This window comes from Dendronalium phyllosphericum CENA369, from assembly GCF_016056275.1.
Lineage (GTDB): Bacteria > Cyanobacteriota > Cyanobacteriia > Cyanobacteriales > Nostocaceae > Dendronalium > Dendronalium phyllosphericum.
In genome coordinates this window covers 3099-56985 of the sequence record NZ_JAECZA010000019.1, presented here as the reverse complement: position 1 = coordinate 56985, position 53887 = coordinate 3099, and the positions used below count along the sequence as shown (strand labels likewise).

Sequence of the window (53887 nt, the reverse complement as noted above, 5' to 3'; positions counted from 1 at the left end):
CCTCTCCCCCATCTCCCCCATCTCCCTCAGCAATTCATATCACCTCACTTCTTGCCCATAAGCTTGCCAAGCCAAGTCTACCAGCCCATCGACGATCGCAGCTGCTACCACTGCATTGCCTTTGCGACTGTCAATCGTAATGTGAGGAACTAGTGAATCTTGCAAGATTTCTTTAGCAGCATCCACACTCACAAATTCCACGGGAGTAGCAACAATTAAAGCAGGTCGAATTTCTTCGGCTGCAATTAACTCAACTAGTACTGTCAGTGCTGTTTGTGCTTGACCCACCACAAAGATACCTTCTGGGTAACGCTTGGCTAAAGTTTCAATTCCCCAAGCTGCACGAGTTTTTTCTTTCTGAGGACGCGTCAGAGCTTCCATACTGCAATAAATTGGATTAGCAAAAGTGTTTTGAATGTCGTAGGCAATACCTACTTGTACCATCGGTACATCAACCACAATCGTTGTACGCGCTGCTAATGCTGCTGCACCAGCTTGTAAGGCACGCTCAGAAAAGCGAATTAAAGATTTATATTCAAAGTCAGCCGTAGCATATATTACCCGCCGGACAATTTCATACTCTGCGGGTGAAAAGACATGATCGCCGATTTCGCTATCAATAATTGCTAAACTTTCAGCATCAGTTACGTGCCATTCCATTGCTATTTAGATTTGAGATATTAGCTCCCAGCTTATCAGGTAAAGAGAGTGAGGAGTTAAAAGCTAATAACGATTGAGCTAAAAATATCAGGACTTATACCAATTCGTAATTCGTAATTTGTAATTCGTAATTAACAAATTTAAACACGATCCGGGTTTCGGGGTTTGAATTTGTTGCCGGATTTTAGAGAATTGGTATTTTTGCAAGTGCGATCAATTTTCGTTGGGAGTGTGAATCTGAAGTTTCAGTTCACACGGGATTCGTTTTCTGGCGATCGCGGTATATCTTTCTTCTAACTGGATGCGATTTAAATTCAGGAAGAATGGACTGAGTCTTGATAAGGGCGCTTTGATATCGCGCTGACCAAAGCCAGTATCTATGAGAACAAGTCCCTCATTTGTCTCGACCAGCAGACAATGGCAGACCAGACAGGCTGTTAGTCCGCGACTAAAACCGTCGAAGAGTGCCCCACCAATCGGACACATACAACCGCAATTAAGATGATGAATACGCATTCATGATTCCACTTACCATCATCTCTCTTAAAAACGAAAAAGTATGGATAATCGCCATACTTAGGGGGGAAAATATTTATCTAATAATTCACTCCAGATATACAAATTGGTACTAGACCATTGAGCAAAAGAGCGATCGCCTCTACTAATATCGTGTCCGGTTAAAGACTTATCTATTAAGACCGCTCCAGAGGCGGAGGGGCGGAGGAGCGGAGTTTTCAGGCTTTCTGCATAGATTAGCCGAACACCATATAACTCCTGTACAGACGCAATTAATCGCGTCTCTAATTACGACTCAGCACTCGAAGAGGGCCGACTGAAAATAGGAGACAAGTAAGCAACCAAAGCGCCAATCAGAAAACCAGAGATATTACGAACTAGCGGTAGCCAGTCACTCGTGCGCGTCACTACTGGCCCAATACCAAAAGCAATAAACAAAATTCCCCACAAAGGAGAGAATATTAAAGCCCACTGCCAAGCTAAAACTTGTCCTTCACGGCGGGGTTGAGCTGCAAATCCACAAATAATTCCTCCAGCGACTGAGGTAACGAGAGTGAGAATCCACTGCTCTCGTGGTAGTCCGGGAACGACATTACAACCACCCTTGAGCAAACAGCCTTTAACTGAATCTAAAGCTTGCAGAATGGCTTGGTCTTCACCTTGTTCTCGCACAAAGTATAGATTACCAAAACGGGTTTGCAATTCTATCCAGAAAGTCCGGGGTAGAAGTTCATAAACAGCATCGCCAACGCTGAAACTGAGGATGTTACCACCACGAGAATCGGCAACTAGCAAAATGCTCTTGTCATCTAAACCCCAATATTTTATGACTGCTCGACCTGGAGTGCGATCGTACTGAGTTAATACTCGCAGTTTCCAGCCAGTATCCGTCTCAAATTGCTCTAAATCTCGAACGAGTTTTTCTTCTTGCGGTTCGGTGAGAGATTTTGCTAAGTCTACAACTGGGGTGAAAGTATCTGGTAACAACTCCGGATTGTCATAAGCCAGCGCTGGGGAAGAATGCATTACCCAAATTGACCCAGCTAAGAAAAATACCACAATGGATACTAAAAGTTTTCGCCAAAAACAAAACTGCATGGACGTTTCTATATAAATATCAACGGTAGAAGTGAACAAGTTGTTTTAAAAGAGTACGGCAAAAGTGATAGTTCTTTACACTTGTTTACTTTACTCTAATCTAGGGGTCTAAGCAATTGGGAAACGCGACGATGCAAAGACGAGGAGATGAGGGAGATGAGGGAGCAGGGGGAGCAGGGGAAGCAAGGGGAGAAAGAATTAAGATTTCTTCTGTCTCCTGCCTCCTGCCTCCTGCCTTCTGCCTTCTGCCTCCTGCCTCCTGATTAATCTCTATTCTTGTTCGTACCAATCATCAGAGGCTGTAGGTTTTGAAACAAAATCTTCATTTTCAAAATCTGTTTCCCAATTAGAAGCCTCATCATAAGTATCATTAGTGCGATATGGTTCTGTCTTTGAACGGCGATTTTCTTGTCTGAGTGCTTCTCGTTCTCGCAACGTCAGCGGCGATGTTTCATTTATGGGGAGACGTTCAACTGTTCGCCTTGCAGGTTTTTGGCGTGTAAAGGTTTTCCAGGCAGTTTTGACACCAACAAAAATGCTGCGCGTCCCTACTTGCATATTTTGAGCTTGTTTTCTAGCACCATCTAAACTTTGGTCAACTTGCTTAACGACTTGACTAGCGCTTTTGACACCTTCACTGACATCATCTGTTAAGTCAGTGATTTCTAAGCCAGTTGTACGGATCGCATTTAAAGTAGGTGGTAATTCTCGCGAGAGCGTATCAAAAAACTTTTCTGCACTACGGGCTGCGCGTGCTAACTCCTGCAAAGCTGGTATGGCCGCCACTAAAACAGCAGTTAGACTGGTAGCGACTAAGAGTATTGATAGTCCCAGCCAAAACAGGGGATCGATCACGGTTATGCCATCTATGAGTGTTCTATTTGTTGGGGAAGAGAATCTGAGTCTTCTTGAACTTTTTGCCGCTTCAAGACTTGACTTTCGCGTTGACTGGCATCTACACCAGCGGCGATCGCTTCTCGCAGTCTTTCTAAAGTTTCATCCCAGTTTCGTAGTGCGCCAGTAGAGATCCTGTCTGCCTGGATTTGCACGCTCGTTGATAAATCTTCCGCCAATTCTGGTAAGGCATCAGCAGATTTTTTCAAAAGTTTACGCGTTTCGCGTCCTGTGCGTGGAGCGACCAATAAACCGGTCAAAGCACCGATAGTAGCTCCTAGCATCAAACCGCCAAAAAATACTCCAGAACGGTTATTAGACATCTTATTGTTTATCTCCTTACACCCATTTTAGGTGGGTTTGCTCCCCTTGTAAGACCCAAATGGTTTTATCTAATTAACTTATCGTGACAATATTTCAACCAAAAATGTTGCTTTTATTCATTAATTCATTTTGCAATTGTCTTTTTACCAAATTTATACCCTCGCCTACCAAAAGATAGTCCCCAGACGTTTCGTCCTAGAAATAACAAGCTGACAATTTGCCGCACTTGTTGAATTTGTACCTGTAGTCCTTGGTTTCCTTGGCGCAAATTTTGAAGATTCCGCTGGCTAGTATATATATTTACAGGGGCGTTAGACAGCACTGCATGGGTATTACGTTCGTAAGCAGTTAATCTATCTGCGATGAATGCTAGCCGCTGCTTAAGTTGCCACACTCGCCTAGCCACATAAAGTAGTATGAGCGAGATGAGGATATTAATGACGACAACTACTGTTACCATTTTTTACCTTTACTAATGTCAACTTAAGATATTTCTCTATGTATAGAATTTAACCAAAGGTTAGGACAGTATTGATTGCTAGAAACTAGGCAACCATTGGGTTTATACTCAGCGAGAAGTTGCCAGGAGGAGCCACTGCGCCTTTCGGGTTCCCCGGCGGCCTTTGCAAATGGCGTGGTTTCCCTCCCCTGCAACTTTGGTGACTCAGCACTTTGCTATAACTGTGACTTGGTTCTGACTTTATGATAGCGGCAGTGCTTTGAGTAAATCAGAAGATACTCAAAGTGTTTTTGTAGAAAATTCGAGCGATCGCATCGCACTGCTGGAATTATTAGTATAAATTAATTCTTGGGTGGAGATTTAGAGACTTATTCAATGTTCTATAGTATGAATAAATTTTTACCTAACATAAGTAAAAGTTCTAGTAAAGTCCTGAGTATTTGAAGTTATTTATACTAAAAATCTACAGCGTTTTTCAAGTAAATGAAGTATATGGGTAGGGGCGCTGTTACGTTCGCCCTTACAATTACCTGTAATTTGAATCATTCTCTAATTCAGGACATAATTTCGTCATGATTTTGCAATCGCTTTGTCAATCCAGCGTGCAATAGTTAAGTCATATAGATTTACTCATTTAAAACGCCATAGTCCACAAAAACTGACACGTAGCAAAACTCTCACTTGATATCAAGTGAGAGTTTTTTATAGATAAAAGTAAGCGAGCAATAGGGAAACTCTAAAAACTCAGATCGGATACTTATTTGGAAGTCCCGAAGTTCGCCGATTTGCTTTGCTGTTGTATTTGTTGGATAAAAAACTCTTCTAAGGAATTACGGGACACGCTCATAGAAATGATTTGTCCACCCATCAAGCGGAGACTACCAAGAAAATCATAGTAATCTTCTTGGAGCGTACCTTGCCAAGAGCCATCAGACAGAAAAACTAAACTAGGTATCCATTTTTTCAGAACTTCGCGATCGCCGCCTTGACCTTTGACATAATATGTATCTTCGCTGCCTAATAATTCCTTAAGAGAACCAGAGCAAATTAATTCACCTTGAGAAAGAATAGCGATGCGATCGCAAATTTGCTCAACCTCACTCAGAATATGGCTGTTGAAAAAAATCGTCTTGCCTGCGGCTTTCAGCGATAGGATAATTTCCCGCATTTGGTAGCGTCCCACCGGATCGAGACCAGACATTGGTTCGTCCAGAAATATTAATTCTGGTTCGTTAATTAATGCCTGTGCCATACCAACACGCTGTAGCATACCTTTCGAGTAGCGCCGCATCTGCTTTTTCCGGGCATCAGCTAGAGGTAAACCTACCAATTCTAGTAGTTGGGGAATACGTTGACGTTGCACATTCGGGGAAATTTTAAATAACCCAGCAGCTAGCTGCAAAAACTCCCAACCCGTGAGATAGTCATATAAGTAGGGATTTTCTGGTAAGTAGCCAATGCGTTGTTTGACATCGCGATCGCCCAGCGGTCTGCCAAACAAAAGTCCTCGTCCAGAGGTAGGGCGGATAATTCCCAACAATAATTTTAAAAGCGTAGTTTTACCAGCACCATTTGGCCCTAGTAACCCAAAGGTTTCGCCTTTGTAAACTTTTATAGAGCAATTTTTGAGAGATACGATTTTTTGGTTGAGCCAAAAGCCTGTGAGATAGACTTTTCGCAATTCAGAAGTGAGAACTGCTGGCGGAGGGCCTGTTACAGACTTCATCTCGATTTAATTACCACTTACCAATTACCAAGGTTACACTTGCGATCGCAAATTAGTATGCCAAATAGAATACAGGAGGTTTTTGGATTTTGATTCCTAGTAACTTCCCAATTCCGACTTCAGCAAATTAACTGCATATCAGCTTACTAATTGCAGTTTACCCAAAGAGCTAACAAGCACCACCATTAGGTTTGTCAATTATGGCAAACCAAGTAGGAAATGGGGAGTGGGGAGTTAGGAAAGCAGGGGGAGCAGGGGACTGAGGACTAGGAATTTAACTTCCTCATCCCCCTCATCTCCCTCATCTCCCTCATTTCCCTCATCCTCGCTTCCGTCACAACACTCCTTTAGAACTGGGAATAGTACCAGCACGACGAGAGTCAATCTCCACTGCTATGCGTGTTGCTCTAGCAAACGCCTTAAATGTTGCTTCAATAATGTGATGGGAATTAATGCCATCCAATTGACGAATGTGGAGTGTCATTTGGCTATGATTCACTAAAGCTACAAAGAATTCGCGTACCAACTGGGTGTCATAGGTTCCTACGCGCTGGGTAGGAATTTCTAAGCCGTAACTCAGGTGAGGTCGTCCGGAAAAATCCAATGCTACTTGAACTAAAGCTTCATCCAAAGGCGCAAGAAAATTGCCAAAACGGACAATACCTTTCCTGTCGCCTAATGCTTTACTGAAGGCTTGCCCTAAGGTAATACCCACATCTTCATTGGTGTGATGGTCATCAATTTCCCAGTCTCCGTGTGCTTTAACTTCTAAGTCAATCAGCCCATGGGAGGCAATTTGATGCAACATGTGATCCAAAAACGGAATCCCTGTTGCTGCCACACAGATTCCTGTACCATCCAAGTTGATGGTAACTTGCACATCAGTTTCACCAGTAGTGCGGCGAACAGAAGCAATTCGAGAAGTTTGAGTAATTTGGCGTTCGCTTATTTGCATAGGGATTAGGGACTGGGGACTTGGGACTTGGGACTGGGGACTGGTGACTGGGAAGGAATTTCAATTCATACAAAGAGCGTTTTTCTTCCTAATACCTAATCCCCAGTACCTAATACACAATTTTACATTCCCATGATTTCATATCCTGCATCTACATACAGGACTTGCCCAGTTATTCCGCTGGCTAAATCACTGGATAAGAAAGCAGCAGTATTACCGACTTCTTCTTGAGTGACAGTGCGTCGCAGGGGTGCTACTTGTTCTACATGATGAATCATGTCTAAAATACCTCCCACTGCTGAAGATGCTAAAGTCCGAATTGGGCCTGCTGAGATGGCATTCACCCGAATATTTTGCGGCCCTAATTCAGATGCTAAATAACGCACGCTTGCTTCTAATCCCGCTTTGGCAACTCCCATAACGTTATAGTTAGGAATTGCCCGCACGCCACCTAAATATGTCAGGGTGATGATACTACCTCCCTCTGTCATCAACGGTTTAGCCGCACCAGTTAGCTGCACGAGTGAGTAAGTGCTGATTTCTAAAGCTGTCTTGAAACCAGAACGAGAAGTTTGACTAAAATCTCCGCTTAAATCGTCTTTGTTGGCAAAGGCTAAACAGTGGATGAGAATGTCTAGCTTTCCCCATTTATCGCGGATAGTTTCAAAGGTAGACTGAATCTGTTCGTCGTTTTGAACATCACAGGGAAGAAATAAGCCGGGATTGAGAGGTTCCACTAATTCCGCAACTTTTTTCTCCATTTTGCCTCGGTCATCTGGCAAGTAGGTAATACCCAAGTTAGCCCCTGCTTTGTGCAGTTGTTGAGCAATACCCCAGGCGATCGAGCGGTTATTGGCAATACCTGTGACCAAAGCGTTTTTTCCAGTCAGATTAAGCATAGAAATTTTCAATGCGATCGATCATTAGGAGCATACTAGAATCTGATGCCGACTTACTATCAAAGATAGTAATTGAAGTCTGAAGGGGATGAGGAGAATCAGGGGGATGAGGAGGATGAAGGAGATGGGGATATAAAAAAATAACTCCTGACTCTTAACTGCTAATTTTTAACTTCTGTTGTATCAATGCAACTTGGTATGAGGCGAGTTTGTGTTTACTTTGCACAAAAATTGCAAAAATGATGATTGAGATGTGTGTTTGCTATGAAAAAATCCCAAAATATTCCTTAAGATATCGTAAATTTTTCGGCAAAAAACCTGACGACTACAAATGTGCAAGTACCTATAACAACTACTAGCTAAAAATATGAAAAATTATGTATCATTATGAACAAATAACTATCAATTTGGAGGTTTGAGTATAGGAAAGTACAGAAAGGTTGACGGTGCTTTATTGATTTTTCAGGTGTATTCTTAGGTAATCAGTTTTTGTTTTTCCGGCATTGGGTAGGGGAAGGGAGATGATCGTGACACAAGATAAAGCCCTAGCAAATGTTTTTCGTCAGATGGCGACCGGAGCGTTTCCGCCAGTTGTGGAAACGTTTGAACGGAATAAAACGATCTTTTTTCCTGGAGATCCTGCCGAACGAGTTTATTTCCTTTTAAAGGGTGCTGTAAAACTTTCCAGGGTATATGAGGCAGGAGAGGAAATAACGGTAGCACTGTTGCGAGAAAATAGTGTTTTTGGTGTATTGTCTCTGCTGACAGGAAACAAGTCGGATCGTTTTTACCACGCGGTTGCATTTACGCCTGTTGAATTGCTGTCAGCACCAATCGAACAAGTCGAGCAAGCGCTTAAGGAAAATCCAGAATTATCAATGTTAATGCTGCGGGGTCTATCTTCGCGGATATTACAAACAGAGATGATGATTGAAACTTTGGCTCACCGAGATATGGGTTCGAGATTGGTGAGTTTTCTGTTGATTCTCTGTCGTGATTTTGGCGTTCCTTGTGCTGATGGCATCACAATCGATCTGAAATTATCTCATCAAGCGATCGCTGAAGCAATTGGTTCGACTCGCGTTACCGTCACGAGGTTACTGGGCGATTTGCGCGAGAAAAAGATGATTTCTATCCACAAAAAGAAGATCACAGTGCATAAACCTGTTACTTTAAGTAGACAGTTCACTTAAAAGCAATTGGGAGAAGGGATGGTGGCGGGTATTATCTTACTAAGAAAAAATAAAGATGGTAGTTGCCAGAATTCAGTAAAATTGTTTGCAATCGGTGTATGAATAAATGGGTTTGAGACTCTACTAAATTAGTGCTAGATTTGAATTTCCCACCAATTGCATTCTGAGTTCACCAATTCTTGATTCTAAAGATGACATCCATAGCTGGAAGAAAATCGAAAATCTTGAGTAATTCCAGCTATTGCCAACCTTCCCACCTCCACAGATAATGATTGAAAGTAGTAGGCTGTATCTGGAAGCATTTCGGTAGCTGAAGATGACCACCGGGTACATCCTCATCGCAGCAATTTTAATTCTGGGAGGCGTGATTGCCACGGTTGGCGATCGCATCGGCACGCGAGTAGGCAAGGCGCGTCTCTCATTATTCAACCTCCGTCCTAAAAATACGGCTGTTTTGGTAACTATCCTGACTGGTGGATTAATTTCGGCATCAACCCTAGCGATTTTATTCACTGCTGACGAAGGATTGCGAAAGGGGGTTTTTGAGTTAGAGGATATTCAAAGAGATTTGAGGAACAAGCGCGAACAACTCAAAACCGCAGAAACCCAAAAAAGCCAAGTAGAGAATGAATTAAACCAAGCCAGAAAAGAACAAACACAGGCGCAGCAGGATTTACAGGCAACTAATCAATCTTTACAAGCGGTCAACGCCAAACAACGGCAAACACAAGCCCAACTGAACCGCACCATTAGCCAACAAGCCCAAACTCAAGCTAGACTCCAAGGCACTCAAAGTCAGCTAGACAAAGTAGCAAATCAGTACCAACAAGCAATAACCGAACTACAAAACGTTGATAATCAGAGAAAGGCATTACAGGCGGCAGTCGCCCAACTGAAGGCAGAACGCGAAAGATTGTATGCCGAAGCGAATAAAGCTATTGAAGCAGCCAAAGCAGCGATTGAAAAACGCGATCGCGAACTTGCCAACCGCCAGTTAGCGATTGAACTGCGCGACCAAAAAATTGCTCAATTAGATAGACTGATTCAAAAGCGCAATCAAGAAATCACCTCCAGAGAACAAGTGATTGCCAAACGAGAATCTCGTCTGAAAGAATTGGAAAAACAACAGGATTTTTTAGAACAGGAAGTAGCAAGACTAGAAAAATATTACCAGTCATACCAAGACTTGCGTTTGGGCAAGCTGGCTTTGGTACGCGGTCAAGTTCTAGCTGCTGCTGTAGTTCGAGTTGACCAAACTGCCGTTGCCCGTCAGGCGGTAATGCAACTTTTACAGGAAGCCAACCGCAACGCTAATATTGAATTAACCGAACCTGGTATCAACCCAGCAAATGTGGAGATACTGCGCGTTACCCAAGATAAAGTTGACCAACTAATCAAACAGATTAATGATGGTCGAGAATACGTAGTGCGAATTTTCTCCGCTGGCAATTACGTTAGGGGAGAAAAACAGATTGAATTTTTTGCCGATGCGGCACGAAATCAACTAGTCTTTTCAGGAGGCCAGATTCTAGCTTCGACTACTGCCGATCCCAGAAGTATGACATCTTATCAACTGCGGCAAAGGCTGGATTTGCTGATTTCTGCTTCTCAATTTCGTGCCCGTAATGCCGGGATTGTAGAAAATGTCCAAATAGATGGCACTTTTTTGCGCTTTCTTGCCCAATTGAGACAATACAATCAACCATTAGAAATTAAAGCGATCGCAGCAGAGGACACTTATACAGCTGGCCCATTGAGAGTGAAGCTAGTGGCAATAATCAACGGACAAGTTATTTTTAGTACTTAAAAAATTAAAGATTAGTCTCAATTCAAAAATCTTTATAAGCCTTAATTAGTAAAATTTCAACAGCTAATTGCATTTTTTAATTTTTAATTTTTAATTTTTAATTACTTATGACTTTCAGGGAATTCTCACCAACGCAACCCGTCATCTTGGGCTTCGATCCAGGTAAAGACAAATGTGGTCTAGCAGTAATGGGGCTAGATCGGCAACTACACTATCATGAAGTTGTACCTGCTACTGAAGCGATCGCTACCATTGGCACATTACGGCAAAAATTTCCCATCTCCTTATTGGTAATGGGCGACCAAACCACAGCCAAGCGGTGGAAACAGCAACTATCTGAGGAATTAACAGAAGCCCTAAATATTATTTTGGTGGATGAGCGTTACACCACCTTAGAAGCCCGCGATCGCTACTGGCAAATGTATCCTCCCAAAGGACTAACAAAACTATTGCCAAAGGGTATGCGGCAACCGCCACGACCAATAGATGACATTGTCGCCATCCTCTTAATCGAAAGATATTTAAATCGCCTAACTACTATTAGCCCTTAATGAGAAGTTTTATGTCAGTAGTCAGTAGTCAGTTGTTAGTTGCTATTGACGACTGACCGCTGACAACTGACTAAAGTTCTGCTCGAATAGTAAAAGCATAGTCTCCTCCAGGTTCTAGCTGGTAATCTTGTTTTTCCAAGAAGCGACCGAGGGGTTCTTTGATTAAGGCACGACCTTGGGAAGGCCTAACAGAAAGTTCTCCGCGGCGGAAATGCCATTGGAAATGCCACTCAAAATCACCCGCGCTGACTTCGCCCTCAAGAAAGCCGTGTTGCCAGGATTGGCGGGTAATTTTGACATGGGCGATGGTTTCTGGCAGACGTTTGGCACTCACAATGCTTTATGTCAAGTGTGGGATAACAGCCCAGTATGTAGGCTAGCTACTTATTTTATTTACCAAACATAGCTGAAATAGACAAACTCATAAAGAAAGAGGAGGCGAATACGAATTCGTAATTTGTAATTCGTGAGGCAGCCCCCGTCTTGGCGGTTCCCGTCGTTAGCGCAGCGTTAGCGAGTCTTCGAGCGTCTGGGGGACTGCCGTTAGCGAGGTACGAGCGTCACCCGAAGGGTAATTCGTAATTAAGAAACTGAGATTTCACCTGGGTTTCCAGGTTTTTATCTGTAGGAGCGTAAGGTCTTGCACTCCTGCTTTTGAAATTTTAGTATAAAAAAAGACACAAAATAACTAAGATTGCGGTTACAAGTAAATAGCCTATTTTAAGAATTTGCATTCTAGTTAATTTTGCAAAATCTGGTCAATCATCCGATTGGCTTGAGAACCATAACCACCACCGAATAAATTGAAGTGATTCACAATGTGGTAGAGATTATAGAGAATTTTTCGGCGTTCGTAGCCTGCATCTAAAGGAAATACTTCGTTGTAACCTTTGTAAAAAGCTGCTGGGAACCCACCAAATAATTCTGTCATGGCGATATCAACTTCGCGATCGCCAAAATAAGTTGCAGGGTCAAAAATCACTGGTTCTCCCGACGCAGTACAGCCAGCATTACCGCCCCATAAATCTCCATGCACTAGGGATGGTTGGATTTGGCGTTCTGTTAGTAAATCAGGAATAACTTGCAGTAACTCATCTTGTTTAGGAAAGTTACCACCTCGCCGCCTTGCTAACTGAAATTGATAACCTAGGCGATGTTTGGCATAAAATTCTGCCCAGTCTGTTGTCCAAGTATTGATTTGCGGCGTGGAACCAATAGTATTATTTACGTCCCAGCCGAAACCTTTTTGGCTAGTGGCTTTGTGCATCGCCGCCAACTTACGTCCCATCTCTGTCCAAGATTGGTTATTACCTCCCCCCATATCCAGCCATTCCAACACGATGTAACTAGAATTACCACTTGTACCCCAGCAAATCGGTTTTGGGACGCGAATACTGTGTGTCTCCACCATTTGCTTTAAGCCCAGCGCTTCCGCCTCAAACATCGCAACTTGAGATGCTTGGTTGAGTTTGACAAAGTAGGTCAGTTCGCCATTAGAGACAGCATAACCTTGGTTGATGCATCCGCCACCGACCGATCGCTGCTGTTCGTTCTGAAATTTTTTGCCAGTCACCTGGCTAATATGGGTATCAATTTCAGTCCACATTGTTGAATAGGGGAGTAGGGACTGGGGACTGAGGAGTGGGGATTAGGAAATGGGGAAGAATTTTCTCAATACCTAATACCCAATACCTAATCCCCAATCCCTAATTTACAATGGCTTCATCACAACTACACCATAAGCATCTGGGTCAAGATACTGATTTGCTGCTTGCATCAAGTTAGTTGCATTTTGGGCTTGAATGTAAGCTGGGTAATTAAAGGCTGGTTCTAAATCTCCTACTAGAGATTGATAGTAACCATATAACCCAGCGCGATCGCTTGGTGTTTCGTTACCAAAAATAAATCTATTCGCTACTCGCCGCCGCACGCGCTCAATTTCTTTTTCAGAGATTAACTCTATTTGTAACCTAGCCATATGTTGAGCGATCGCATCTTCTACAGCTGGTATATTTTCTACTGCACACTTAGCCGAAATATAAAACGTCCCTTGCAGCAGATTGCTCATATTGCTCACAGATATTGAAGATACCAACCCTCGTTCTTCTCGCAAATCCTGCACCAGTCTTGATGTCCGCCCGTGTCCTAAAATTCCTGCCAAAACATCCAGCCCATAAGTTAGCTCTAACTGTTTTAATCCAGGAACCCGCCAAACCATTATTATCCTCGCCTGCTGGAGGCTTTCATCAACAAATTCCCCACGGACAATTTCTGTAAATGCAGGTTCGGGTTTGAGTGCTGAGTGCTGAATTTTGAGTGCTGAGTGCTGTGTGTTAATAGTTTGAGTAAATTTCTCGGCAATAATTGCAATTAATTCTTCTTCTGGTAAATTGCCTACAGCTACAGCCGTAATTGATTGGGGTTGATACCAACTAGCATGAAAATCTCGCATCTGCTGGGGTTTGAGTTGGGCTATCACTGCTTCTGGCCCCAATACCGGACGGCGATAGGGTAACTCGTTAAATGCGGTTTCCATTGCTCGGCGAAACGTGCGCCGACGGGGATTATCGTCTGAACGTCTGATTTCTTCTAGGACTACTAATCGTTCGCGTTCAAAGGCATCGTCAGGAATACTAGCGTTAAATACTACATCAATTTGTAGCGGTGCTAGCTCTGCAAAGTCTTTGGGAGCAGTGGTTATATAGTAATGAGTATAGTCTTGGCTTGTAGCAGCATTGGTGACAGCACCTCGCTCTTCAATTCGCCGCTCAAACTCGCCGCTAGCCAGTTGCTCAGTGCCTTTAAAAATCATATGCTCTAAAAAGTGAGCCATGCCGTTAATGGCATCAGATTCTACAGCCGAACCTATTTTAATCCAAAGGCTGAGATTAACAGCTTCAATTGGCATTTGTTCCGCAACGATTGTTAAACCATTGGGTAACTGGTGCAGCTTTGGCGCATTAAGACGAGGGAATTGCAGCAGAGTTGAAGTCATTGGTCGTGAGTGAAGAGCTAATTTACTTCTTTATCTTATCCACGACTTAAAAGAAACACTGCGATCGCTAATCATGATATAGCCGTAGTCATATAGGTTAGGACAGTGTTGATTGCTCAAGCCTTGAAAAACTGGATTTCTACTCAGCACTCAACACTCAGCACTCAGCACTCAGCACTCAGCACTCAGCACTCAACACTCAGCACTCAGCACTCAACACTCAGCACTTTGCTATCCGAACAAGTGATGTTGTGGTTTTCATTGTATATTTGGGAACTCTAGATGAAAGATACATACGGGAGAATAATTCCTATGTCTAGAAGCCCGATTAGTGCAACTTTCGCCCAAAAAGACAGAGATGCTTTGTTACAAGCTATTACCACCATTAAAGAAAAGCTACCATTTTTAATTGATTTGAGTAACGAAGAGCGTAAAGCGTTACCCAAGATGGGAGATAAGAGCCGTGCCTTTGTCAGCAAAGCGTTAGAGGTGGCGACACAGAACCCAGAGTTTTTACCACGTTCTTTTGACTTGGAAGAAATGCGAAAGGATGTGCAATTATTTGAAGCATTGTATCCATTATTGCTGGCGTTGACCCAGTTGCAAGAATTGGTCGATGATACTTCTTTGGCGGTGGGTAGTGAAGCTTATGCAGCCGCGTTGCAAGTATATAACTATGCAAAAGCCAGCGGACAAACCGGAGGATTAGATGCAGTAGTAGATGAAATGGGGCAAAGATTCGCCCGGAAATCTCGCAAAGTCAAGCCTCAAGCAGCAGCATTGTAGAAAATAACTCGACAGTTGCACCTCAGAAGTGTAACCTTGAAGCTCAGAACTCGAATGTTGGAGTAAATTGCTCGGCGTTCCATGTTCTGAGCTTGATTTTTGGAGTAAAAAGCTCGACATTTTGAGTTCTGAAGTTGAAATTTTGAGTAAAAAGCTCAGAGTTTTGAGATTAAAGGTTGAAAAGTGAAGTTAAGAAGGCGATCGCGGCAGTATTTTATATAAAAAAGCTCATTAATAAAACGTAAACACTTAAAATTAAGTGAAGTTAATATAGTAAAAATTTTCTCAGCCTTTTGCCAGTAAAAATGCCAAGTCAAGATTATAAATTTAAGCGGTTCTGGTATCCTACATCAGTTAATCTCAAATACGCTTGCGGCGGTTATTTATGCAATCCAGAAGAAAAATGGGGACATATATATAATCCTGACTTAGTAGCCTTTGATGGCATATCTGAAAAGCCCTGTTTGGTGCTGCTAGGTGAAGCTGGTATGGGTAAGACTACAGCAGCCGAACAAGCATATTCTCAAATAAGTCAGAAACTTAGTGGTTCAGAAGATGTATGTTTGTGGTTCAAACTTATTAATTATGACTCAGACAAGGATCTGTGTGATGCAATCTTCCGCAACGAAACGTTTCAAGCTTGGTGCAGAGGAAAACATAAACTATATCTTTTTTTGGATAGCCTCGATGAAGGATTACTTTCCATAAAAAAACTTGTTATCATTCTCAAGCGTGAAATAGAAAAGCTACCTTGCGATCGCTTGTATTTTCGGATTACTTGCAGGACGGCTGATTGGAAGGATGGCTTAGAAAAAAAGCTAAAAGAAAAGTGGGGAGAAGCTAATGTTGGGGTATATCAGCTAGCTCCCCTACTTCGAGAAAATGTAATTGAAGAAGCGAATAAACGTGGCATAAACTCTGACAATTTTTTACAGGAAGTTTTCAGCAAAAATGCTATTCCTCTTGCTACCAAGCCAATAACGTTAAAATTTCTTTTAGGAATTTATCAGAACGGGCGGTTTCCTTCTTCTCAGAAAGATTTGTACGAAGAAGGTTGTTTACAAATGTGTGAAGAGGTTAACCCAGATCGCCGTGATTCAGACAATATTGGCAGTTTATGTGCCAAAAAAAGATTAATTATAGCAAGTCGAATTGCTGCATTACTTCTATTTTCAGATAAGTCTGATAAGTCTGCTAAATCTGCCATCTGGATTAATCCAGAATATGGGGATATGCCTCAAACCGATATTGCTATTCGAGATGTGTGTCTAGGTAGAGAAAATATTGATCAACAAGAGTTTTTCTTTGATGAAAACTGCATAAAAAAATAAATTTTATCTATTACAGAGTTATTTTCTTTGTGTGGCCCGCATCGATTCAGTTTTGCTCATCAGACCTATACTGAATTTCTCGCAGCATGGTATTTATATCATCATAAAATACCTTTGAACAGGATAATGAAACTGTTTGTTTCATCTGAAGATCCTGAACGTAAGTTAATCCCACACTTTCATGAAACAGCAGCATGGCTAGCTAGCATGAGGACTGATGTACTTCACGAAATTCTGAAGACTGATCCTGATGTGCTGTTACAAAGTGACATACCTACAGATACAGATATTCGAGCAGCCATAGTTGATAACTTACTGAAAAATTACGAGCAGGGAAAGTTATTTGATTCAAATAGAGATAACTATTTCAGATACAATAAACTTAAACATTCTGGGCTAGCTGTGCAATTGCGTCCATATATTCAGGATTCTAGCAAGCCATTTTATGCACGAAATGTCGCAATAAAGATTGCTGAATATTGTGAAGTAGATGAACTTCAGGAAGAGTTAGTTAATCTAGCACTTGATTCATCCCAATCAATTCACCTCAGAGTTAGGGCAGCAAAAGCAGTTTGTACAGTTGGTAATGCCAGTGCAAGATTGCAGTTAAAACCGTTGGCTATTGATCAATTACCAGAAGATGAAAATGACCAGCTTAAAGGGTATGCTTTGAGAGCAATTTGGTCAGAACACCTGACAGCAGAAGAATTGTTTAATGTCCTAACTCGACCTAAGAAGAGAAACTATACAGGATCTTACCGAGTATTTCTTGATTATGAACTTGCGGAAAAACTCCAGTCAACTGATTTGCTAGCTGCTCTAAAATGGCTGGAAAAGCAAGGTCTTAGATGCTTTGGATACCCATTTGAAAGACTCGGAGATACAATACTCCTAAAAGCTTGGGAACATTTTAATTTACCTGGTATAGCAGAATATTTTGTTAAAGTATCTCTAATACAATGGAGAGAACATCAGGAGATAATAACCGAAGATAGCGAAATTAAAAAATACTTTAACTTCTCTCTCATTAATGAGGTTAATAAACGACGCAAGTTTATTAATCAGGCAGTTATGCAAGTTTTAGCATCAAGAGAAGATATCTATTTTTTATTAAGTGAATTAACGGAAAATATTCTTCAAAGTGAAGATGTTATATGGATGCTTGGGAAACTAAGAAATATTGACTTTCAAGAAGAGCTAATTTGGTCAAGGCTAATTCAGTGGGCATTTAACCGCAAAGATGTAAAGCAGATAGATGCTATTCTTACAACTACATACACTAGTAATATCTTACGTGACGAATTTGCATCTTTTTTTACAACGTTTGATTTAAATTCAGAGCAGGCTGAGATGCTGAAGGCTGAATATCAAAGGATACAGGAAAGAGCAGAAGCCAGACAAAATCCTCCTATCAGTCCACCACCTAAAGAGCGAATAATTTTACTTTTGAATCAACTTGATTTAGATAATCTATCAGCTTGGTGGCAACTTAATAGGGAAATGGCCCTCAACTCAAATACACGATTATATGTACATGAGTTTGAATCAGATTTAACTAAACTTCCAGGATGGGAAGAAGCCGATGTAAAAACTCGTGCCAGAATTATTAAAGGTGCTAAAAAATATATTAAAGAATACAAGCAAGTTGCTTATGACTGGATTGGAACAAATACTTTTGATCGCCCAGCATTAGCAGGCTGTAGGGCTTTACAGTTACTGGTGAAAGAAACTCCAGAATTTTTAGAAACTCTATCATCTGAAGTATGGCAAAGATGGGCATCAGTTATAGTTGGTTTTCCTGACAACCCCCAAAGAGCAGAACACTATACTGAACTAGTAAAACTTGCATATATCAATGCTCCGACTGAAACCTTAAATACACTGATATCAATTATTGATCAAGAGAATGAAGAGCATGATTATATATTTATTCTTTATCAATTTGATAAATGCTGGGATGAACGTTTTAAAGCTGCTGTTTTGGATAAAGCGAAAGATGCAGCAATTAAGCCTAAATGCTTGAGCCAGTTACTTGAGGAACTTTTAAAGCATGAATCAAATGAGGCTAGAAATTTTGCTCAATGCCTTGTTTCTATTCCCTTACCTTTAGAAGAAGAAGCATATCAGAAAGCAGTGTTTGCAGCTAAGGAATTAGTAGGATGTGCAGAACCTATTAGTTGGGAGATAGTTTGGTCAGCTATTCAGCAAGATAAAAATTTTGGGCGGGAAGTATTTGAAGCAATTGCTAACCGCTACTCGCATGGTGTCTATTTGCCCATCACAGAAAAGCAGTTAGCTGATCTATACATCTGGCTAGTACAAGAATATCCTTATGCAGAAGATCCCGATCATAGCAATGAAGTTCTTGCTCACTTAGTAGGAGTTAGAGAAAGCATTACTGGTTTTAGAGACAACGTTCTAACACAACTTAGAGAAACTGGGACATCTCAGGCGTGTACCGAGATTGAGCGTATTTCTGAGCAGTTTCCTGAACTAACATGGCTGACAAGAACTTTGCACAAGACCAAAGAGGTTATGCGACGCAAAAATTGGCAACCACTGCAACCGGAGCAAATTCTCCAGATTGTGACTAGGAAAGAAGAGCCATCTTCCCTGAAAACAATACTAATTTTGGCAGCAAATCCTAAAAATTTAACTCCGTTACGTTTGAGTGAGGAGGTACGAGAAATTGATGAGGCTTTACATCGCTCTCAGAAACACGGTCAATTCAGATTAAAACAAAAATGGGCTGTTCGAGCTATTGATGTGCGTCGAGCTTTATTAGATCATGAACCACAAATCGTCCATTTCTGCGGTCATGGATCTGGAAATGAAGGATTAGTGCTAGAAGATGAAAACGGACAATCAAAAATACTCAGTACAGAAGCTCTAGCCAATACATTTGAATTGTGTGCTGAACACGTCGAATGTGTTCTCCTGAATGCTTGCTATTCTGAAGTGCAAGCAGAGGCAATTATAAAATATATTGACTATGTAATTGGGATGAGTGATGCAATTGAAGATACTGCCGCAATTAATTTTGCTACAGGATTTTATGATGCCCTTGGAGCAGGAAAGTCTCTTGATAATGCTTATAAATGGGGTTGTAATGCAATTCAGTCAGAGAATTTGCCAGATCATCTGAAACCAAAACTAAAGAAGAAAAAATAGCTTAATAACTTTCTGGTAATGAGCGATCGCCTTCCGAACACCATCATTCACCATCAAAGCCTCAACTTTTAACCTCAGAACTCAAAAGTTGCACTTCAGAACACGAAGTTTCGACCTGAGAACGACAACATTCAAGCAAAAAGCTCGAAACTTCCCCTTTTGAACTCGAAGTTTCATCTTCAGAACAGCATTGTTGAGCCTCTGAACTCGAAATTTCGACTTCAAAACCTCAACCTTTGCCTTCAGAACTCAATTCATGTCAATTCAGTAGGGACACCGCCTGCAAACTAGCTTTTCACAGCCATTACCCGATAAAATTATGAATAGTAATATTAAAATTTGTAAATATAAATATCAATGTCTAACGTCTTTATTGACAAAAGTCAACCCCGCGTCATTGTCATTGGTGCAGGAATAGGCGGACTGACTGCTGGGGCATTATTAGCTCGCAAAGATTACAGCGTCTTAGTTCTAGACCAAGCCATTGTACCGGGAGGCTGTGCTTCTACCTTCAAACGCCAAGGATTTACCTTTGATGTGGGAGCGACCCAAGTAGCAGGGTTAGAGCCTGAGGGAATTCATCACCGGATATTTTCCGAACTGGAAATAGATTTACCAGAAGCAACGCCTTGCGACCCTGCTTGTGCAGTATATCTTCCTGGTGAGAAGACACCTATTAATGTCTGGCGCGACCAACAGAAATGGCAAGAGGAACGACAAAAACAGTTTCCTGGTAGCGAACCCTTCTGGCAATTGATGGCAACTTTGTTTAATGCCAGTTGGGAATTTCAAGGACGCGACCCTGTATTACCGCCACGTAATTTCTGGGATTTATGGCAGCTAGTTCAAGCAGTGCGTCCCAGTACATTGATTACTGCACCCTTCACTTTATTTACAGTAGGGGATGCTTTACGGTTATACGGACTGGGAAATGACCAACGCCTAAGAACCTTTTTGGATTTGCAATTGAAGTTGTATTCCCAGGTGAATGCTGAAGAAACAGCATTACTTTATGCTGCAACAGCCTTGAGTGTATCCCAATTACCCCAAGGATTGTTTCACCTCCAAGGTAGTATGCAAGTACTAAGCGATCGCCTTGTCCAAGCCTTAGAAAGAGATGGTGGTAAGTTGTTGATGCGCCATACCGTAGAACATATCCAAGTAGAAAATGGCAAAGCTACTGCTGTTGTCATCAGAAACCAAAAAACTGGCGAAGTCTGGACAGAAGCCGCCGACCGTGTAGTTGCTAATGTCACCGTGCAAAATTTAGTGCAACTATTGGGCGACAAGGTTCCATCTGGTTATAAACACAGAGTCGAAAAACTGCCTCCAGCATCAGGGGCGTTCGTCGTCTATTTGGGCGTAGATGCTAGTGCCATACCGCCTGAATGTCCTCCCCATCTGCAATTTATGTACAATGCTAACGGCCCAATTGGCGAGAATAATTCCTTGTTCGTCTCTGTCAGCCATCCTGGAGATGGTCGCGCCCCAGATGGAAAAGCTACAATTATCGCTTCTTCATTTGTAGACCCGACACAGTGGTGGCGGACTCAAGATTATGAAGGACTAAAACAAAAGTATACCGAAGAAGCGATCGCTCGTCTTGCCCAATACTTTTATCTCAAACCAGAAACGATTGTTTATCAAGAAGCTGCCACACCCCGCACCTTTGCTCGTTTCACAGCCCGCGATCGCGGTATAGTTGGTGGCATCGGTCAAAGAATACCCACCTTTGGCCCTTTTGGTTTTGCCAATCGCACACCTATTAACCATTTATGGTTAGTTGGGGACTCCACTCATCCAGGCGAAGGTACGGCTGGGGTGAGTTATTCAGCGCTAACAGTAGTTCGGCAAATTGAAGCAGAATTGAAACTATGAGGGTATATTTACACTAGCCTTACAGGATGCGTAGACGCGTGGCGATTTGTTACTAGACATCGCATTTTGGGAGTTAGCAGTAGGAGAGGTATTTTTCCTTTCTTGCAGATAGCTAAAGATAGGTACAAACAAGTATTAATAATGTGCTAAAACTTACGCTATTCTGGATAAATGAATTACGAAACAGCTCGCAAACTCCTAGTATCACAGACAACAACAAACGAAGAAAACCCAGATGCCTTGTTGATGCGGATGAAACAGGGAAAGCCACCAGTGCCAGGTCAGATTACTTCGATTTTGTTAGCACTAAAAGTAGTGTTTGAAGCTCTTAAAGATGCCTCAAATCTAGATAGAGAACTAGCTTTTGCCCTTTACCAGTTAGGCGTTAAAGCTCCACAGATATTTGTAGCGGGGCGTAAAGTTGGGATTGATTGGCCGCCCCTACTCAAGGAAGATTTGCTGAGAATTTCCCTAGCCACAGAATGTATCTTTTCTGGTGTGTGGCAAACTCCACAAATTGGAGGTTTAGGAGGACACTAGTAAAGCTGAAGTATAAAATGTTTAAAAATTCAGCTTTAACCTTCATCCTGTTAACGAGTTCGCAGTTCAGTTTCCAATTTATCTACATCAGTTTTCAGAAAAACTGTCATTTGTCCGGTGAAGGCTTTACCTCCACGGGGTTGGGCAATTTCTACCCAATAGGCATAGCGATCGCCTACTCGTAATTCACCCTTTAAAGCTTCCCTAATTGGAGTTTTGGCAAGACGAGCTGAGTCGATCGCACTTTGGTTAGGGTACTCATACACGACCTGAGCGCGATTAAAGTCTTGATAAATATCCAATCCATAAATTATCCGTAAGGATTCTTGCAGCCGTTGAAATGACATCCCGTTAATAGCATCGTACATAGCAAGGCGCTCGTAGCGAATTGTACTCCGGTTTTTGGTAAATTCCACTTTTCCAGGAGGCAACACCGAAGCTTGAAAAGTGAATCGTTGTGCAGCTGTATCGCTCTTTTGCACATACAATTGTTCTCCATTTCCAGGGCGTAGCGTGGGATGGGCTTTCATCCAAGTACCGACTTCTTCTGTACTTTGTCCTGGTAAAGCATTAGCTTTAGAATCAAAAATCATTCCTACGCACAGCCAAGGAATTAAAGAAAAAGGCAAAATCAAACGATTAACCAGAGATTTTTTTAGCATTTTCCTATACGGGACTTAGATGAAAATTCCCCAATTAGCAGGGGGTAATCATAGTTTTCCCGTTTTACAGGAAGATTATTTCATTGTTGGTACACTCAATTTAAGCCCTTTATAGAAAAAGTGAAGAAATAGAATAGTTATGAGTATTACATTAAGTCCAGAGCAAGAACAAATCATTCAAATTTTACTAGCAACAGGTAAATTTAACAGCGTTGATGAAGTAATTCAAACTGCATTGCGTCTTTTAGAAGAAGAGACTCGTAGTTATCAAGGATGGCTTGAAGAAACTCGCACCAAGATTGATGAAGGGATAGCATCACTAGAAAAGGGAGAGAGAATTGATGGTGAAACTTTTATTAATCAGCTTTTAACAAAGTTGAAGAAAGCAAAACAGGCTTATTTCTGTTAGTGTTTCGTATCGTTCTAAGTTGTAGATATGTCTCCTGAAGAATTGGAAAAACTAATTAAGCAGCATGGTGAAGCTGCTCAAACATACGCGAATGAGGCTATCCAAATTGGCGATACCTATATAATTCTAAACTTTGGTTTTGATGCAACAATGCATAATGAAGAAGCAAAATCACTGTATAAATATTCGGTTAATTGATAAAACATAGGAATTAAGGAATCAGCGCTACCTTAATTACTTTCCGCGCTTTCATATCACAAAATACCTGTTCCAAATCTTTCAAAGGTCGCTGTTCGGTGATGAGTAATTCAAAAGGTATTTTACGACTAGCTATGAGTGCAAGTGCAGCCCGCACATACTCCGGTGTATTGTGAAACACACCTTTGAGGGTAAGTTCGCTGTAATGTAGCTGTTCTGTGTTGACTGTAATAGCCGTATCTCTCGGACAGCCACCAAATAAATTGACGGTAGCACCAGGACGGGCAGTTGCGATCGCAGTTTCCCAAACGCTAGGCACACCAGTTGCTTCAATTACGACATCTGCACCCCAACCTTGGGTAAGTTCTTTTACTGTACCGGGAATATCTGAGACTTGATGATAATTAAAGGTCTGGGATGCACCGAGTTTCTTGGCAATTTCTAGTCTGCGATCGCTACCTCCCCACAGCAATACTTCAGCAGTATTTACCAAAGTAGCCACAAACATCAGCCCAATCGCCCCATCTCCTAACACGACTACTTTATCTTTGGGTTTAACGTTGGAACGCGCTACCCCATGCAACACACAAGCTAAAGGTTCCGTCATCGCTGCCAATTCAAAGGGCAATTCATCGGGAATTCGCAACAAATTATGCTGTACTATTGCTGCGGGAATTTTCAGGTATTCGGCAAAAGTGCCGTTATTCCATGTCAGATTTGGACACAGTGAATATTCTTGGCGCTGACAAAAAAAGCAATGGTAGCATGGGGCTGAATTATTTGCGACGACGCGATCGCCTATTTGCCAACCTGTAACGCCTGCACCTAAAGCTACAATTTGTCCTGCTGCCTCATGACCAAATAGCGTTGGCGGTTTCAGCATCTTCGCATGACCACCACGCCGCCAGACTTTCAAATCTGTACCACAAGTTGTAGCTGCCCCCACTTGAATAACTACTTCGCCAGTTACGGGAGTAGGATCGGCTACATATTCTAGGCGTAAATCTTCTCGACCATAAAGCAATGCTGCTAACACAGCTTTCGACCTAAATTAATTAGCTCCACCTGATTCTATCAGGTAGAGCTGCAAATAATAAAAACTAAACTGAGGAACTCTAAGAAATAAAAACAACTGCTTCAAGTTGTTAATTATTCACACTCATCAGTTCCAATGATTTGGAAATCTCTTAGTTTTGAGTTTAGAGCCAAAACTGCTTACGCCTTCATCAGTTTAGGGACAATTTAGCTATTCACCGTTGACTGGGGAAGAACTCCTGTATTTCGGGTTTCCACATTAGGTAAGCGATTGACAGTTAAAAGTGGTACTTCTTGTCTGCAAGACAGACAAAACCAATACAGTTCACCATGACGAACATGACGCAGGAGGGAACCACCGCAACACGGGCAATTGTTGGCTCTCATACTCATACTGATTTCCTCCCTGAAAAAGATTATTGTTTAAGACAGAAAAAAATTTGTTAATTAAAGCCGGATTTGAGCGGTATGAATGTAACCGTTTAAATTAATGCGATTTTTGAGAATTTGCTCGTAAACCGCTTCATAATTGCTAACCATTTGGTTAAGGCTAAATTTGTTTTGTACATATTCTCGACAGGTTTGCCGATTGAGTTTCAAAGCAGCAGGAATCATTGCCGCCATTTCTTCATAGCTTTGACAGACAAAACCTGTTTCGCCACGAACAATCACTTCTGGCACAGAACCGAAATTCATGGCTATTACTGGCGTACCAGTTGCCATTGATTCAATCATCACCAAACCAAAAGGTTCTTGCCAGTTAATAGGAAAGAGAGTTATTGCAGCATTGCCCAGAAGTTCAGCTTTTTTGGCATTGTTGATTTCGCCTAAATATTCAATTTGCTGACCATCAATGTGGGGGGCAATCTCTTGTTGAAAAAACTTCGAGTCTGCTGTATCAACTTTTCCTGCCATTTTCAAGCGCCAGCCAGTCTGTTTAGCAATGGCGATCGCATGTTGTGGCCCCTTTTCTGGGGAAAAGCGTCCTAAAAATGCTAAGTATGGCGGTTCTTTTGGTTGAAGCTCAAATGGATAATCTGCTAGCTCAATTCCGTTATAAACTGTGCCAACGTAGTTTAAATTAATTTGCCGCTGGGCGTTACTAATGCTGACGTATGATTGTTTTTGATGGTGGCTAAATACGTAACGGTTATCTTTTGTAAAATTGCCGTGCAGAGTATGTACTGTCGGAGTTGATACCAAACTCGCCAAAGGTAATGCCGCAATCCCTACATGAGAATGGATAATATCGAATTCCGCAGCTTGTTGGTAAACTTGGCTGAGTTCTAGTGTTTCATACGCTGCATACTCTCGAACGTTTTCGTCTAAGCGCAATGCACGCGGATAAACTGCTTCTAAATGAGCCAAGGTTTGAGAATCGCCAGAGGCAAATAAAGTTACCTCATGACCGCGACGAACTAGTTCATCGGTCAAGCGACTCACTACCAGTTCAATTCCTCCATAACTAAGAGGTGGAACTCGTTCCCATAAGGGGGCAACTTGAGCGATTTTCATACAATTGTTTTGGTTCAGCCAATAGAATTATCCTCAAATTTAAGATTGAATATTATCTTAAGAGGACAAAGCATTTGTACTCACTCTTTTGACATTTAAATTAACCTAAATGACTCCTAAGAGTGCAATATCGGTTTACCGTAGTGCTAACCACTAGCAATAAAATTTTAGACGTTTCGCAATAGTCGCATAGCAACTACACTTTTAAAATATAGCCTACGTTTCATTGGTTTCATCTACCTTGGGGATCATAAACCTGTAAAATGTTTTGTAGCATAACTGACAAATTAAAAATTTTGTAGCTAAAACTACTAAAAATCTAGCTGGGATCAATTATTGAGAACGTTAAATTAGGAAAAAAGACGGTAAAAAAGCATCGAACGAACAATCTTAAATAATTCTAAAATTTAAAAATTTTAAATAGCTTATTTATTTGGACTACTAACAATTAACTAATGAAAATTGCTACTTGGAATGTTAATTCGATTCGCACTCGTCTAGAACAGGTTATTGATTGGTTAAGTCAAAATGCCGTTGATGTACTTTGTTTGCAAGAAACAAAAGTTGTAGATACTGATTTTCCGCGATCGCCTTTTGAAAAGCTGGGTTATCACGTTTATTTATCGGGACAAAAGGCTTATAACGGTGTAGCCTTAATCAGTCGCCAACCGTTGGTAGATGTTACTACTGGTTTCACAGCAATTTTGCCAAATCTCGATCCAGAATGGAACGAGCAAAAACGGGTAATTACAGGCGTAATTGATAATATTCGGATTGTGAATCTTTATGTACCAAATGGGGCGGCAGTCGGAAGCGAAAAATACGAATTTAAGCTGCGTTGGTTGACAGTACTGCAAGAGTATTTACGATCGCTTTTATTGTCACAAACTGCCATCTGTGTCTGCGGCGACTTCAACATCGCCTTAGAAGACAAAGATATTCACGAAAAAGTGAATCCAGAAAATCACATTATGGCATCTAAACCAGAGCGGCAAGCCTTAAGAGATATTCTAGAACTAGGATTTGCCGATGCTTTTCGGAAATTCACCACTGAAGGCGGATATTACAGTTGGTGGGACTATCGCGCTGCCGCCTTCCGGCGCAACCTCGGTTGGCGAATCGATCATCACTATCTCACGCCAGTGCTGTACGAGCGTGCTAAAAGTTGCATTATAGATGTCACACCCAGAAAATTGACTCAACCCAGCGATCACACGCCCGTAATTGTCGAATTTGAAATTTGAGATTGAAAATTTTAGATTAGATACTGGGGATTGGCGACTGGGGACTAGGGACTGGGAACTGGGAAGTGAGAACGAAATTTCCCAATATTCTAATACCCAATACCTAATCCCTAATCCCCAATCCCTATCCCTAATCCCTAATCCCTAATCCCTAATTATTATGTTTCTGGTAACTGGAGCCACAGGAGGAATTGGTCGCCGAGTTGTGCGACTCCTACGCCAACAGGAAAAGTCAGTGCGGACTTTTGTCCGCCTCACCTCGTCTTACAGCGAGTTAGAACACAGAGGGGCAGATATCTTCATTGGTGATTTACGTTCAGAAAAAGATATCGAGAAAGCTTGTCAAGGCGTTCAATATATTATCAGCGCTCACGGTTCTGATGGCGATGCTCTATCCTTAGACTACCGCGCCAACATTGAACTTATTGAACAAGCAAAAGCTAACGGAGTACAACATTTCGTATTTATTTCCGTCTTAGGAGCTGACCGAGGGTATGAAGATGCACCCGTTTTCAAAGCCAAACGAGCGGTAGAGCAATATCTACAAGCTAGTGGCTTGAATTACACAATTTTACGCCCAGCTGGATTAGCATCTAACTTACTGCCTTTGGCAGAACGGTTTCGTGAAACGGGATTGTATCTACTCGTGGGCGATCCCAAAAACCGTACCTCAATTGTGAGTACAGATGACTTAGCAAGGATAGTGGTGGATTCAGTGACAGTAGAAGGCGCTCGTAACCAAATATTATCAGTTGGAGGCCCGGAGATTTTATTGCGTGAGGATATTCCCCGGATTTTTAGTCGCGTCTTTAGCAAAGAACCAATAGTAATTAACTCACCACTATTTGTTGTTGATGGCTTACGCAGCGCCCTTGGTTTATTTAATCCCAAAACACAAAAAGCTTTGGGAACCTATCGTACATTGTTATCTAATGAGTTTTTCTGCACAAAAGAGGAGACAGCTAACTTAGAAAGAATTTTTAACTTCAAATTGGAAACCTTGGAAAGTTTTTTACGACGCTATTTAGCAGTTTGAATTAGGGACTGGGGACTAGGGATTAGGGACTAGGAAAGAACTTTTCCAATACCGATTCTCTTATCCGCAATCCCTAATCCCCAATACCTAATCCCCAATATCCAATACCTAACTAATCTAAAATTTTATGAGAAATTCCTTAGTTGCAAACGCTACTCAAGCACGTCAGACAAAAGAGCGATTCTCTAGACCAGAAGACCAACTATCTTACGAATTGGGTAAAGCTGTACAGGAATTGCCGCCGCTGTACACCAGATTGTTAGCGGGAACGATCAGTTTAGTGGTATTTGGAACGATCGCTTGGGCAAATTTCTCACAAATAGATGAAGTTGCGATCGCACCTGGGGAATTAATTGCTTCTACTCAAGTGCGACCAGTAACATCTTTGGGTAATGGGTCAATTTTAGCGGTGAAAGTCAAAGAAGGCGATCGCGTTAATAAAGACCAAATTCTAATTCAACGCGATCCTGACTTGCAACAAACGGATGTTAGCCGCCTCGGCAAAAGTAGCAAGTTGATTCAAGAAGACTTGCAGCGTTTGGATGCAGAACGCACAGGGGCTAAAACCGCTGGTACACAATTGCAAGATGAACTTTTAAGTTCGCGGTTAAAAGACTACCAAGCGCGTCAAGCTGCGGCGGAAGCAGAAGCAAATCGCCAAAAAGCACTCATCGATCAAGCAAAAGTCCGCTTGACGCGGTTACAAGAAAACCAGGGTAATGCCCAAACTAGCTTTGTCAACGCTAAAAATAATTTAGTTAATGCACAAAGTATCCTAGACAAAGTTGAAAGCGGTCTAGCGATCGCTCAAAGTAGAGAAAAAAGTTTACGCACTCTAGTAACTTCTGGTGCTGCACCGAGAGTCGATTACCTCGATGCCCAAGAAAGATTAAATCGTGCCACCACAGAAGTCACCAGGGCACAAGATGAAATAGTCAATGCCCAAAATAAAGTTACAGAAGCTCAAGACAGAGTAGAATCCCTCGCAAAAGATACTGCTGCTCAAGTTCAAGAAATTCGTCAAGCCCAACAAGCTTATCAAGCTGCTTTTAGTCAAGCGCAGCGCATAGCATCCGAGCGTCAAAGTGAAATTTTGACTCAAATTAATAAGCGCAAAGAAGAACTGACTAATGTTACCGGTCAACTAGAGCAGGCGAGAAAGCAGGAAGCAGTAGAAACGATTAAAGCTCCAGTTGCAGGCACAATTTACAAAGTTAAAGCAACTAGAGGCCCGGTGCAAGCAGGTGAAGAACTGCTATCAATTTTGCCAGAAGGCGAAGAAATGTTGCTAGAGGTGAAAGTCCTCAACCGCGATATCGGCTTTATTCGTCAAGGTATGAGGGCAAAGGTAAAAATGGCGACTTTCCCCTTCCAAGAATTTGGCACTGTTGAAGGTGAAGTGGTACAAGTTAGCCCGAATGCAATTGTAGATAAAGAATTAGGTTTAGTTTTCCCTACCAGAATTCGCCTGAGCAAACATTCAATAAATGTGCGCGGTCAGGAGGTTCCATTTACTCCGGGCATGGCTGCTAATGGCGAAATTATCACTCGTAAGAAGTCAATTTTGACATTCATAATCGAGCCTGTAACTCGTCGATTTAGCGAAGCTTTTTCTGTCAGGTAAGCTCAAGCGCATTTACAGAGTTTTTCAGGTAAATGAAGTAGGGGCGCTGTTACGTTCGCCCTTACAATCTTTTGCTCTTAGATGACGAATTGCTCCCACCCTAATGATGCAGAAGTTGAGGTGAATTATCGAAACAATCGAGTCTAAAACCTCGCCTTAAAAGGCGAAAAGTTTTTGGAACGGGGTATAAATCCTCGTTACAAAAACGGCCTCCTGCCTCCTGCCTTCGTTAAATGCGTCCGAACAATTTTTGATACTGCTCTAGCCGATTTTGGATTTGAGTGAACTGATTTAACATTTTGTCAATATCAGTACTGTTCTGATTGTCATCATTTTTGTCATCATCATTTCCTGTATTATTGTTACTGCTTAAAGTACTGTCGTAGTATTGAAATTGCGACCAGCTTTTTGTATTCACCAATGTACTTGTGTTTGTCAGTGTGGAGACATCTTGAAAGCTAGAAGTTGTAGTATTGCTCTCGTTTAAAGATTGGACATTGAAGAAATTTTTAGCTGATGTAGAACTTACTGGTATCTCTGCAATTGCTTGATGCCCGACAGAGCTGATGTTGAATGAGCCAACGTCAGAGGTAGATGTCTGTTGTGTATTGTTTCCTGCCGTTTCTGTGATGATTTGACGCACTTGAGCATCAGTTAAGTTGGGGTTAGCACTTAGCATTAAGGCAACTACACCCGCAACGTGGGGAGTTGCCATAGATGTGCCGCTATAAGTTGCATACTGATTACCTGGAACTGAAGAGTAGATATCGACTCCTGGGGCTGTGACGTAGGCGATTGGATTTGTTCCGGCTCGGTTGGAGAAGTCAGCTAGGTTATTGTTTCTATCCACAGCCCCAACGGCAATTCCCGACTTGTTGGCATAGCGAGCGGGATATTCTGGTGATGATTCGCCGTCATTTCCAGCTGCCATCACAACAATTACTCCTTTACTGCTGGCATATTCGATCGCCGACTTGAGAGTATTGTTAGAATAATAGCCACCCAAGCTAAGGTTAATTACATTTGCTCCATTGTCTACAGCATAATGAATGCCTTTAGCGATCGCACTATAAGAACCGGAACCAGATTCATCCAAAACTTTGACAGGCATAATTTTGGCATCATAGGCAATGCCTGTTACCCCGTAGCCATTATTCTCTCCGGCAATAGTACCAGAAACGTGAGTACCATGACCGTTGTCGTCTAGGGTGTTGTTATTGTTATCTGCGAAGTTCCAGCCTTGGACATCATCAACGTAGCCATTGCCATCATCGTCTATCCCGTTACCAGGAATTTCCTTGGTATTTGTCCAGATATTATCTTTTAAATCCTCGTGATTAGAATCAACTCCAGTATCGATGACAGCAACAACAACACCTTTTCCTGTATATCCATTTGCCCAAGATTCCGGGGCATTAACTAGGTCTGCTCCCCAATTATTCCCACCTAAGTTAGGAACATCAGCAAAAGTATTTTTTCCAGCAGCTTTACTAACTGCTGACCCTGCATTTACCAAACCATAACCATTTGTAGAGTTATAATTTCCGGCGCTTTTAGCTTTAGTAGTAGCGTCACTGTTAGTTCTTGGGTAATAGCTACTGCTAGCGCTCAAGCTATAGTCATCTCGGACATGAAAAGTGTCTGCAGAGGAGATAAAAGTGGTATTTAGCCCGTTATGAGAAAGTAATTTGCTACTAGTGTCATTAATGGGCATAAGTTTTTCTCCTCAATTAAATAAATTATTTTTTGACAGCATTAACTGTTAAAACCTTTTCCCTAAGGTTTTAATGTTGTAATTTGATTCCTTTGCCAATAATTACTATGAAATTCAATAGCAAAATGCTATTTTTCTTACAAAAAATTTCATGGATGCTTTGATTGTTGTGGAACGAAGATTTTACTTAAATTTGGTATTAGTCTTGACAGCAAAAAAATACAGCCAAAAAGCTTAGTTTTGACTGTTATTGTGTGTATTTAAAGATTTTGTTAAACTATTTTACTATCGAGATTAAGCAATGTTTTGCGTTTTTAGTGCTAATCATTTTAATAAGAAAGAATTCAGAAGTCAGAATATAGCGGTTCCCAGTTGTTTGAAATGCATCGGGTTGCATTGTTAATGTATTGGGTTACATTGTTAATGTATTGGGTTGCACTGTTAATGTATCGGGTTGCATTGTTAATGCATGGGGTTGCACTGTTAATGCATTGGGTTGCATTGTTAATGTATCGGGTTGCATTGTTAATGTATCGGGTTGCATTGCCAATGTATCGAGACGCGATGAATCGCGTCTCTACAAATGGGCTATTTGTCACATTCTTTGCCGATCGCAATCATCGCATGGTGACGAATTCTTCGGCAGAAGTCGGATGGATTCCCACGGTGGCATCAAAATTAGCTTTGGTAGCGCCCATCTTCACGGCGATCGCTACTCCCTGAATAATCTCTGCGGAATTGTCTCCAACCATGTGTGCCCCCAGCACCTTATCAGTTTTTTGGTTGACAACTAACTTCATCAAAGTTTTTTCGTCTTTGCCAGCTAAGGTGTAGTACATCGGACGGAAACGACTCCGATAGATTTTCACATCATCGCCATACTTTTCTCTAGCTTCTGCCTCGGTCATACCCACTGTTGCAGCTTCTGGTGTCGAGAAAACTGCTGACGGCACATTTTCATAACTCATGGTGCGAGATTTGTTACCAAATACGGTGTCTGCAAATGCCCGACCTTCATTAATTGCAACTGGAGTTAAGTTAATTTTGTTGGTACAATCTCCCACTGCATAAATATTCTCTTCGGTTGTGCGGCTGTATTTATCAACGACAATAGCACCATCACGGTGTTTAACTTTGGTATTTTCTAAACCTAAGTTGTGGGTATTTGGTTTGCGACCAACCGCAGCTAAACTTACAGCATCAGTCACTACTGTCTCTTCTTTAGCTTTATCATCTTGACTAAGTATGACCTTCGCTCCTTCGGCGGTTTTGTCGATCGCAATCAGTTGGATTTTGTTGAGAATCCGCACCCCGTGATTAATCATTCCCTGCTCGACTTCATCTCGGATATCCTCATCGAAACCGCGCAAAATTTTCTCACCACGAATTACCTGGGTGACTTCGGTTCCCATACCGTTGAGGATACAAGCAAATTCTGTACCGATATAACCTCCACCCAAAATCACCATCCGTTTGGGCTGTTCTTTGAGGTGAAAAATATCATCGGAGGTAATCGCATGTTCTATTCCTAAAATGTTTGGTCGAACGGGATGTCCGCCAACGGCAATCAAAATCTTGTCTGCGGTTACTTGGCGATCGCCAATTACAAGTGTGTGGGCATCAACAAACTTAGCGTATCCCTCCAATAGCTCGACTTTGGAGTTATCCAGCATCTTTTGGTAAATTCCATTCAAGCGAGTCACTTCATTGTTGACTACCGCAATCATCTTTTCCCAATCGAGCGAACTTTTGACCGGACTCCAGCCGTATCCTTGCGCGTCCTCAAATAAGTTAGGAAAATGAGAGGAGTAGACCATTAACTTTTTGGGAACACAACCACGATTGACGCAGGTTCCACCTAGGCGGTCAAACTCAGCAATTCCTACTTTTGCACCATATTCTGCGGCTCGTCTAGCAGTGGCAATACCACCGGAGCCTGCACCAATTACAAATAGGTCGAAATCGAGTTTCATGTCTCCCCCAGGGTTCAAATTTTTAGTAGGAGCGTCCAGTTAGCTGTCCACTCCTACATGTGGATGTGTGAATTATGAAGTGATGATTACGCGGCGATCGCAGTCTTGGCTTCTTTGAGGTAAGCTAGCATGGTGTCTGCATCTGAGACTTCAAACGGATCGATCAGGCAAATATCCTCATGACCTGGCTCAATGAAAAACTTTTCGATTTTGCCGTCATCAACCACCATTGAGTAACGCCAAGAACGCATTCCAAACCCCAGGTTAGATTTGTCAACTAGCATTCCCATTTTGCGGGTAAACTCACCATTACCATCAGGAAGCAAGAAAACATTTTTAGCTCCTTGCTGTTTACCCCATTGGAACATGACAAAGGCATCATTTACAGATATACAAATTACTTCATCAATTCCCAAAGCTTTGAATTCGGGATAGAGTTCTTCATAACGAGGTAAGTGCGAGGTGGAACAAGTAGGAGTAAAAGCCCCAGGCAGTGAAAACACAACTACCCGCTTACCGCCAAAAATTTCTTTAGTGGTAAGGTCTTGCCAACGGTAGGGATTGGGGCCAGGAATAGACTCGTCACGGACGCGGGTTTTGAATACAACGTTGGGAACTCTTTCAATCACAGGCATAATAAACCTCCTAATAAGTGCATTTGTAGGCGATTAATAACATTGGAGCAGCTGTAAACCAGAATAATTCTGATTTAAGAAATATTCAATAGTTATAAATACTCATATTGCTTAAAAGATAAAACTTGAGATAGATTAATTTATAGGAATACTTATAATAAATAAAAGAAATAAAGCCGCGTGAAATATTAAAAGATTACAGCAAGCAAGTATGCAGCAACAAGCAAACGCAATTGTTCAAACTTTAAAGTCTAAAGGTTTGAGGGTGACTCCTCAGCGGTTTGCAGTCTATGCAAATTTGTTATCTCGTGCCGATCACCCTACAGTTGAGCAAATTCTCACCGACCTTAACAAAGATTTTCCAGTTTCATCACAGGCAACAATTTATAGTTCTTTGCAAGCTTTACGAGAAGCGGGTTTAGTGCGCGAGGTTCTCTTAGAGGAAGGGGTTTCTCGCTATGATGCCCATGTTGAACGCCATCATCATTTCTGCTGTCGCCAATGCGGTGCGATTGAAGATATTGCCTGGGATACTTTTCAGTGTGTAGAGTTTAAGAGCCTGCGTCCGGGATTGCGTGGCGAAACTTATGAAGTTACAGTTCAGGGTTTGTGCGATCGCTGTCATGAAGTCTAGAAGCTTCATACTTTTATAGTACCCGCTGTAAAGTCAGTAATAATTCATTGACAGTGTAGGGTTTTGATAAAAAAGTAACGACACCAGCGCGATCGAGTGCCTCTAACTTATTTCTTGACAACAGTCCGCTAGTAGCAACAATTTTTACCTGCGGGTTAATTTTTTTCAAAGTCCGAATCGCAGTTAAGCCATCCAACGAAGGTAGCATTAAATCTATTAGTACGGCATTGATTTTTTCTGCGTGTTTGGCATATAGGGCGATCGCTTCAATGCCATCGCTAGCAATCAGGGTTTGGTATTGGTAAGTTTCCAGCGATGTTTTAGTAATATCTTGAATTGCAGGTTCATCATCCACAACCAAAATCAATTCTCCATGTCCTGTGAGTGGTACTAATTCTTCTGTATAGAGTGTTTCCGTTCCTCCTACAGCTGGTAAGTACACCTGAAAGTAAGTACCACTTCCTACCTCGCTACGCACATCTACAAAACCCCCGTGGCTTTTGATGATACCAATTACAGTAGAAAGTCCCAATCCCGTGCCTTGTCCTACTGGTTTTGTAGTGAAAAATGGCTCGAAAATCCGATCTAAGATTTCCCCAGAAATGCCAACTCCCGTATCTGAGATAGTCATCACCACGTATGGCCCCACGTTAGCTTCCAGGTTCATCCGCGCATAATTTTCATCAATCAAGAGATTTTGGGCAGAAATAGTTAACTTACCACCATTGGGCATGGCATCGCGGGCGTTCACGCATAGGTTCATCAGGACTTGATGGAGTTGGGTGCTATCTCCAGACACCATCCATAATTCATGTGGAACATCGATAGAAACTTCAATAGATTTGGGAAATGTTTCTTTGAGAATCTTGGCAACTTCTACGATTAGGTGTCTCATCTGCAAGGTGATGTGTTTACCTTCCACACCCCGTGCAAACGATAGCACTTGTTTGACCAAATCGGCTCCGCGTCTAGCATTGATTTCTAGAATCTCCAACAGATGCAAAGTCCGCTCATCAGCATGAGGAAATTTGAGTGGTAGGAGTTGCGCTCCTGCCAGAATCGGAGTCAGGATATTATTGAGATCGTGAGCGATGCCGCTAGCTAAAGTTCCGATACTTTCTAGGCGTTGGGCGCGAAACAATTGTGCTTCTAATTGTTTCTTCTCAGTAATATCTGTATCAACACTGAGAATTGATTTTGGTTTTCCCCAGATATCAGATACCAGACTCCAACGGCTAGCAACTAAAATTTCTCTACCAGTTTTAGTAGTTTTAGTTAATTCGCCTTGCCACTTTCCTTTAGTAATGACATTTAACAAAGCGGCTTCGATTTCTGTGGAAGGTTCGTTAAATAACAACTCGCCAATATTTTTGCCACAAGCTTCCTGCGCTTTCCAGCCGTAGAGATTTTCTGCGCCTTTATTCCAAAACAGAATTTGATTTTCTAAATCGCGCACGCAAATAGCATCAGTAGCGACATCTAATAATGCCGCTTGTTCGCGGATTTTTTCTTCAGCCAGCTGGCGATCGCGCAGTGCGGCTTGTCTTTCGCTAATATCAATGCTGGCACAAGTTATACCGACAATTTCTTGTAATTCGTTGCGTAATGGCTCAACAGTCAAATCGTAATAGCGGATTCCTTGGGGAGTGGCGAGCGATACTTCCTCTCTAGTTCCGATGCCGCTAGTTAGTACGCTATGTTTAATAGCAGTAAGACGCTGGGCATCTTTGAGTTGAATCAGATCGAAATCATGCTTGCCCAACATTTCCTCAGCTGTCCATCCAGAAATGGGATTGTAAACCCAGGTATAACGTAACTCCTTGTCTTGGTTAAAAACGAAAATTGGCGAGTTTTTCAGGGCAACTCGAAATCGCTCCTCACTATGTCGCAGCGCATCTTCCACCCGTTGCCGCTCGATTGCATAACGCATGGAACGTACTAGTAAGTCGCCAGTTACTTGTCCTTTGACTAAATAATCCTGTGCTCCTTCCTGCATCGCTCGTAGTGCCAAAGTTTCATCATCTATACCAGTAAGTACAATGATGGGAGTTGCTTTTGCGTAATGTGTTGCCCTGACAAAGGTTTCCATGCCCTGACTATCAGGGAGTGACAGGTCTAACAGCATCACATCGAAGCTATCATTAACTAGGCGATCGAGCGCTTCAGAAAGCCGCTCAACTGGCTGTAACTCTACCCTAGCTGTAGTTACTTCCTTTAAAAACTCTTGCAATAAAAAGACATCGCCAGGGTTGTCTTCAACTAATAAGACTTTAATAAGTTCACCTGCCATTGCCATCACTCCGGTGGCAGTTTTACGATCGCAAACCAGAAATGTTCTATGGATTGTACAATTTTAACGAACTGATCGAAGTCAACAGGTTTAGTTATATAGCAGTTCGCAGCCAAGTTATATGCTTTGAGAATATCTTCCTCTGCTTGAGAAGTAGTCAGAACAACTACAGGGATTCGCCTGAGAGCAATATCGGTTTTGATTTCTGCCAGTACTTCCCGCCCGTCTTTTTTGGGTAAATTTAAATCGAGCAGTACAAGATCCGGGTGCGGTACTTTGGTATATTTTGCTTGTTTGCGCAAAAATGCCATTGCTTCTACGCCATCTTCAACCACATTTAGGTTAATTGAGATTTTGCTATCTTCCAGAGCGAGCCGCGTGAGTTGAGCATCGCCAGGATTGTCTTCTACTAACAAAACCTCTATAGGCATAATTGTTGATGTGTTATTCACGATAGTCGATCGGACTGGGATTGGGAAACTCGGAACCCTTAAAGGGGATTAGGGGCAATGGATAATGGATTATTGGGGACTTAGTACTAGGTACTGGAGTGAAAAATTTAAATTTTTTTCAAATCCCTAGTCCCCAATCCAGCGCAGCGCTTTCCTTTGGTCGATCTGGAATTGTGAAGTAGAAAGTCGAGCCTTGACCCGGTTCTGACTCAACCCAGATACGGCCACCATGCCGCTCTATAATCTTCTTACAAATTGCCAAACCAATTCCAGTTCCTGGGTACTGACTTCTTCCGTGTAAGCGTTGAAATATTACAAAAATACGTTCGGCATACTGTGCTTCTAAGCCAATTCCATTATCGCGCACTGAGAAGAGCCATTCTGAATGCTGAGGAGCCACTGCGTTGCGGGGGTTCCCCCCGTTGAAGCTAGTGGCGTTGCTGAGTTCTGAGTGCTGAGTGCTGAGTGCTGAGTTCTGAGTTAGAAGTTGTTCCCCATCTCCCCCATCTCCCCCAGCCTTCTCTCCTATCCTGACTGCTCCAATATGAATTTTTGGTGGCTGTTCTGTGCGAAATTTGATTGCATTGCCAATCAGATTTTGGAATACCTGTGCGAGTTGTGTAGGATCGGCCATGACTACAGGTAAAGGATCGATTACGATCGCTCCGCCACATTCTTCAATGGCAATTTTAAGATTTGCGATCGCCCGCTCGAAAATAACTTGACAATCAACTTGCTCAAAAGGTTGTCCGCGGGTACTAACACGAGAATAGTTTAATAAATCGTTGATTAGGGTCTGCATTCGGCGTGCCCCATCTACAGCGTAGTTAATAAACTGTTCGGCGTTGCTGTCTAGATGACTTTTATATTTTCGCTCTAGTAGCTGTAAATAACTCGTTACCATCCGTAATGGTTCTTGCAAATCATGGGAAGCTACATAAGCAAATTGTTCTAATTCTGCGTTGGAACGAGTCAGTTCTACACGTTGGCGGGTTTCTTGTTCCAACATTTGCGCTTGGGAAAGGGCAATACCAATTTGATTTGCTAGGTGTTGTAATAACTCCAGTTCAAAGCTGCTCCAGTGTCTAGGTGTGGCACATTGATGGGCAACAAGCAAGCCCCAAATACCATCTCTGATGAGAATTGGCACTACGAGGTTAGCTTTGACACCAAATTGCCGAAGAAATTCTCGGTGACAATCTTGGATATCAGCAGTTTCAATGTCTACAATTGCACTTACCCTTCCTTGGCGATATTTCTCTATGTAGCTTTCCTTAAAGCAGGGGTCGAGAATGTTTTGTCCTAAAACCACAGGCCAACCTGGTAGTACCGCCTCTTGTACTACCATACCTGAACCATCAGTGTGAAGTCGAAAAACCAGCACTCGGTCAGCGTGTAGTAGTTTTTGTACCTCAGTAACCGTAGTTTGGAGAATTTCCGGCAATTTTAAAGATTCACGAATTTTCAGGGTGATTTCGGCAAATAATTGCGATCGCAGGTGTTGTCGTTTTAATTCGGTTTCTGTTTGCTTGAGTTCTTCTGCAAAGCGGGACACTTGTGCTAAATTACGTCTTAGCTCCATCTGGCTAATCACTTGGCGGCTTAAAGCCTGAAGTGCGTTCATTTGTCTGTGGTTGAGTTCCCGTGGAGTTTGGTCGAGTACGCAGAGGGTTCCGACAATATCTCCTTTGGGAGTCACTAAGGGTACACCTGCATAAAAACGCGCATAGGGATAATCAGTTACTACCGGATTTGTTGCCAAATTTCCATCAGCTAGCGTATCTGGAACCACGACAATATCTCGTCGCTCTAGACACAGGTAAGATAACCCTATATTACGGGGCATTTCTGATACATCTAAACCTAGTTTTGCCTTAAACCACTGACGGTCTTCAGCTATTAAATTTACTAATGCTATAGAAGTACCACAAATAAAAGCAGCTAACTGAACAAGGTTGTCATAAGGTTCTTCAGGTTCAGTGTCCAGAATTTGATATTGGCGCAGAGCTTCAAGTCTCTGAGCCTCGTTATCAGTATTAAATTTAGATTTCATTAATTTTTATTAAAAAGTGTTAAAAAGGTTTATTAAGTATTTTGAATGCTCAAAGCCTGGCTAAGTCTTTTTTCGGTTAAGGAATTATCCCTTTGCTTGCGACTTTGCAGGGGATTTTTGAGATTTTTACTAAAGGATACATGCACAATGGCAAAAGTACTCGTCCCCAACTTTTCTCCAACTTTTGCGATCGCAGTAATTCTAGTGTAGACAAATTCAAGACTGATGCACTTGAAACATGGATGAGGGGAGTGGCTTGGAACTTGAAACTTCAGGTTGATGGGCGCAAATGTCAGCCTACGAATCACTTTCTCATCTCCCTCATCCCCTGAAAAATTAAACTGGTATCAAAAGTGCCTCCCGTAACTTGCTAATCAAATCGCTGAGATTACCTGTGTTCAGGCGATAACTCAAGGGATGAGCAATCAACCGTGCTGTACTTTCATATAAAGTGGCAATTTCAATCAGGCCATTTTCCCGCAATGTCCGCCCTGTAGAAACTAAATCTACAATTGCCTCTGACATCCCTGTAATTGGGCCGAGTTCTACCGAACCATACAGCGGTACTATTTCTATAGGTAAATCCAAATTTTGAAAATATTCACGAGCGCAATTCACATACTTAGAAGCAACTCGACCGTGAGGCGGCAAATCTAAAGGTGATTTGTAAGGACTTGATGCTTTGACAGCCACCGACATCCGGCAATACCCAAACTGCAAATCAACCAAGTGTGCAACTTGGGGCTGTTTCTCTCGCAGTACGTCATAACCGACAATACCTAGTTGTGCCTGACCATACTCTACATAAACAGGGACATCCTGTGCCCTTACCAACAGAGCTTTTGCTTGTCCGCTAGCATCAGGAATTTGAAGTTGGCGAGTTCCCGAATCTAAAAAAGCACTAAAATCTAATCCTACAGCTTGCAGCAGGCGGATGCTATTTTTGAGTAGTTCCCCTTTTGGCAATGCAACAGTCAGCATTCTTTTTCTCAGTGTCCTTCGTGACTTGGCGATTGATTATATTGAGAATATCTCTATATGCTTACCATAAGCAGTATGAGAATTTTATTAGTTGATGATGAAGTTGAATTAACTGAGCCTTTGAGCCGTTTGTTAACTCGTGAAGGTTACACTGTGGATGCCGCTTATGATGGGACAAGTGGCAGCGAACTCGTACAAGCAGGCAATTACGACTTATTAATTTTAGATTGGATGCTGCCAGGAAAGACGGGGTTAGAGATTTGTCGGCAATTGCGCCGTCAAGGCAAAACTACTCCCGTTCTGTTTCTTACAGCTAAAGATACTTTAGACGATCGCGTAGAAGGTTTAGATGCTGGTGCGGATGACTATTTAGTGAAACCTTTTGAATTGCGGGAATTGCTAGCTAGAGTTCGGGCTTTATTGCGGCGTTCTGGTTCACAAAGCTATGAAATTACAACTGGAAGGTTGACTGTAGCTGATTTAGAACTCGATTGCGAAAACCAAATAGCCTATCGCCAAGGCCGGATAATTGAACTGTCCCAAAAGGAAAGCCAGCTGCTGCAATACTTTATGGAACACGCCGGACAGCTTTTGACTCACGCCCAAATTTTGCAAAATCTGTGGCAAGATGGCGAACAACCAAATAGCAATGTCATTGCGGCATTAATTCGCCTGCTGCGTCGTAAGATTGAGGTCGGTAAAGAAACTCCATTAATTCACACTGTTTACGGTAAAGGCTATCGCTTTGGCGCTGCCTCATTAGAAACATACTAATTCGTAATTGAGATATATAGGAAAACGCTTGTCTTCAGTTTTCCTCTCTACTCATTGCCTTATGGTTTTTATAGTATTCAACAATTGATTAATTTGAGTTTGCAGTTTTTCTCGCAATTGTTGTGCTTGTTGATAGAGTGCTGTACGGTCTTTTACGGAATTAATATCGTTTTCTAAAGGCTGGATGAAGTAACGCAGGCGGGTTTTCATTGCCCAAACTCCCATTGAGGGAAATAAAATCAAGGCAATCATCAAAGGCGATACAGGTAAGAATGGTAATTTGAATAATCGTTGCAATTTTTTGAGATTAACAGTCCAAGGATGTAATGATTCGCTACCGATGCAGAGAACTGGGAGAATGGGAATGTGATAGCGATCGCTTAACTGCATAAAGCTGATATCAAACTTTTGCAATTGATAGCGTTGACTCCACCCTTTTAAGGGGCCGCGTAAACCTTCTGGTGCGTATAAAATAGTTTTATCTTGGGCAACAGCTGCTTCAAAATCGCTTAACTCTGCCCGCACACCACCTAAAACTTGCGACCATTTAGGTGGCAACCACCAAATCATCCAAGGATGCTCAAATAATACTGGACTTGCTAAGGGTTGCACTGTCCATCCTCGTGCTTCGCCTAATAAATAACCTAAAGTGATAAAGTCCCAAGGAAAACACATCCCTGCATGATTCATTGCCACAATCATCGCTCTTGTTTGTGGCAAGTTCTCAATTTGTTGTAATTCTCCGCGAAAATAGTATTTAACGATCGCAGCTAAAATTTCTTGACTAAAAGCTTCTTGATATTTGGGATTAAATTCACCAATTTCTCTGCGAGGCGAACGACAACCCAAACGCAACCATCGACTTAATAGTGCTAGATAAAATCCAAACGGAAACAAAAATAACCCGTATTCTAGCCAATTCCAACCATCGGGATCTTGATGATAGTGCTGCCAGTGGCGATTGAATAAAATCAGCCAGCCAGGAGGATACCAAAGGCAAAACCAATCAAACCAGCTAAATTTATAGCCTGCGTCTGATATTTTTTCTAATTCTGTATTCAGGAGGTTTTCGGAATGTTGATTAATCACAACAGTGGTGCAGATTAGGCAACAATATAGTTGAGTGTATATCCTAGCTTGATAATTTTACTTTTGGCATCCTACTCGATACAGAAACAATCCTTATCTAGTAATAAAGTAATAATTGATATAAGTAAATTAGCTGAAATTTAAGTTTATCTCTCCACCGAAGCACTCAGATTGTGGCATAATAAGCCGGTCGCATACACTAAGCCATCAATCGTGCCAGATACCGATTCTATCAACGACCTTGCTGCGGCTCTGCAACAGCCTGCCGACTTAACCTTTGAATTACCAGATCCAGAAGACGAACAAATTCCAGAGTCAGATTTTCAACAGCAGCTTGATGTAGCTTGGCAAGTATGCGATCGCTTCGATTTGCAAACGGAAATCTGGCGGGGGCGAATTTTACGCGCTATCCGCGACAGGGAGAAAATGGGTGGCGACGGTCGAGGTACTGGTTTTCTCAGATGGCTCAAAGAACGGGAAATTAGTAAAAGTCAGGCTTATGCTTGGATTCAACTGGCTAATAGTGCTGATACTCTCTTAGAAGAAGGCAGACTCGATCCAAGTGCAGTGAATAATTTTAGTAAACGGGCCTTTGTCGAAACCTCTAAAGCAGCCCCAGAAGTGCAACAGATGGTAAGTGAAGCCGCCCAAAAAGGCGATCGCATCACCAGGCGGGAAGTGCGTCAACTCACCGACGAATGGACGGCTATGTCTTCGGAGTTGCTACCCGAACCAGTGAAAATAAAAGCAGCAGATAATACCCTTCCTCCACGCTACATTGCTCCTTTGGTGAAGGAAATGGAGAAACTGCCAGAATCGCACCAAAAATTTATCCAAAAGGAAATTGCCGCTAATCCCGATGTTGACACCCTCAAACAAGTAACTACTGAAGCACGTCAATTAGCAAAATATCTCAAATCTGCCGCCCAAGTCCAAGCTTTAGCGCAAGAAGATGTTGATATCGAAACAGCTTTAGAAGAAGCGCAAAGAGTTGGCTGTTTGAGTGTAGCCGCTGACTTGGTAAATCAAGCCTCGCAGATCGAACAAACTATTGCCAAGTTATACATGACTTGGAAACGTATTGGTAATTTAGCAGACAGGCTGTATGTGGATACCGGTGCAAGTACGCCAAATTTGCGATCGCTTCTCACTTGTATCGAACCCCTTGGTGGTGAAGTTATGGAACTGCAACTAAGTGGTACTACCGAACATACTGTCCGCCTGCAAATCCAAGAGACTAATTAGAGAAGCTTGGCTGCAATTAAGGCTATTAATGATTATCTGCAATATAGGGGAATTCAAAAGTTTGTGAATTCTTTATAATTTTGTTGTTCTTTATGGAGCGATCGCATTACCTTATATGCAATAATTTTCTCTAATAGTATCCGCTGAAACACTGATATAAAAATCACTTTTGTGCAAAGGAGTAGAGGTGTAAAAGGTAAATAAAAGTATATAAATCTTTACGTAGCCCAACTGTTAAGAGAAATTCTAAATATGGATTACATAAAAATATGAATCAAACTAAATTTTCTCATGTAATGCCTATTTGGAAATTTTGCACTTTATATGTTTTTACTTGGGGAATTTATCAACTGCCTTGGGCACATAAGCAATGGCAATTTATTAAAGAACGCGAACATTTGAACATTAGCTCTTGGTTTCGGTCTTGGTTTTTGCCTTTTTATTTGTACAGTTTATGCCAAAAAGTTTTTGCTTTAGCTGAAGAACAAGGATATAGAGTTAAAGCTTCACCTTTTCAGGTGACACTATTTTATTGGATACTTGTAGTATTAGCAAGATTACCAGAACCCTGGTGGCTAATATCATTATTTAGTTTTATTCCCTTGTTAACTGTTGTGAAGGCACTTAACTATTACTGGGAACAGCAACAAAATTTGCCAATAAATGAATCTTTTACAGGTAGGGAAATTGGGTGGATGATATTTGGTGTAGTTCTATGGTTGTTAATTATCATTGATTTTTTGAGTAAAAATAATATATAAAACTCCTATATTATTTATGTTAAAAAATGCTTTTTGACAAACAATGAAATAGACAAAGTAAGAATAAATCAAGAATTTCACGAATGATTTAAAATTGCTACATGAGAATAGTGTATTAAATAAGGTATTATCAAATTGTTACTATGTTTAGCGAATTGATAGAGGCTTCATAATACTCCTGCTAACTACCTGCCAAAGTATGACTTACTGCCTCAATCCCGATTGCTATAAACCCCAGAATCCTGCTAATGCAAATTTTTGCCTTAACTGCGGGACAAAACTACTGCTAAGACAAAGATATCAAGCTATCAGTCAATTGGGTGAGGGTGGATTTGGCAAAACTTACCGTGCAGTCGATAAAGATAGATTAAATGAAGTCTGCGTAATTAAGCAATTTTCTCCGTCGCCAGAAATTCAAGGAAACTCGCAAGCGCTAAACAAGGCAATTGAACTATTTAATCAAGAAGCAATTCGGCTATACGAACTAGGAAAGCACGATCGCATTCCCAATCTCCAAGCTTATTTTGAACAAGATAAACGGCTGTATTTGGTGCAAGAACTCGTTGATGGCGAGAATTTATTAAATGAATTAGAAAGTCACGGAACTTTTAATGAAAGCCAGATTTGGCAGCTTTTAGCCGATTTATTGCCAGTGGTGAAATTCATTCACGAACATGGAGTGATTCATCGAGATATCAAGCCGGAAAATATTATGCGTCGCCAAAGCGATCGCGCCTTAGTATTAATTGATTTTGGAGTTTCAAAACAAGCAAGCGGTACAATTATCAGCGGCGCGCGGGGTACAATGGCTGGTACGCCAGGGTATGCCCCAGACGAACAAATGCGCTTTGGCGAAGCCTATCCAGCTAGCGACCTCTACTCATTGGGTGCGACTTGTTTGCATTTAATGACGGGAATGCATCCTTCTAATCTCTACAATGCTTGGGAGTCTCGCTGGTTATGGCAAGAACAGCTATCGAGTGCAGATATAACCATTAGCAACCAGCTAGTGGCAATTTTAGATAAACTACTCAAAGACCGAGTAGGCGATCGCTATCAATCAGTTCAGCAAGTCCTACAAGATATTAATAGCAGCAATTCACCTGCTGAGGTTCCGCCCACAATTATAACTAAACCACCGAAAACAGCGCCGAGAATTCCAGGTTGGCGATGTATTCACACTCTCACAGGTCATGCGGCTTCCGTGCGTTCCATCGCCATTAGTCCGGACGGTCAAACCATTGCCAGTGGCAGCGATGACAATACAATTAAGCTGTGGCATTTAGACAATGGCAATCTTAAGAGTACCCTGACTTTGCCATCGGGATTATTGAAACGCGAGACAACTTGGTATACTTCCATAGTCTTTAGCCGCGATGGGCAGACAATCATCAGCGGCTGTTTGGACAAATCTATCAAGGTGTGGGATTGGAGTAGCGGCAAACAGCTTCGCAAACTTAAAGGACATTCCGATCGCGTAAATGCGATCGCCCTCAGTCCAGACGGTCAAACTTTAGTCAGTGGCAGTCGTGATAACATTGTCAAAGTCTGGAATCTACCCACCGGGCAACTAATTCGCAATCTTACCGGGCATTCTAATTCAGTTCACACCCTAGCCATCAGCCCTGACGGTCAAATACTAGCTAGTGGCAGTTGGGACAACACAATTAAAGTTTGGAACCTACTCAACGGCAAACTCATTCGCACCTTTACCGGACATTTAGACTGGGTTTATAGCGTTGCCATTAGTCCAGATAGTCAAACTTTAGTTAGTGGCAGTCGAGATAAAACAATTCACCTCTGGCATCTAGAAAGCGGCACAATGATTCGTAGCCTAGCTGGACATTCTGACTGGGTGAGTGCTGTTGCCGTTAGCCCGCAAAATAATCTCTTGGTTAGCGGTAGTCGAGACAAAACCATCAAATTGTGGGATATGGGCAACGGACAACTAATTGAAACACTCACTGGACATTTAGATTTAATTCATGCGATCGCTTTTAGTCCAGATGGCAGGAGCATTATTAGTAGTAGTAATGATGGTGCAATTAAGATTTGGCGATATTGACTTGAGGTCAGTTGTCAGTTGTCAGTGGTCAGTTGTCATTCCTCTTGCTCGCTCATCTCCCTCATCTCCCTCATCTCCCTCATCTCCCTCATCTCCCTCATCTCCCCTTTGTCTTTGCGTCACTCTTATCGTAACCATTTAGCTGGACATGATATCACTCCCTAGCGAACCGCACAGGATGCAGGATTTAGTGCTGGGCTATGGGGTATTGTGGTGGGTGCTTGGGCGACAAGAACCACGTTACCATTGCTATCCAAAACCCATCCTTGAGCTTCTACAATTGGAGTAGAAGCATTGGTAGATTTGACTTTTGGTAACATAGCTTGTGTAGTTGGTGATTTACTGACACGATTCTCATCCAGCGTTTCTGGTGAAATCCAATCTGCTAGCACCGCATCACTCATCAATGCATCTGTGGGACTAGATTCTATTCCTCCACGCCCTATAGTAGTAAATGAAGCCCTCGCTGTCTTTCCAGCATTACAGCCAGCAGCGATTTGCCTTGAAGCATCAACTACATTTTGGGGTAGTTCCACTAATCCTTGACTGGGATCGATATCTGGTGAGTTAATTTCTACCGAGCCACTTAAAGAAGGGTTTTCCTGAGAAAACGCCGTAATGTCATTGGTTGGTACTCTATTGGGGTTGAGTTCCTCTGGTTTATTGGTGCTTAATATATTTGCTAAGTTAGCGCGATCGCGTTGCACAAACCCAAATAGACTATCAGCGTTGATTGTAATCTGACCGCCAGAGCCAAAAAAAGCATTGGCTGTAATATCGCTATTGTTCAAAGGAACCGCGAATATTAAACCATTAGGTGCATCAATTTTGATGTTACCGCCATTCCCACCAGTGCCTGACTTACCTGAATTAGTTGATATTTGACTATCACGGCGCATCAATAATAAGTCTCGAACCTGTAGAGTAATATTTCCGCCCTGACCTGACTCACTATTAGATGTGAGTTTTCCTTTGTTGTCTAGCTGAATAGAATTAGCGGTTACATTGAGTTCGCCTGCTTTCCCTAAATTACTTGCATCTCCCAAGTAGATAAAGATAGGTAGTGGGAGTTGACTACTGACATTGATTGCAGCCCCGTCTCGAACAGTCAATTTTCCTGTAGTGATTGTCACTTTTCCAGCTTCTCCAGAACCTAGAGTTCTAGCCAACAAGCTGCTAGGAGAACCTGTTGGTGAGGTTCCAATTAGCTCTACAGATTCGGAAGCTGTGATATTTAAATTTCCTCCTTCCCCTGTGGCCGGTTGAAATAGCAAAGGAGGAGATGAGTTCAAAAAATTGCCAGTAGATCCTGATGATATTTCTGCTCCATTTTGGATACTCAACTTCGCAGTATTAATCGTAAGGTTTCCCGCGTTCCCATCACCAAAAGTTGTACTCAACAATGCGCTAATAGTGTTTCGTAAAGTAGCACTACCGATTAACTGTACTGACTCATCAGCATCCACAATCACACTTCCTCCTGTTCCTTTACCTGTGGTAGAAGTGCCAACTTGTGCACCATCTTGAATAATTAATTTTCTGGCAGTAATATTTAAGTCTCCACCATTTCCAATACCTTTTGTCTGACTTCTTAAGCGTACAAGACGACCAATAAGTTCTACGGAGTTGCCTCGCACCTGAACACTACTACCATTATTTTGGCTACTGCCATCTACGATAGAGCCAACTTCAGAACCATTAGCAACTCGCTGAATAAGCTTAATATTTTGGTAATTCTGCACACCTTCATATCCTAGTACCCAACCCTGGTTAGTTGAGTTGAGCGTAACTAAGCTATTACTAGCAACGCTTCCTAATTCAATGTTTCCTGACTCTACTGTTAAATTTCCTCCCTCCAGTACTACATCACCGCCTAAAAGCATCAGAGTATTGTGTGGTTTTACTTGTAGACCAACGGGTTCACCGAAAACAGTGGTTGCACCACCTGGACTAGCTTGGGATTGATTGCGGATAGGATTTGCAGTTGCTCCAAACTGTAAACCAACGGGAATACTCATTGTTAGCAAAGTTGTAGCTTGGGGAACTGTGGTACTAAACTTAGTACCATCGGCAAAGTTAACACTAGTCGCTGTGCTTGCAATAAATGAACCACCAATGTCTAAAGAAGCATGGGAACCGAAAATAATTCCGTTGGGATTAATTAAAAATAGATTGGCTATGCCATCTGCTTTCAGGATGCCTTCAATATTAGAAATAGACTTGCCCGTTACCCGACTAATAATGTTTTGAATATCTCCGGTATTTTTAAAGTAAGCTGTAATCCCATAAGGTACAGAAAACTGCTCAAAACTGTGAAACAAATTGTTTCCACTCCGTGTTCCACCTTTAATATTTAAAATCTTTTCTTGTGTTGTAACTTGAGAATTAATAGGTAAAGTGGCATCCTGTATAACTTGGGCAGTAGCAGAGTTGACAGAAAAAATAATTGCACCGCCTATTGTAGCTCCTGCTCCTAACCTTTGAAACCAGATCAAAAGATTACTCATACGTACATATTAAACTATTCAAAAGAAGTACCAGTTAATGAGTAATAGTGGTGCTAATCTAATGTTAAGTATAATATTTTAAAATATAGTAATTTGCAATTCGCTATTTACCAAAATTTAGTTAAGCTTGGTATTATCATATTTTTCTTAGATATTCTTAGTCTCGGCGTTTTTTATGACTTTTTAACTACTTCTCAATCAATTGTAGCGATCGCTACAACGGCAGCGATCGCTGCTGTGAATTCCCTGTTCAGCAAATTCATACATAGCAAGCTTTTTGCGCTTTCCTATCCGTCGAACTCATGTTACAGTTAAGGCTTACCGCCCACAAGGAACCCAATTTTGCAGTTGTACTGACCAGCAATCCGCTATTAGAATGGGCTTTGATGGAATTACTATTGAATCATCGGTAATTTGTTTATTTTCACCATCTTTTTTGTCTAGAATTTGCTCTGAGCCGTAGTTTTTGAGTAACTTGTTGCAGTTAGAGTAATTTAGATTTTGTGGGGAAATTGTCGGACTAAAGTTTATATTATTGACAAAGTTCGGAGTATTGACCGTACTGACTACACACGAACCGTCAAGGTTTACAAAAGAGTTGAAGTGGGCTGTGCTTACAGAGCTAATTTTAAGGATATTCTCTCCTAAGATATTATCCTTTTCTATCCTGTTAATTTTAGATTGATTCAAATTATTAAATTGAGTAGTATCTGGGTTAATTATAGCAATAGCAGAGTTTCCATAGAAAGCTAATAAACCGCAAATTGCTACTCCTACACTTTTTACCCGAAACAAAATATTACTCATACTTGAGATTACACCTTTTCTCAAAATTGATAACTGTTGAACAGAACTTACATCTGTAACAATTTTATTAATGTAGAGTACATTGAAATTGGTAATCTCTATTTTATTTATTAATAAAATTTAACATAAAACTATATTTCACTTAACTAAAAATAACGATTATGAACCACAATATTTTTTACTTAACGGTTGAAATCTGGTTTAATTGGAATTAAAATTAAATTTTATAACATTAATAATAAAAAATTCGTTTTTTATAGCGGCATTATTACTTTTTCTCAAAATCATGCAATATCATCTATTAATTTATAAATATACTTGTCCTATCTGATTTGCAAAAATTATTTTTTGTACTATCTACCAAAACAGAAAATTGCTGATAATTTAAAGAAATAATCTTACAAATCATTTAGGACATACATATTTAAAGGTTTATTAACAAGGAATTACAGTTCCATTAGGCAACATACAATCCAAAAGCACAATATGCTTACCTGGAATTTGTAGTGAATGATTTGTCTCACTCAAACTGGATTGATTTATTTGAATACTACATTGAATTTTCAAGACATTCTCTTCTGATGAAATCCCATATTTTTCTCCTAACACCTTGCTTATATTAGAATTTTTCAGTGCCTCACTTATTTCCTGCTGTATCTCGTCTTTGAACCGATCCAATGTTTGAGAATCAACGACTATTTGTTGTGATGTTTGAGATTCCATGAGTTTTACTTTCCTTACAGACTGATAGTTGTATGAACTTATATGTAATCTAGGAATTAACGTGAATTCTATGAGTCAATTCTGGTAATTAAAGAATATAGAGTTTAGAGAATGACCAAAGAAGTAAACTTCTCAAGCTTCCTCTAATTCACACTTAATTAATTACTCAATCTGGCTTGTAAGAATTACGCAGTCTTTAACAAAGCTTTATAATTTTTTGCTGAAGTTCTCAAGGTTTTCACTAGTCTGGCTGCTAAACGTTCTTTATTCAAGAGGATTCAGTAATTGATACCTCTCTAACTTTCATACTTCCAAGCCTGTTTGACAAACTCACAGACTCAGCTCTTATCTTCACCACATCTTTATTTACGAAACTCAGTGCTGAGTGCTGAGTCACCGAAGTTTGCTCAACGGGGGGAACCCCCGCACGCAACTTCTCGCTGAGTAACAAGCACTCTTCATTTGTTACTTTCCCTTGAGTGTTGATTACTCGCGTTCCAAGGTTAACGATACCTGGGCCAAATACTGCGTCCTACGCATCCAGATGGCTTGGACATTATCTACTGAATTAGATAGGTAGTTAGCAACATAAAAGTTACAAAATATTGCCTCTACTCTTCACTAATTCTTAATACCCGTAGCCGCAATTCCGCGAATAAACTGACGCTGACCGATAAGAAATAATACCATCACCGGAACCGTGGCGATTGTTATCGCCGCCATCATCAAGGGCCAATTATTTGTAAATTGTTCTTGAAATTCTGCCAATGCCAACTGCACAGTTCTTAATTCTGGGCGGGTTGTGAATACCAAAGGCTTAAATAAATCGTTCCATTCTCCAATAAAGGCGAATAGAAACAGCGTTACCAAAGCTGGACGTGCTAAAGGTAACATTACCCGCCACAAAATTTGTAATCGGTTCGCCCCATCTATGGCTGCGGCTTCTTCCAATTCCACAGGAATTGTCTGGAAATACTGACGTAACAAGAAAATGCCAAAGCCGTTGACAGCAGTCGGTAAAATTAGCGCCCCGTAGGTGTTTATCAAGTGTCCCCACTTCAGTACCAAAAAAATCGGTATCACCAACAACTGAAAGGGAATAACTAAAGTTGCCAAGACAACTAATAACAGCGCTTGCTTGCCGCGAAATTTCAGCCGCGCTAAAGCGTAACCTGCTAATGCTGAAGTGACTATCTGAAAGGCAGTCACAGCGATCGCCACTACGGTAGAATTAGCAAACGCCAGCAAAAATTTACCTCGCTGCCATGCATCGCGGTAATTAGCTAAAGACCAATTATTTTGCGGAAAAATTTCTAAGGCGTTTCCTGGAGGTGTGAAAGAGGTGATGAATACCACAAACAATGGTAATAAAACAATAAATGCTCCTAGCAGTAGGACTCCTAGGCTGAAAAAATTGGCTAATTTCAGATTCCAGTTTTCTTGAGACATGAGTTGAACTTCAAAGCATTTATTTCTCTAGTACTAGAGCATCGCCCCCAGCAACAGCTAATCTATAACATAGGAACTTGTTAAGTTAAATTAAATCACAGTACTTATTACCTTGAATTCATCAGGTAAATTAAGTTCTGGTATCAAATGATTCAGGTTTACAGGAGTAAACGTACTATGCAGCAGTTAGCAGGCGAATTGGAAATTGATTTTAAAAGCGAAAAATACAAAGATGCTTACAGCCGTATAAATGCGATCGTGATTGAAGGGGAACAAGAAGCCCACGAGAATTACATCAAACTAGCCGAACTGCTGCCTGCACATCAAGACGCATTGATTCGCTTATCTAAAATGGAAAGTCGCCATAAAAAAGGCTTTGAAGCCTGTGGGCGCAATCTTCAAGTAGAACCTGATTTGCAATTTGCTCAAAAGTTTTTTGCTGGACTACACAGCAATTTTCAAAAAGCAGCAGCAGAAGGTAAAGTCGTCACTTGCTTGTTAATTCAATCTTTGATTATTGAATGTTTTGCCATAGCAGCATACAACATTTATATACCCGTTGCTGATGATTTTGCTCGGAAAATTACTGAGGGAGTCGTCAAAGATGAATACAGCCATCTTAACTTTGGCGAAGTTTGGTTAAAAGAAAATTTTGCTGAATCCAAAGTTGAACTAGAAGAGGCAAATCGCCAAAACCTACCAATTGTTTGGAAAATGCTCAACGAAGTAGCAGACGATGCCCAAACTTTGGCAATGGAGAAAGATGCTTTAGTGGAAGACTTTATGATTCAATACGGAGAAGCTCTTAGTAATATTGGCTTCACCACTAGAGATATTATGCGCTTGTCAGCCTACGGACTCACAGCCGCCTAGCAAAATTAGGAGTGAGAAATTATGAGTATTACTCCTCACTCCTGTACGGGCGAACGGTCGTTCGCCCGTACTAATGATTACTCGCTTTCATCGCAGCACACGCCTAGCACATCACTACATGTTTGGTCTAATTGGACATCTGACGAGTTTAGAACACGCTCAAGCGGTAGCTCAAGAGTTAGGCTACCCAGAATATGCCGATCAAGGTTTAGATTTTTGGTGTAGCGCCCCGCCACAAATTGTCGATAATATTACCGTTACCAGTGTCACTGGACAAACAATTGAAGGACGGTATGTAGAATCTTGTTTTTTGCCTGAGATGCTGGCCAATCGCCGCATCAAGGCAGCAACGCGTAAAATACTCAATGCCATGGCCCATGCCCAAAAGAATGGCATCAACATCACTGCTCTGGGAGGGTTTTCCTCAATTATTTTTGAAAACTTTAAATTAGAGCAGTTTGGCCAAGTCCGCAATATTAAACTTGAGTTTGAACGTTTCACCACAGGAAACACCCACACTGCCTACATTATTTGTCGGCAGGTAGAACAAGCTTCCAAAAAGATTGGAATTGATTTGAAGAATGCGACGGTTGCTATCTGTGGGGCAACTGGGGATATTGGTAGTGCAGTTACACGCTGGCTAGATGCTAGAACAGATGTTAAGGAACTCTTGCTGATAGCCCGCAACCAAGAACGTCTCATAGAGTTACAAGCTGAACTGGGGCGAGGAAAAATCATGACTTTAGACGAGGCACTACCCCAAGCTGATATTGTAGTTTGGGTTGCCAGTATGCCTAAAGGCGTGGAAATAGATGCCAATATTTTGAAGAAACCCTGCCTGCTAATTGATGGAGGGTATCCTAAAAATTTAGCTACTAAAATTCAGCACCCTGATGTCTATGTGTTAAATGGTGGTATTGTAGAGCATTCTCTAGATATTGACTGGAAAATTATGAAAATCGTCAATATGGAAGTGCCAGCACGCCAGTTATTTGCTTGTTTTGCCGAATCAATGTTGCTGGAATTTGAGAAGTTATATACGAACTTTTCTTGGGGGCGCAATCAGATTACCGTAGACAAAATGGAGCAAATTGGTAAAGCATCAGTGAAACACGGATTTAGACCGTTGCTGGTTTAGGGACTGGGGATTGGCGACTGGCGACTGGCGATCAAGACTAGGGACTAGGGACTAGGATATAATTCCCTTGCCCCCCAATCTGAAATTCATAATCCCTCATTCGTCAGCCTTTATCACTTATGCCCAATTCCTTATGCTAAGTACCTAATACCCAATCGCTAACTATTAGTACCTAGTACTGTTTCTTAATCCCCAGTCCTCAATCCCCAACCCCTAA

50 protein-coding genes are annotated in these 53887 nt (G+C 41.6%); 22 read left to right on the top strand and 28 right to left on the bottom strand.

Features of this window, described 5'->3' with window-relative positions; all coding sequences use genetic code 11:
• Positions 1-39: 39 nt before the first annotated feature.
• The 9 genes from I8752_RS07460 to fabI form a co-directional block, all read right to left on the bottom strand.
• On the bottom strand, positions 40-660 hold the full coding sequence (locus I8752_RS07460; RefSeq protein WP_214431677.1) for a precorrin-8X methylmutase: 621 nt from the start codon (positions 658-660) through the stop codon (positions 40-42).
• 213 nt (positions 661-873) lie between these two features.
• Positions 874-1176, bottom strand: a complete 303-nt coding sequence (locus I8752_RS07455; RefSeq protein ID WP_225895498.1) for an MBL fold metallo-hydrolase — start codon at positions 1174-1176, stop codon at positions 874-876.
• A gap of 288 nt (positions 1177-1464) precedes the next feature.
• A complete protein-coding gene (locus I8752_RS07450; RefSeq protein ID WP_214431676.1) occupies positions 1465-2274 on the bottom strand; it encodes a TPM domain-containing protein in 810 nt (269 codons plus the stop codon).
• Between the two features lie 270 nt (positions 2275-2544).
• Positions 2545-3129 carry a DUF948 domain-containing protein gene (locus I8752_RS07445; protein ID WP_214431675.1) on the bottom strand — a complete coding sequence of 195 codons (585 nt, stop codon included), beginning with the start codon at positions 3127-3129 and terminating at the stop codon, positions 2545-2547.
• An 11-nt stretch (positions 3130-3140) separates the two neighbouring features.
• Positions 3141-3491 carry a YtxH domain-containing protein gene (locus I8752_RS07440; protein WP_214431674.1) on the bottom strand — a complete coding sequence of 117 codons (351 nt, stop codon included), beginning with the start codon at positions 3489-3491 and terminating at the stop codon, positions 3141-3143.
• A gap of 125 nt (positions 3492-3616) precedes the next feature.
• Positions 3617-3952 (bottom strand): hypothetical protein, encoded by a 336-nt coding sequence (locus tag I8752_RS07435; protein ID WP_214431673.1) that lies wholly within the window; start codon positions 3950-3952, stop codon positions 3617-3619.
• 757 nt (positions 3953-4709) lie between these two features.
• A complete protein-coding gene (locus I8752_RS07430; RefSeq protein ID WP_214431672.1) occupies positions 4710-5678 on the bottom strand; it encodes an ABC transporter ATP-binding protein in 969 nt (322 codons plus the stop codon).
• Positions 5679-6012: 334 nt separating this feature from the next.
• Positions 6013-6633 (bottom strand): imidazoleglycerol-phosphate dehydratase HisB, encoded by a 621-nt coding sequence (gene hisB / locus I8752_RS07425; RefSeq protein ID WP_214431671.1) that lies wholly within the window; start codon positions 6631-6633, stop codon positions 6013-6015.
• 122 nt (positions 6634-6755) lie between these two features.
• Entirely contained in the window at positions 6756-7532 is a 777-nt protein-coding gene (gene fabI / locus I8752_RS07420; protein WP_214431670.1) for an enoyl-ACP reductase FabI, read from the bottom strand.
• A gap of 521 nt (positions 7533-8053) precedes the next feature.
• Here fabI and ntcA point away from each other — a divergent pair.
• The 3 genes from ntcA to I8752_RS07405 all read left to right on the top strand — a co-directional run bounded on the left by ntcA (position 8054) and on the right by I8752_RS07405 (position 11083).
• A complete protein-coding gene (gene ntcA, locus I8752_RS07415; RefSeq protein WP_010998529.1) occupies positions 8054-8725 on the top strand; it encodes a global nitrogen regulator NtcA in 672 nt (223 codons plus the stop codon).
• 316 nt (positions 8726-9041) lie between these two features.
• Entirely contained in the window at positions 9042-10532 is a 1491-nt protein-coding gene (locus tag I8752_RS07410; protein WP_214431669.1) for a DUF3084 domain-containing protein, read from the top strand.
• 107 nt (positions 10533-10639) lie between these two features.
• Positions 10640-11083, top strand: a complete 444-nt coding sequence (locus I8752_RS07405; RefSeq protein ID WP_214431668.1) for a pre-16S rRNA-processing nuclease YqgF — start codon at positions 10640-10642, stop codon at positions 11081-11083.
• Between the two features lie 70 nt (positions 11084-11153).
• Here the strand turns inward: I8752_RS07405 and I8752_RS07400 are convergent, their stop codons facing one another.
• The 3 genes from I8752_RS07400 to I8752_RS07390 all read right to left on the bottom strand — a co-directional run bounded on the left by I8752_RS07400 (position 11154) and on the right by I8752_RS07390 (position 14078).
• Complete coding sequence (locus I8752_RS07400) at positions 11154-11417, bottom strand: DUF3146 family protein (RefSeq protein ID WP_214431667.1); 264 nt, start codon at positions 11415-11417, stop codon at positions 11154-11156.
• 405 nt (positions 11418-11822) lie between these two features.
• A complete protein-coding gene (locus tag I8752_RS07395) occupies positions 11823-12689 on the bottom strand; it encodes a fructosamine kinase family protein (RefSeq protein WP_214431666.1) in 867 nt (288 codons plus the stop codon).
• Positions 12690-12794: 105 nt separating this feature from the next.
• On the bottom strand, positions 12795-14078 hold the full coding sequence (locus tag I8752_RS07390) for a M16 family metallopeptidase (RefSeq protein ID WP_214431665.1): 1284 nt from the start codon (positions 14076-14078) through the stop codon (positions 12795-12797).
• Positions 14079-14183: 105 nt separating this feature from the next.
• On the opposite strand from I8752_RS07390, the gene I8752_RS07385 reads away from it, so the two are divergent.
• The 6 genes from I8752_RS07385 to I8752_RS07360 all read left to right on the top strand — a co-directional run bounded on the left by I8752_RS07385 (position 14184) and on the right by I8752_RS07360 (position 21784).
• Positions 14184-14360: a hypothetical protein gene (locus tag I8752_RS07385; protein ID WP_214431664.1), complete on the top strand. Its 177-nt coding sequence runs from the start codon at positions 14184-14186 to the stop codon at positions 14358-14360.
• A 30-nt stretch (positions 14361-14390) separates the two neighbouring features.
• On the top strand, positions 14391-14864 hold the full coding sequence (locus tag I8752_RS07380; protein WP_214431663.1) for a hypothetical protein: 474 nt from the start codon (positions 14391-14393) through the stop codon (positions 14862-14864).
• 305 nt (positions 14865-15169) lie between these two features.
• A complete protein-coding gene (locus tag I8752_RS07375) occupies positions 15170-16195 on the top strand; it encodes an NACHT domain-containing protein (RefSeq protein ID WP_214431662.1) in 1026 nt (341 codons plus the stop codon).
• A 126-nt stretch (positions 16196-16321) separates the two neighbouring features.
• Positions 16322-19366 carry a CHAT domain-containing protein gene (locus tag I8752_RS37210; protein ID WP_225895497.1) on the top strand — a complete coding sequence of 1015 codons (3045 nt, stop codon included), beginning with the start codon at positions 16322-16324 and terminating at the stop codon, positions 19364-19366.
• A gap of 357 nt (positions 19367-19723) precedes the next feature.
• Positions 19724-21244 (top strand): C-3',4' desaturase CrtD, encoded by a 1521-nt coding sequence (gene crtD, locus I8752_RS07365; RefSeq protein ID WP_214431661.1) that lies wholly within the window; start codon positions 19724-19726, stop codon positions 21242-21244.
• A gap of 171 nt (positions 21245-21415) precedes the next feature.
• Positions 21416-21784: a Dethiobiotin synthetase gene (locus I8752_RS07360; RefSeq protein ID WP_214431660.1), complete on the top strand. Its 369-nt coding sequence runs from the start codon at positions 21416-21418 to the stop codon at positions 21782-21784.
• A 50-nt stretch (positions 21785-21834) separates the two neighbouring features.
• On the opposite strand, the gene I8752_RS07355 is transcribed toward I8752_RS07360, so the two are convergent.
• Positions 21835-22446 (bottom strand): hypothetical protein, encoded by a 612-nt coding sequence (locus I8752_RS07355; RefSeq protein WP_214431659.1) that lies wholly within the window; start codon positions 22444-22446, stop codon positions 21835-21837.
• Positions 22447-22585: 139 nt separating this feature from the next.
• Here I8752_RS07355 and I8752_RS07350 point away from each other — a divergent pair, with 139 nt between their 5' ends.
• Both I8752_RS07350 and I8752_RS07345 read left to right on the top strand, forming a co-directional pair.
• On the top strand, positions 22586-22855 hold the full coding sequence (locus tag I8752_RS07350) for a type II toxin-antitoxin system ParD family antitoxin (protein WP_214431658.1): 270 nt from the start codon (positions 22586-22588) through the stop codon (positions 22853-22855).
• Between the two features lie 27 nt (positions 22856-22882).
• The gene (locus I8752_RS07345) at positions 22883-23053 is read left to right on the top strand and encodes a hypothetical protein (RefSeq protein WP_214431657.1); all 171 of its coding nucleotides are present in this window, start codon (positions 22883-22885) and stop codon (positions 23051-23053) included.
• Positions 23054-23066: 13 nt separating this feature from the next.
• Here I8752_RS07345 and I8752_RS07340 read toward each other — a convergent pair whose 3' ends face one another.
• From I8752_RS07340 to I8752_RS07330, 3 genes are all read right to left on the bottom strand, one after another.
• Entirely contained in the window at positions 23067-24089 is a 1023-nt protein-coding gene (locus I8752_RS07340; RefSeq protein ID WP_214431656.1) for a zinc-dependent alcohol dehydrogenase, read from the bottom strand.
• A 206-nt stretch (positions 24090-24295) separates the two neighbouring features.
• Positions 24296-24481, bottom strand: coding sequence for a hypothetical protein (locus tag I8752_RS07335; protein WP_214431655.1), 186 nt, complete (start codon positions 24479-24481; stop codon positions 24296-24298).
• A gap of 54 nt (positions 24482-24535) precedes the next feature.
• A complete protein-coding gene (locus tag I8752_RS07330; protein ID WP_214431654.1) occupies positions 24536-25603 on the bottom strand; it encodes a glycosyltransferase family 4 protein in 1068 nt (355 codons plus the stop codon).
• Between the two features lie 455 nt (positions 25604-26058).
• On the opposite strand from I8752_RS07330, the gene xth reads away from it, so the two are divergent.
• The 3 genes from xth (at position 26059) to I8752_RS07315 (ending at position 29507) form a co-directional block, all read left to right on the top strand.
• Positions 26059-26847 (top strand): exodeoxyribonuclease III, encoded by a 789-nt coding sequence (xth, locus tag I8752_RS07325; RefSeq protein ID WP_214431653.1) that lies wholly within the window; start codon positions 26059-26061, stop codon positions 26845-26847.
• A gap of 160 nt (positions 26848-27007) precedes the next feature.
• Positions 27008-27883, top strand: a complete 876-nt coding sequence (locus I8752_RS07320) for an SDR family oxidoreductase (RefSeq protein ID WP_214431652.1) — start codon at positions 27008-27010, stop codon at positions 27881-27883.
• Positions 27884-28010: 127 nt separating this feature from the next.
• The gene (locus I8752_RS07315; RefSeq protein WP_214431651.1) at positions 28011-29507 is read left to right on the top strand and encodes an HlyD family efflux transporter periplasmic adaptor subunit; all 1497 of its coding nucleotides are present in this window, start codon (positions 28011-28013) and stop codon (positions 29505-29507) included.
• 229 nt (positions 29508-29736) lie between these two features.
• Here the strand turns inward: I8752_RS07315 and I8752_RS07310 are convergent, their stop codons facing one another.
• From I8752_RS07310 to I8752_RS07300, 3 genes are all read right to left on the bottom strand, one after another.
• On the bottom strand, positions 29737-31221 hold the full coding sequence (locus I8752_RS07310; RefSeq protein WP_214431650.1) for a S8 family peptidase: 1485 nt from the start codon (positions 31219-31221) through the stop codon (positions 29737-29739).
• A 617-nt stretch (positions 31222-31838) separates the two neighbouring features.
• Positions 31839-33194, bottom strand: coding sequence for a glutathione-disulfide reductase (gene gor, locus I8752_RS07305; RefSeq protein WP_214431649.1), 1356 nt, complete (start codon positions 33192-33194; stop codon positions 31839-31841).
• A gap of 86 nt (positions 33195-33280) precedes the next feature.
• Positions 33281-33829 (bottom strand): peroxiredoxin, encoded by a 549-nt coding sequence (locus tag I8752_RS07300; RefSeq protein WP_214431648.1) that lies wholly within the window; start codon positions 33827-33829, stop codon positions 33281-33283.
• Positions 33830-34040: 211 nt separating this feature from the next.
• Between I8752_RS07300 and I8752_RS07295 the strand changes: the two genes are divergently transcribed.
• Entirely contained in the window at positions 34041-34463 is a 423-nt protein-coding gene (locus I8752_RS07295; protein ID WP_214431647.1) for a Fur family transcriptional regulator, read from the top strand.
• A gap of 13 nt (positions 34464-34476) precedes the next feature.
• Here the strand turns inward: I8752_RS07295 and I8752_RS07290 are convergent, their stop codons facing one another.
• The 3 genes from I8752_RS07290 to I8752_RS07280 form a co-directional block, all read right to left on the bottom strand.
• On the bottom strand, positions 34477-36753 hold the full coding sequence (locus tag I8752_RS07290) for a hybrid sensor histidine kinase/response regulator (protein ID WP_214431646.1): 2277 nt from the start codon (positions 36751-36753) through the stop codon (positions 34477-34479).
• Between the two features lie 5 nt (positions 36754-36758).
• Positions 36759-37184, bottom strand: coding sequence for a response regulator (locus tag I8752_RS07285; protein ID WP_214431645.1), 426 nt, complete (start codon positions 37182-37184; stop codon positions 36759-36761).
• A gap of 139 nt (positions 37185-37323) precedes the next feature.
• Positions 37324-39258, bottom strand: a complete 1935-nt coding sequence (locus I8752_RS07280) for a GAF domain-containing sensor histidine kinase (RefSeq protein ID WP_214431644.1) — start codon at positions 39256-39258, stop codon at positions 37324-37326.
• Positions 39259-39350: 92 nt separating this feature from the next.
• Here I8752_RS07280 and I8752_RS07275 point away from each other — a divergent pair, with 92 nt between their 5' ends.
• Positions 39351-39590 (top strand): hypothetical protein, encoded by a 240-nt coding sequence (locus tag I8752_RS07275; RefSeq protein ID WP_214431643.1) that lies wholly within the window; start codon positions 39351-39353, stop codon positions 39588-39590.
• Positions 39591-39594: 4 nt separating this feature from the next.
• Here I8752_RS07275 and hisG read toward each other — a convergent pair whose 3' ends face one another.
• Positions 39595-40239, bottom strand: coding sequence for an ATP phosphoribosyltransferase (gene hisG / locus I8752_RS07270; RefSeq protein ID WP_214431642.1), 645 nt, complete (start codon positions 40237-40239; stop codon positions 39595-39597).
• Between the two features lie 75 nt (positions 40240-40314).
• Between hisG and rppA the strand changes: the two genes are divergently transcribed.
• Positions 40315-41013, top strand: a complete 699-nt coding sequence (gene rppA, locus I8752_RS07265) for a two-component system response regulator RppA (protein WP_214431641.1) — start codon at positions 40315-40317, stop codon at positions 41011-41013.
• A gap of 51 nt (positions 41014-41064) precedes the next feature.
• Here rppA and I8752_RS07260 read toward each other — a convergent pair whose 3' ends face one another.
• Positions 41065-42102: a 1-acyl-sn-glycerol-3-phosphate acyltransferase gene (locus tag I8752_RS07260; protein WP_214431640.1), complete on the bottom strand. Its 1038-nt coding sequence runs from the start codon at positions 42100-42102 to the stop codon at positions 41065-41067.
• A 213-nt stretch (positions 42103-42315) separates the two neighbouring features.
• Here I8752_RS07260 and I8752_RS07255 point away from each other — a divergent pair, with 213 nt between their 5' ends.
• The 3 genes from I8752_RS07255 (at position 42316) to I8752_RS07245 (ending at position 46173) form a co-directional block, all read left to right on the top strand.
• On the top strand, positions 42316-43347 hold the full coding sequence (locus tag I8752_RS07255) for a hypothetical protein (RefSeq protein ID WP_214431639.1): 1032 nt from the start codon (positions 42316-42318) through the stop codon (positions 43345-43347).
• Positions 43348-43616: 269 nt separating this feature from the next.
• A complete protein-coding gene (locus tag I8752_RS07250) occupies positions 43617-44108 on the top strand; it encodes a hypothetical protein (RefSeq protein ID WP_214431638.1) in 492 nt (163 codons plus the stop codon).
• 199 nt (positions 44109-44307) lie between these two features.
• Positions 44308-46173 carry a serine/threonine-protein kinase gene (locus tag I8752_RS07245; RefSeq protein WP_214431637.1) on the top strand — a complete coding sequence of 622 codons (1866 nt, stop codon included), beginning with the start codon at positions 44308-44310 and terminating at the stop codon, positions 46171-46173.
• A 161-nt stretch (positions 46174-46334) separates the two neighbouring features.
• Here I8752_RS07245 and I8752_RS07240 read toward each other — a convergent pair whose 3' ends face one another.
• The 4 genes from I8752_RS07240 to I8752_RS07225 all read right to left on the bottom strand — a co-directional run bounded on the left by I8752_RS07240 (position 46335) and on the right by I8752_RS07225 (position 51659).
• Positions 46335-48680 carry a two-partner secretion domain-containing protein gene (locus tag I8752_RS07240; protein WP_214431636.1) on the bottom strand — a complete coding sequence of 782 codons (2346 nt, stop codon included), beginning with the start codon at positions 48678-48680 and terminating at the stop codon, positions 46335-46337.
• 318 nt (positions 48681-48998) lie between these two features.
• Positions 48999-49487: a hypothetical protein gene (locus I8752_RS07235; RefSeq protein ID WP_214431635.1), complete on the bottom strand. Its 489-nt coding sequence runs from the start codon at positions 49485-49487 to the stop codon at positions 48999-49001.
• A 435-nt stretch (positions 49488-49922) separates the two neighbouring features.
• Positions 49923-50210 (bottom strand): hypothetical protein, encoded by a 288-nt coding sequence (locus I8752_RS07230; RefSeq protein WP_214431634.1) that lies wholly within the window; start codon positions 50208-50210, stop codon positions 49923-49925.
• 621 nt (positions 50211-50831) lie between these two features.
• Positions 50832-51659, bottom strand: coding sequence for a carbohydrate ABC transporter permease (locus tag I8752_RS07225; protein ID WP_214431633.1), 828 nt, complete (start codon positions 51657-51659; stop codon positions 50832-50834).
• Between the two features lie 177 nt (positions 51660-51836).
• Between I8752_RS07225 and I8752_RS07220 the strand changes: the two genes are divergently transcribed.
• Together I8752_RS07220 and I8752_RS07215 are read left to right on the top strand one after the other, a co-directional pair.
• Positions 51837-52532 (top strand): aldehyde oxygenase (deformylating), encoded by a 696-nt coding sequence (locus I8752_RS07220; RefSeq protein WP_214431632.1) that lies wholly within the window; start codon positions 51837-51839, stop codon positions 52530-52532.
• Between the two features lie 118 nt (positions 52533-52650).
• On the top strand, positions 52651-53670 hold the full coding sequence (locus tag I8752_RS07215) for a long-chain acyl-[acyl-carrier-protein] reductase (RefSeq protein ID WP_214431678.1): 1020 nt from the start codon (positions 52651-52653) through the stop codon (positions 53668-53670).
• The last annotated feature ends 217 nt before the right edge of the window (positions 53671-53887 follow it).

What these genes read in the sequence shown, in the direction of transcription:
- I8752_RS07460 (WP_214431677.1), bottom strand. Translation starts at nt 660, where the DNA reads ATGGAATGGCACGTAACTGATGCTGAAAGTTTAGCAATTATTGATAGC.
- I8752_RS07455 (WP_225895498.1), bottom strand. Translation starts at nt 1,176, where the DNA reads ATGCGTATTCATCATCTTAATTGCGGTTGTATGTGTCCGATTGGTGGG.
- I8752_RS07450 (WP_214431676.1), bottom strand. Translation starts at nt 2,274, where the DNA reads ATGCAGTTTTGTTTTTGGCGAAAACTTTTAGTATCCATTGTGGTATTT.
- I8752_RS07440 (WP_214431674.1), bottom strand. Translation starts at nt 3,491, where the DNA reads ATGTCTAATAACCGTTCTGGAGTATTTTTTGGCGGTTTGATGCTAGGA.
- I8752_RS07435 (WP_214431673.1), bottom strand. Translation starts at nt 3,952, where the DNA reads ATGGTAACAGTAGTTGTCGTCATTAATATCCTCATCTCGCTCATACTA.
- I8752_RS07430 (WP_214431672.1), bottom strand. Translation starts at nt 5,678, where the DNA reads ATGAAGTCTGTAACAGGCCCTCCGCCAGCAGTTCTCACTTCTGAATTG.
- hisB (WP_214431671.1), bottom strand. Translation starts at nt 6,633, where the DNA reads ATGCAAATAAGCGAACGCCAAATTACTCAAACTTCTCGAATTGCTTCT.
- fabI (WP_214431670.1), bottom strand. Translation starts at nt 7,532, where the DNA reads ATGCTTAATCTGACTGGAAAAAACGCTTTGGTCACAGGTATTGCCAAT.
- ntcA (WP_010998529.1), top strand. Translation starts at nt 8,054, where the DNA reads ATGATCGTGACACAAGATAAAGCCCTAGCAAATGTTTTTCGTCAGATG.
- I8752_RS07410 (WP_214431669.1), top strand. Translation starts at nt 9,042, where the DNA reads ATGACCACCGGGTACATCCTCATCGCAGCAATTTTAATTCTGGGAGGC.
- I8752_RS07405 (WP_214431668.1), top strand. Translation starts at nt 10,640, where the DNA reads ATGACTTTCAGGGAATTCTCACCAACGCAACCCGTCATCTTGGGCTTC.
- I8752_RS07395 (WP_214431666.1), bottom strand. Translation starts at nt 12,689, where the DNA reads ATGTGGACTGAAATTGATACCCATATTAGCCAGGTGACTGGCAAAAAA.
- I8752_RS07390 (WP_214431665.1), bottom strand. Translation starts at nt 14,078, where the DNA reads ATGACTTCAACTCTGCTGCAATTCCCTCGTCTTAATGCGCCAAAGCTG.
- I8752_RS07380 (WP_214431663.1), top strand. Translation starts at nt 14,391, where the DNA reads ATGTCTAGAAGCCCGATTAGTGCAACTTTCGCCCAAAAAGACAGAGAT.
- I8752_RS07375 (WP_214431662.1), top strand. Translation starts at nt 15,170, where the DNA reads ATGCCAAGTCAAGATTATAAATTTAAGCGGTTCTGGTATCCTACATCA.
- I8752_RS37210 (WP_225895497.1), top strand. Translation starts at nt 16,322, where the DNA reads ATGAAACTGTTTGTTTCATCTGAAGATCCTGAACGTAAGTTAATCCCA.
- crtD (WP_214431661.1), top strand. Translation starts at nt 19,724, where the DNA reads ATGTCTAACGTCTTTATTGACAAAAGTCAACCCCGCGTCATTGTCATT.
- I8752_RS07360 (WP_214431660.1), top strand. Translation starts at nt 21,416, where the DNA reads ATGAATTACGAAACAGCTCGCAAACTCCTAGTATCACAGACAACAACA.
- I8752_RS07355 (WP_214431659.1), bottom strand. Translation starts at nt 22,446, where the DNA reads ATGCTAAAAAAATCTCTGGTTAATCGTTTGATTTTGCCTTTTTCTTTA.
- I8752_RS07350 (WP_214431658.1), top strand. Translation starts at nt 22,586, where the DNA reads ATGAGTATTACATTAAGTCCAGAGCAAGAACAAATCATTCAAATTTTA.
- I8752_RS07345 (WP_214431657.1), top strand. Translation starts at nt 22,883, where the DNA reads ATGTCTCCTGAAGAATTGGAAAAACTAATTAAGCAGCATGGTGAAGCT.
- I8752_RS07335 (WP_214431655.1), bottom strand. Translation starts at nt 24,481, where the DNA reads ATGAGTATGAGAGCCAACAATTGCCCGTGTTGCGGTGGTTCCCTCCTG.
- I8752_RS07330 (WP_214431654.1), bottom strand. Translation starts at nt 25,603, where the DNA reads ATGAAAATCGCTCAAGTTGCCCCCTTATGGGAACGAGTTCCACCTCTT.
- xth (WP_214431653.1), top strand. Translation starts at nt 26,059, where the DNA reads ATGAAAATTGCTACTTGGAATGTTAATTCGATTCGCACTCGTCTAGAA.
- I8752_RS07320 (WP_214431652.1), top strand. Translation starts at nt 27,008, where the DNA reads ATGTTTCTGGTAACTGGAGCCACAGGAGGAATTGGTCGCCGAGTTGTG.
- I8752_RS07315 (WP_214431651.1), top strand. Translation starts at nt 28,011, where the DNA reads ATGAGAAATTCCTTAGTTGCAAACGCTACTCAAGCACGTCAGACAAAA.
- I8752_RS07310 (WP_214431650.1), bottom strand. Translation starts at nt 31,221, where the DNA reads ATGCCCATTAATGACACTAGTAGCAAATTACTTTCTCATAACGGGCTA.
- gor (WP_214431649.1), bottom strand. Translation starts at nt 33,194, where the DNA reads ATGAAACTCGATTTCGACCTATTTGTAATTGGTGCAGGCTCCGGTGGT.
- I8752_RS07300 (WP_214431648.1), bottom strand. Translation starts at nt 33,829, where the DNA reads ATGCCTGTGATTGAAAGAGTTCCCAACGTTGTATTCAAAACCCGCGTC.
- I8752_RS07295 (WP_214431647.1), top strand. Translation starts at nt 34,041, where the DNA reads ATGCAGCAACAAGCAAACGCAATTGTTCAAACTTTAAAGTCTAAAGGT.
- I8752_RS07290 (WP_214431646.1), bottom strand. Translation starts at nt 36,753, where the DNA reads ATGGCAGGTGAACTTATTAAAGTCTTATTAGTTGAAGACAACCCTGGC.
- I8752_RS07285 (WP_214431645.1), bottom strand. Translation starts at nt 37,184, where the DNA reads ATGCCTATAGAGGTTTTGTTAGTAGAAGACAATCCTGGCGATGCTCAA.
- I8752_RS07280 (WP_214431644.1), bottom strand. Translation starts at nt 39,258, where the DNA reads ATGAAATCTAAATTTAATACTGATAACGAGGCTCAGAGACTTGAAGCT.
- hisG (WP_214431642.1), bottom strand. Translation starts at nt 40,239, where the DNA reads ATGCTGACTGTTGCATTGCCAAAAGGGGAACTACTCAAAAATAGCATC.
- rppA (WP_214431641.1), top strand. Translation starts at nt 40,315, where the DNA reads ATGAGAATTTTATTAGTTGATGATGAAGTTGAATTAACTGAGCCTTTG.
- I8752_RS07250 (WP_214431638.1), top strand. Translation starts at nt 43,617, where the DNA reads ATGAATCAAACTAAATTTTCTCATGTAATGCCTATTTGGAAATTTTGC.
- I8752_RS07245 (WP_214431637.1), top strand. Translation starts at nt 44,308, where the DNA reads ATGACTTACTGCCTCAATCCCGATTGCTATAAACCCCAGAATCCTGCT.
- I8752_RS07240 (WP_214431636.1), bottom strand. Translation starts at nt 48,680, where the DNA reads ATGAGTAATCTTTTGATCTGGTTTCAAAGGTTAGGAGCAGGAGCTACA.
- I8752_RS07235 (WP_214431635.1), bottom strand. Translation starts at nt 49,487, where the DNA reads ATGAGTAATATTTTGTTTCGGGTAAAAAGTGTAGGAGTAGCAATTTGC.
- I8752_RS07230 (WP_214431634.1), bottom strand. Translation starts at nt 50,210, where the DNA reads ATGGAATCTCAAACATCACAACAAATAGTCGTTGATTCTCAAACATTG.
- I8752_RS07225 (WP_214431633.1), bottom strand. Translation starts at nt 51,659, where the DNA reads ATGTCTCAAGAAAACTGGAATCTGAAATTAGCCAATTTTTTCAGCCTA.
- I8752_RS07220 (WP_214431632.1), top strand. Translation starts at nt 51,837, where the DNA reads ATGCAGCAGTTAGCAGGCGAATTGGAAATTGATTTTAAAAGCGAAAAA.
- I8752_RS07215 (WP_214431678.1), top strand. Translation starts at nt 52,651, where the DNA reads ATGTTTGGTCTAATTGGACATCTGACGAGTTTAGAACACGCTCAAGCG.